44 protein-coding genes, 3 tRNA genes, 1 rRNA gene and 1 other RNA gene (1 of these 49 running past the window's edge) are annotated in these 57,671 nt (G+C 46.4%); 22 read left to right on the top strand and 27 right to left on the bottom strand.

Annotation, left to right across the window (positions count from 1 at the left end; genetic code table 11):
- The 3 genes from CFT61_RS09340 to CFT61_RS09330 all read left to right on the top strand — a co-directional run.
- Window positions 1–534: the 3' portion of a glycosyltransferase family 2 protein gene (locus CFT61_RS09340; RefSeq protein ID WP_089544170.1), read on the top strand. Its footprint begins 492 nt before the window's first position; the window shows 534 of its 1,026 coding nt (coding positions 493–1,026); the start codon falls outside the window, past its left edge; it ends in the stop codon at window positions 532–534.
- A 226-nt stretch (window positions 535–760) separates the two neighbouring features.
- Window positions 761–1,537 carry a gliding motility protein GldB gene (locus CFT61_RS09335; RefSeq protein ID WP_089544169.1) on the top strand — a complete coding sequence of 259 codons (777 nt, stop codon included), beginning with the start codon at window positions 761–763 and terminating at the stop codon, window positions 1,535–1,537.
- Between the two features lie 81 nt (window positions 1,538–1,618).
- The gene (locus CFT61_RS09330; RefSeq protein WP_089544201.1) at window positions 1,619–3,808 is read left to right on the top strand and encodes a S9 family peptidase; all 2,190 of its coding nucleotides are present in this window, start codon (window positions 1,619–1,621) and stop codon (window positions 3,806–3,808) included.
- 202 nt (window positions 3,809–4,010) lie between these two features.
- On the opposite strand, the gene CFT61_RS09325 is transcribed toward CFT61_RS09330, so the two are convergent.
- The 3 genes from CFT61_RS09325 to CFT61_RS09315 form a co-directional block, all read right to left on the bottom strand.
- On the bottom strand, window positions 4,011–4,640 hold the full coding sequence (locus tag CFT61_RS09325) for a hypothetical protein (RefSeq protein ID WP_142990602.1): 630 nt from the start codon (window positions 4,638–4,640) through the stop codon (window positions 4,011–4,013).
- A 29-nt stretch (window positions 4,641–4,669) separates the two neighbouring features.
- Window positions 4,670–5,533: a sigma-70 family RNA polymerase sigma factor gene (locus CFT61_RS09320; RefSeq protein ID WP_089544167.1), complete on the bottom strand. Its 864-nt coding sequence runs from the start codon at window positions 5,531–5,533 to the stop codon at window positions 4,670–4,672.
- 180 nt (window positions 5,534–5,713) lie between these two features.
- Window positions 5,714–7,180: a trypsin-like peptidase domain-containing protein gene (locus tag CFT61_RS09315; protein ID WP_089544166.1), complete on the bottom strand. Its 1,467-nt coding sequence runs from the start codon at window positions 7,178–7,180 to the stop codon at window positions 5,714–5,716.
- 455 nt (window positions 7,181–7,635) lie between these two features.
- On the opposite strand from CFT61_RS09315, the gene rnpB reads away from it, so the two are divergent.
- The 3 genes from rnpB to CFT61_RS09300 all read left to right on the top strand — a co-directional run bounded on the left by rnpB (window position 7,636) and on the right by CFT61_RS09300 (window position 9,043).
- Window positions 7,636–8,068, top strand: an RNA gene (rnpB, locus tag CFT61_RS09310) — RNase P RNA component class A.
- 111 nt (window positions 8,069–8,179) lie between these two features.
- Complete coding sequence (locus tag CFT61_RS09305; RefSeq protein ID WP_089544165.1) at window positions 8,180–8,614, top strand: hypothetical protein; 435 nt, start codon at window positions 8,180–8,182, stop codon at window positions 8,612–8,614.
- Between the two features lie 21 nt (window positions 8,615–8,635).
- Window positions 8,636–9,043 (top strand): YkvA family protein, encoded by a 408-nt coding sequence (locus CFT61_RS09300; RefSeq protein WP_089544164.1) that lies wholly within the window; start codon window positions 8,636–8,638, stop codon window positions 9,041–9,043.
- A gap of 123 nt (window positions 9,044–9,166) precedes the next feature.
- On the opposite strand, the gene CFT61_RS09295 is transcribed toward CFT61_RS09300, so the two are convergent.
- Window positions 9,167–10,501, bottom strand: coding sequence for an NADP-specific glutamate dehydrogenase (locus CFT61_RS09295; protein WP_089544163.1), 1,335 nt, complete (start codon window positions 10,499–10,501; stop codon window positions 9,167–9,169).
- Between the two features lie 298 nt (window positions 10,502–10,799).
- Here CFT61_RS09295 and CFT61_RS09290 point away from each other — a divergent pair, with 298 nt between their 5' ends.
- Window positions 10,800–11,462: a hypothetical protein gene (locus tag CFT61_RS09290; protein WP_089544162.1), complete on the top strand. Its 663-nt coding sequence runs from the start codon at window positions 10,800–10,802 to the stop codon at window positions 11,460–11,462.
- A gap of 116 nt (window positions 11,463–11,578) precedes the next feature.
- Here the strand turns inward: CFT61_RS09290 and CFT61_RS09285 are convergent, their stop codons facing one another.
- Window positions 11,579–12,907 (bottom strand): VapE domain-containing protein, encoded by a 1,329-nt coding sequence (locus CFT61_RS09285; protein ID WP_089544161.1) that lies wholly within the window; start codon window positions 12,905–12,907, stop codon window positions 11,579–11,581.
- Window positions 12,908–13,544: 637 nt separating this feature from the next.
- On the opposite strand from CFT61_RS09285, the gene CFT61_RS09280 reads away from it, so the two are divergent.
- Window positions 13,545–15,107 carry an ATP-binding protein gene (locus CFT61_RS09280; protein ID WP_089544160.1) on the top strand — a complete coding sequence of 521 codons (1,563 nt, stop codon included), beginning with the start codon at window positions 13,545–13,547 and terminating at the stop codon, window positions 15,105–15,107.
- Between the two features lie 111 nt (window positions 15,108–15,218).
- On the opposite strand, the gene CFT61_RS09275 is transcribed toward CFT61_RS09280, so the two are convergent.
- The 5 genes from CFT61_RS09275 to CFT61_RS09255 all read right to left on the bottom strand — a co-directional run bounded on the left by CFT61_RS09275 (window position 15,219) and on the right by CFT61_RS09255 (window position 25,823).
- Complete coding sequence (locus CFT61_RS09275) at window positions 15,219–16,493, bottom strand: dicarboxylate/amino acid:cation symporter (RefSeq protein WP_254918918.1); 1,275 nt, start codon at window positions 16,491–16,493, stop codon at window positions 15,219–15,221.
- Window positions 16,494–16,801: 308 nt separating this feature from the next.
- Window positions 16,802–17,464 (bottom strand): DUF4391 domain-containing protein, encoded by a 663-nt coding sequence (locus CFT61_RS09270; RefSeq protein WP_089544158.1) that lies wholly within the window; start codon window positions 17,462–17,464, stop codon window positions 16,802–16,804.
- 55 nt (window positions 17,465–17,519) lie between these two features.
- Window positions 17,520–20,756 carry a helicase-related protein gene (locus CFT61_RS09265; RefSeq protein WP_089544157.1) on the bottom strand — a complete coding sequence of 1,079 codons (3,237 nt, stop codon included), beginning with the start codon at window positions 20,754–20,756 and terminating at the stop codon, window positions 17,520–17,522.
- Between the two features lie 10 nt (window positions 20,757–20,766).
- Window positions 20,767–23,901 carry a type III restriction-modification system endonuclease gene (locus CFT61_RS09260; protein WP_089544156.1) on the bottom strand — a complete coding sequence of 1,045 codons (3,135 nt, stop codon included), beginning with the start codon at window positions 23,899–23,901 and terminating at the stop codon, window positions 20,767–20,769.
- A complete protein-coding gene (locus tag CFT61_RS09255; protein WP_176425560.1) occupies window positions 23,898–25,823 on the bottom strand; it encodes a site-specific DNA-methyltransferase in 1,926 nt (641 codons plus the stop codon). The genes CFT61_RS09260 and CFT61_RS09255 overlap by 4 nt, the downstream gene beginning before the upstream one ends.
- Before the next feature lie 838 nt (window positions 25,824–26,661).
- Here CFT61_RS09255 and CFT61_RS09250 point away from each other — a divergent pair.
- Together CFT61_RS09250 and CFT61_RS09245 are read left to right on the top strand one after the other, a co-directional pair.
- The gene (locus tag CFT61_RS09250; protein WP_089544199.1) at window positions 26,662–27,042 is read left to right on the top strand and encodes a hypothetical protein; all 381 of its coding nucleotides are present in this window, start codon (window positions 26,662–26,664) and stop codon (window positions 27,040–27,042) included.
- Complete coding sequence (locus CFT61_RS09245) at window positions 27,039–27,470, top strand: DUF6575 domain-containing protein (RefSeq protein ID WP_089544155.1); 432 nt, start codon at window positions 27,039–27,041, stop codon at window positions 27,468–27,470. The genes CFT61_RS09250 and CFT61_RS09245 overlap by 4 nt, the downstream gene beginning before the upstream one ends.
- 74 nt (window positions 27,471–27,544) lie before the next feature.
- On the opposite strand, the gene CFT61_RS09240 is transcribed toward CFT61_RS09245, so the two are convergent.
- The 9 genes from CFT61_RS09240 to lon form a co-directional block, all read right to left on the bottom strand.
- Window positions 27,545–28,054, bottom strand: a complete 510-nt coding sequence (locus CFT61_RS09240) for an HD domain-containing protein (protein WP_089544154.1) — start codon at window positions 28,052–28,054, stop codon at window positions 27,545–27,547.
- 56 nt (window positions 28,055–28,110) lie between these two features.
- Window positions 28,111–28,839: a sulfite exporter TauE/SafE family protein gene (locus tag CFT61_RS09235; RefSeq protein ID WP_089544153.1), complete on the bottom strand. Its 729-nt coding sequence runs from the start codon at window positions 28,837–28,839 to the stop codon at window positions 28,111–28,113.
- A 12-nt stretch (window positions 28,840–28,851) separates the two neighbouring features.
- Window positions 28,852–29,313, bottom strand: coding sequence for a peroxiredoxin (locus CFT61_RS09230; protein WP_089544152.1), 462 nt, complete (start codon window positions 29,311–29,313; stop codon window positions 28,852–28,854).
- Window positions 29,314–29,353: 40 nt separating this feature from the next.
- Window positions 29,354–31,960, bottom strand: a complete 2,607-nt coding sequence (gene hrpB, locus CFT61_RS09225) for an ATP-dependent helicase HrpB (RefSeq protein WP_089544151.1) — start codon at window positions 31,958–31,960, stop codon at window positions 29,354–29,356.
- 39 nt (window positions 31,961–31,999) lie between these two features.
- Window positions 32,000–33,328, bottom strand: a complete 1,329-nt coding sequence (locus tag CFT61_RS09220; RefSeq protein WP_176425559.1) for a ComEC/Rec2 family competence protein — start codon at window positions 33,326–33,328, stop codon at window positions 32,000–32,002.
- Between the two features lie 156 nt (window positions 33,329–33,484).
- A complete protein-coding gene (locus tag CFT61_RS09215) occupies window positions 33,485–35,290 on the bottom strand; it encodes a DEAD/DEAH box helicase (protein ID WP_089544149.1) in 1,806 nt (601 codons plus the stop codon).
- A gap of 83 nt (window positions 35,291–35,373) precedes the next feature.
- Window positions 35,374–36,636 carry an LptF/LptG family permease gene (locus CFT61_RS09210; RefSeq protein WP_089544198.1) on the bottom strand — a complete coding sequence of 421 codons (1,263 nt, stop codon included), beginning with the start codon at window positions 36,634–36,636 and terminating at the stop codon, window positions 35,374–35,376.
- A gap of 58 nt (window positions 36,637–36,694) precedes the next feature.
- Window positions 36,695–37,822 (bottom strand): tRNA guanosine(34) transglycosylase Tgt, encoded by a 1,128-nt coding sequence (gene tgt, locus CFT61_RS09205; RefSeq protein WP_089544148.1) that lies wholly within the window; start codon window positions 37,820–37,822, stop codon window positions 36,695–36,697.
- A complete protein-coding gene (gene lon / locus CFT61_RS09200; protein WP_089544147.1) occupies window positions 37,819–40,296 on the bottom strand; it encodes an endopeptidase La in 2,478 nt (825 codons plus the stop codon). The genes tgt and lon overlap by 4 nt, the downstream gene beginning before the upstream one ends.
- Window positions 40,297–40,534: 238 nt before the next feature.
- Here lon and CFT61_RS09195 point away from each other — a divergent pair, with 238 nt between their 5' ends.
- Complete coding sequence (locus tag CFT61_RS09195) at window positions 40,535–41,230, top strand: tRNA1(Val) (adenine(37)-N6)-methyltransferase (protein WP_089544146.1); 696 nt, start codon at window positions 40,535–40,537, stop codon at window positions 41,228–41,230.
- A 3-nt stretch (window positions 41,231–41,233) separates the two neighbouring features.
- On the opposite strand, the gene CFT61_RS09190 is transcribed toward CFT61_RS09195, so the two are convergent.
- Window positions 41,234–42,274 carry a diacylglycerol/lipid kinase family protein gene (locus CFT61_RS09190; RefSeq protein ID WP_089544145.1) on the bottom strand — a complete coding sequence of 347 codons (1,041 nt, stop codon included), beginning with the start codon at window positions 42,272–42,274 and terminating at the stop codon, window positions 41,234–41,236.
- Window positions 42,275–42,465: 191 nt separating this feature from the next.
- Between CFT61_RS09190 and spt the strand changes: the two genes are divergently transcribed.
- From spt to CFT61_RS09150, 8 genes are all read left to right on the top strand, one after another.
- Window positions 42,466–43,659, top strand: coding sequence for a serine palmitoyltransferase (gene spt / locus CFT61_RS09185; protein ID WP_089544144.1), 1,194 nt, complete (start codon window positions 42,466–42,468; stop codon window positions 43,657–43,659).
- A gap of 231 nt (window positions 43,660–43,890) precedes the next feature.
- A tRNA-Pro gene (locus CFT61_RS09180) sits at window positions 43,891–43,964 on the top strand.
- A 35-nt stretch (window positions 43,965–43,999) separates the two neighbouring features.
- Window positions 44,000–44,073 (top strand) — tRNA-Pro (locus CFT61_RS09175).
- 39 nt (window positions 44,074–44,112) lie between these two features.
- A tRNA-Pro gene (locus tag CFT61_RS09170) sits at window positions 44,113–44,186 on the top strand.
- Window positions 44,187–44,262: 76 nt separating this feature from the next.
- The gene (locus CFT61_RS09165; RefSeq protein WP_089544143.1) at window positions 44,263–44,832 is read left to right on the top strand and encodes an AAA family ATPase; all 570 of its coding nucleotides are present in this window, start codon (window positions 44,263–44,265) and stop codon (window positions 44,830–44,832) included.
- Window positions 44,833–44,890: 58 nt separating this feature from the next.
- Window positions 44,891–45,250 carry a CidA/LrgA family protein gene (locus tag CFT61_RS09160; RefSeq protein WP_089544142.1) on the top strand — a complete coding sequence of 120 codons (360 nt, stop codon included), beginning with the start codon at window positions 44,891–44,893 and terminating at the stop codon, window positions 45,248–45,250.
- Window positions 45,247–45,939, top strand: coding sequence for an LrgB family protein (locus tag CFT61_RS09155; protein WP_089544141.1), 693 nt, complete (start codon window positions 45,247–45,249; stop codon window positions 45,937–45,939). Before CFT61_RS09160 ends, CFT61_RS09155 begins: the two co-directional genes overlap by 4 nt.
- 271 nt (window positions 45,940–46,210) lie before the next feature.
- Entirely contained in the window at window positions 46,211–47,464 is a 1,254-nt protein-coding gene (locus CFT61_RS09150) for a right-handed parallel beta-helix repeat-containing protein (RefSeq protein ID WP_367379337.1), read from the top strand.
- A 100-nt stretch (window positions 47,465–47,564) separates the two neighbouring features.
- Here the strand turns inward: CFT61_RS09150 and cdd are convergent, their stop codons facing one another.
- The 3 genes from cdd to CFT61_RS09135 all read right to left on the bottom strand — a co-directional run bounded on the left by cdd (window position 47,565) and on the right by CFT61_RS09135 (window position 50,428).
- Window positions 47,565–48,047 (bottom strand): cytidine deaminase, encoded by a 483-nt coding sequence (cdd, locus tag CFT61_RS09145; protein WP_089544139.1) that lies wholly within the window; start codon window positions 48,045–48,047, stop codon window positions 47,565–47,567.
- 76 nt (window positions 48,048–48,123) lie between these two features.
- A complete protein-coding gene (locus CFT61_RS09140; protein WP_089544138.1) occupies window positions 48,124–49,413 on the bottom strand; it encodes a M64 family metallopeptidase in 1,290 nt (429 codons plus the stop codon).
- 91 nt (window positions 49,414–49,504) lie between these two features.
- Window positions 49,505–50,428: a glucosaminidase domain-containing protein gene (locus tag CFT61_RS09135; RefSeq protein WP_089544137.1), complete on the bottom strand. Its 924-nt coding sequence runs from the start codon at window positions 50,426–50,428 to the stop codon at window positions 49,505–49,507.
- Between the two features lie 81 nt (window positions 50,429–50,509).
- Between CFT61_RS09135 and CFT61_RS09130 the strand changes: the two genes are divergently transcribed.
- Window positions 50,510–50,899 carry a 2-amino-4-hydroxy-6-hydroxymethyldihydropteridine diphosphokinase gene (locus CFT61_RS09130; protein ID WP_089544136.1) on the top strand — a complete coding sequence of 130 codons (390 nt, stop codon included), beginning with the start codon at window positions 50,510–50,512 and terminating at the stop codon, window positions 50,897–50,899.
- A gap of 44 nt (window positions 50,900–50,943) precedes the next feature.
- On the opposite strand, the gene nrdG is transcribed toward CFT61_RS09130, so the two are convergent.
- The 4 genes from nrdG to CFT61_RS09110 all read right to left on the bottom strand — a co-directional run bounded on the left by nrdG (window position 50,944) and on the right by CFT61_RS09110 (window position 56,436).
- On the bottom strand, window positions 50,944–51,459 hold the full coding sequence (gene nrdG / locus CFT61_RS09125; RefSeq protein ID WP_089544135.1) for an anaerobic ribonucleoside-triphosphate reductase activating protein: 516 nt from the start codon (window positions 51,457–51,459) through the stop codon (window positions 50,944–50,946).
- A gap of 5 nt (window positions 51,460–51,464) precedes the next feature.
- Entirely contained in the window at window positions 51,465–53,687 is a 2,223-nt protein-coding gene (locus CFT61_RS09120) for an anaerobic ribonucleoside triphosphate reductase (RefSeq protein ID WP_089544134.1), read from the bottom strand.
- Between the two features lie 350 nt (window positions 53,688–54,037).
- Window positions 54,038–54,877 carry a type II pantothenate kinase gene (gene coaW, locus CFT61_RS09115; protein ID WP_089544133.1) on the bottom strand — a complete coding sequence of 280 codons (840 nt, stop codon included), beginning with the start codon at window positions 54,875–54,877 and terminating at the stop codon, window positions 54,038–54,040.
- A 92-nt stretch (window positions 54,878–54,969) separates the two neighbouring features.
- Window positions 54,970–56,436, bottom strand: coding sequence for an SLC13 family permease (locus CFT61_RS09110; RefSeq protein ID WP_089544132.1), 1,467 nt, complete (start codon window positions 56,434–56,436; stop codon window positions 54,970–54,972).
- Window positions 56,437–56,682: 246 nt separating this feature from the next.
- On the opposite strand from CFT61_RS09110, the gene CFT61_RS09105 reads away from it, so the two are divergent.
- Both CFT61_RS09105 and CFT61_RS09100 read left to right on the top strand, forming a co-directional pair.
- The gene (locus CFT61_RS09105) at window positions 56,683–56,967 is read left to right on the top strand and encodes a hypothetical protein (RefSeq protein ID WP_089544131.1); all 285 of its coding nucleotides are present in this window, start codon (window positions 56,683–56,685) and stop codon (window positions 56,965–56,967) included.
- 419 nt (window positions 56,968–57,386) lie between these two features.
- A 16S ribosomal RNA gene (locus CFT61_RS09100) occupies window positions 57,387–57,671 on the top strand; the annotation flags it as partial.

The following is a 57,671-nucleotide window of genomic DNA, read 5'->3' as shown; positions in this document are numbered from 1 at the left end:
GTGCTCTGGGCTACGGGTGCCTGCATGATGATCCGTGCCAGGGATTACTGGGAGGCAGGCGGACTGGATGGCCGCTTCTTTGCCCATAACGAGGAAATAGACCTTTGCTGGAGATTGCGCCTGATGGGCAGGAAAATCTACTGCATTCCGGAGAGTGAAGTCTATCACGTGGGTGGTGGAACCTTACCGAAGAGCAATCCGATGAAGACTTTCCTGAATTTCAGGAACAATCTAACGATGCTCTATAAAAATCTGAGCGATAAAGAATTATCTCATGTTATGAGAGTGAGATGGTTCCTGGATTATTTGGCTGCTTTCGAGATGTTGATCCTGAAACGCAACCTGGGCGACTTCAAGGCAATCTTCAAGGCACACAGGGCTTTCCAGGCATGGAAGCACGATTTCGATGAAGATCGCAAGAAGATTCAGGAGAATAGAGTGGAGGAAAAGATACCGCAGGTTTTCGATTGCTCCATCCTTTGGCAGTATTACGCCAGGGGCAAGAAACTCTTTTCGGACTGCACGATTCGATAGTAGGGAGCTAACTCCTTGACTCCTCAATAAACGACAGAATATTGCACAGATAGCCAATAGTGAGTAAAAGTGTTAGCATTTTGCTCGCTATTGGCTGTTTTTTATTATTTTTTTGAGATTTTGCTTGGTAATTTAAATATTTTTTAGTATTTTTGCAGTCGTAACCAGAAGACTTTAAAATTACGTGAAAAGAATATTTGATTATATCGTCATATTAGCATTTATTATGCTCTGTTCGGCCTGCGAGTTCAAGTTCAAGCCGAACGAGGAGGCTGACGCTGTCCCTTTAACGGTGCAGCGCTACGACCGTCTGCAAAGCAGATACCTTACCACCGGTGATTTCTCTGCCCTTCAGCAGATGAATACCGACTATCCGATAGAAACCCGAACACTGATAGAGAAGATGCTGCAGCTTGGCACCATTACCGACGCCAATATCAGCAACCGTTTCCTGATGTTCTATCAGGATTCCACCCTCCAGTCGCTTATCGCAGATGCTGAGGCCATGTATGCGAACATGGACGACATCAACGAGCAGCTGAAGAAGTCGTTCGGTCGTCTGCACGACTGGCTGCCTGAGCTTCAGCAGCCATACTTCTATGCCCAGATCGGCGCGCTCGACCAGAGCATCGTGGTAGGTGAACAATCGGTAGGTATTTCACTGGATAAGTATCTGGGTCCGGAATATCCGCTCTACAAGAAATTCTATACAGCCCAGCAGCGTGCTACCATGCAGCGCGAGTATATCGTGCCCGACTGCCTCACCTTCTATCTGCTGAGCATCTATCCGATGAAGGATTTCGATACCCGTCCGCAGCTGGACCGCGACCTGCACATGGGCAAGATCATGTGGACCGTGAACAAGGCGCTGGGCAAGGATATCCTGGACACCAAGTATGTGAAGACCATCCAGGCTTATGTGAAGCGTAATCCGAAAATCACAGTCAAGGAACTGCTGGAAGACGAGGATTATTCGCCTATCGAAGCGCTGCATAAGGACTAATCAGCAGGATAAGGACTAATTGGATAAGGATTAGTCAGCTGCTGGATGAAGCAGGAAAAACAAAAGCATTCAATACAATACATGAAAAGATTTTCAATTTTTGTTGCAACGATGATGATGGCATCAGTAATGCAGGCAGCTGAGAAGCTCGATTTGAAGTCGATTACTTCAGGTGCATTCTCTGCCTCATACGTTACAGGAATCAACCCTATTGAGGGTACCGATCTCTATGCTTCCATCAGTTCTGATGGCAAGCAGGTAGTAAGTTATTCTTTCAAGACTGGCAAGCAGGTGGCTGTGCTCTTCGACGTTGAGGCTGCCAAGGCTCCGATGAAGTCGGTAGAGGGCTACGTGATGAGCCCGGATGGCAAGAAGATGCTCGTCTTTACCAAGAGCAAGGCGGTGTATCGCCGTTCGTTCAAGGCTGAGTACTTCATCTATGATATTGCCCGCAAGACCATCAAGAAGCTTTCTGAGGGCGAGAACCAGCAGGTGGCTACCTGGTCGCCGGATTCACGCCACATCGCCTTCGTCAAGGACAACAACATCTTCGTAACCGATGGCGAGAAGGAAGTGCAGGTTACCAAGGACGGAAAGTTCAATGAAGTGATCAATGGTATTCCCGACTGGGTATATGAGGAGGAGTTTGCCTTCAACCGTGCCTTCGCCTGGAATGCTGACGGAACCTCACTCGGCTGGATCCGTTTCGACGAAAGCCACGTGAAGACCTATTCGCTCCAGCTCTTCGAAGGCGCCAAGCCTACCCGCAGCGAGTTTCACGATTATCCGGGAGAGTATTCCTACAAGTATCCTAAGGCAGGACAGGACAACTCCAAGGTGAGCCTCTGGAGCTACGATATGAAGACGGGCAAGACCCTCGCACTGGATGTTCCGGTAGATGCAGACGGCTACTATCCTCGTATCAAGACCACTCCAGACGCCAACAGTCTCATCGTCTATACGATGAACCGCCACCAGGACGATATGCGCCTCTACTCCGTGAATCCATTCACCGGCAAGAGCAAGCAGATCATCCAGGAAAGCGTGCCTAAGTTCATCAAGGAAGAGGTGATGGAGAACAGTATCGTGGGCAAGAAGAACATCCTGCTCCCTAGCGACCGCGACGGCTACATGCACCTTTATCTCTATGATATGAAAGGTAAGCTGATCCGCCAGGTAGAGAAGGGTAACTACGATGTTACCGCCATCTACGGCATGGATGAGAAGACCGGCGACATCTATTTCCAGGCAGCCATGCTCAATGCACACGACCGACAGGTTTATGTGGCTCACAAGAACGGCAAGGTGGAGCGACTCACTTCTGAGGAGGGTTCCAACTCGGCTTACTTCTCAGGCGATTACCGCTATTTCGTGAACAACTGGAGCAGCTACAGCCATCCATACGTTTACACCGTACGCAACAACAAGGGTAAGGTGATCAAGACCCTGGAGGACAACAAGAAGCTGTTGGAGAAAACCAAGCAGTATAACTGGGGCAAGCGCGAGACCTTCACCTTCACTACATCAGAGGGCGTGAAGCTCGACGGATGGATGGTGAAGCCGGTAGATTTCGACGCCAGCAAGAAGTATCCGGTCATCCTCTTCCAGTATTCCGGTCCGGGCAGCCAGCAGGTGCTCAATTCCTGGAGCACGGGAAGCATGGGTTCCGGTGGAGCCTTCGATTACTATCTGGCTCAGGAGGGATTCATCGTGGCTTGTGTAGATGGCCGTGGAACCGGTGCCCGTGGTGCTGAGTTCGAGAAGTGTACCTATCTGCGTCTCGGCGACCTGGAGTCAAAGGATCAGGTGGAGACAGCTCTCTATATGGGCAGTCTGCCATACGTGGATAAGGACAACATCGGTATCTGGGGATGGAGCTATGGTGGTTTCAATACCCTGATGAGTATGAGCGAAGGCCGCCCTGTGTTCAAGGCTGGTGTGGCTGTTGCGCCTCCTACCTGCTACCGCTTCTATGATACGGTCTATACCGAGCGTTACATGCGTACTCCTCAGGAGAACGAGGATGGCTACAAGGTAAACCCAATCGAGCGTGCCGACAAGCAGCACGGAGCCTTGCTTATCTGCCATGGACTGGCAGATGACAATGTTCATCCACAGAACACCTTCGAGTATTCAGAGGCATTGGTTCAGGCAGACAAGGATTTCAAGGAGCTTTGGTACACCAACCGCAATCACGGCATTTCGGGAGGTAACACCCGCAATCATCTCCTGCGCCAGATTACCAACTGGTTTAAGGATAAAATGAAATAAAGACATCAGGTTTATTCCTATAAAAAAAGCCCCCGGAGGTTTCACAACTTCCGGGGGCTTTTGCCCTTGGAGATTTCACAACTTCCTAGGGGCTGAACTAAACTACTAACATTCAGCGGTAATCTAGAACCGCTGACGCCCTAAAAAATAATTTTTAATATAGGTATTAACTACTAAATATTTTTTTTAAAACTTCTTTTCTTTATGCTTCAGCTTTTTTCTTGGCTTCCGCCTTTTTCTGCTTCCGTTCCGCCTTCTTCTGCTTCACTTCGGCTTTTCTCTGCTTCAGCTGGCTCTTCACTTCAGCTTTCTTCTGCTTCAGTTGAGCCTTTGCCTCCTTCTTTTCAGCCTTTCTTTCAGCCTTGGTCTTTGGCTCCTCCATGTCGCTTGGCTCTACCGCCTTGAACATGAACTTGCTCTCGTCGATGTTCTTCATCTGCCATGGAGTAGGGAGGTCCTTCGGCTTCTCGCCGTTCTTCAGGCGCTTTGCCTTCGCCTGCTTGGTGTAACGGTCGTGCAGCTTGGACCATTTCTTCTCCGCCTTCTTGAAGTTGCGGTCGAAGATCACGATGCAGGTTCGCTTGGGTGCACCGATCGACTCCAGGTATTCCTTCAGCTGCAGGGAGTAGTTCTCTCTGTTGTCCAGGAAGAGCTTCTTGTGAGTCAGATATACTGAATCAACTCTCTGCACGCTGGTCATATACACCGTAGAGTCGCTGAACGACGATGCGAAACCGAACATATATGCAGTTGTCGGATCATTCTTGGCGTGGGCCGTGAATGAAGAGATGGCTGCGATAGCCAATGCTAATGCGATTTTTAAAACTTTCATTTATTCTTTTCTATACTTATGTTTTGCGCTTACTGTCCCAGATAGGATTTCAGCAGTTTATTCTTCGTATTGTGTCTGAGTCGGCGCAGGGCTTTCTCCTTGATCTGCCTTACACGCTCCCTCGTCAGGTTGTACTTTTCACCTATCTCATCCAGGGTCATTTCCGGCGAGCCGTCTATTCCGAAGAATGCTCTCAGCACCTTCTGTTCCTTGTCGGTGAGCAGCTTCAGTATGCGGCTAACCTCCGCCTTGAGCGATTCTATGGCGAGTTCCCTGTCGGTATTGGATGAGTCGCCAGACAGGAAGTCGATCATGCTGCTGTCCTCGCCGTCGGCGATAGGTGCATCCATGCTCACGTGGCGTGAGTTCGCCTTCATGGCGTCTGCAATCTTGTCTTCGGGCAAATCCACACGCTCGGCAATCTCATCCACGCTCGGCTTGCGCTCGTGTTCCTGCTCGAACTTGTTGAGTTCCCTTGTTATCTTGTTGACGCTACCCACCTGGTTGAGGGGGAGGCGTACCAGTCTGCTCTGCTCAGCTATAGCCTGCAGAATACTCTGTCTGATCCACCAAACGGCATACGAGATGAACTTGAAGCCGCGTGTCTCATCAAATTTTTCTGCAGCTTTGATAAGCCCAACGTTTCCTTCGTTGATAAGATCAGGTAAGCTGAGTCCCTGATTCTGATATTGCTTGGCAACAGATACCACGAATCTCAGGTTGGCTTTGGTCAATCTCTCCAGGGCTCTCTTGTCCCCTTTTCTTATGCGCTGAGCGAGTTCCACTTCCTGGTCGGTTGTCAGGAGCTCCTCGTGTCCAATTTCTTGGAGATATTTGTCCAACGATGCGCTTTCGCGATTCGTTATAGACTTTAAAATTTTCAGTTGTCTCATGGTAGCAATTTAATTTTGTAGATGCAAAAGTACACTTTTTGTTTGGAAAAACAAAAAAAATAGCAGATATTTTTCAAAATACCTGCTATTTTGTCATTTTTTATCTTTTCAGAGGGGATTAAGTTCTCTTTTTTTAGGAACTTCAGCCGGCTCTTCCGGTGAAAGGCGCCCCTCAGCCGATTAGTCCTTCTGCAGTGGAACAGCGAAGTAAGCCTTCTTGCCTGTAGGCCATACACCCTGGATGTAGAGCACAGGATCCTTGCTGGTAGAAGCACTCTTCACAGCCTTCTGCAGGTCGTCGAGCGATGTGATGTTGCTGTCGTTGATGCGCTGGATGATGAATCCGCGTGAAACGCCGGCATCCTTCAGGGCTCCGCTGTTCACCTTCATCACCTCTACACCATACTTGATGCTGAGCTGGTTCTTCTGGCTCTCTGTAACAGGACGGAAGGTTCCGCCGAGCACGTCGAGGTCTGCGCTCTTGATTACTGAGGTGTTGCCCTGGGCATTCTTCAGGGTGATGGTCTTGGTGGTCTCCTTCTTGTTGCGCAGGTAGGTGATGCTCATCTTGTCGCCAGGGCGCTTGCCGTTGAGTGACTCCTGCAGTTCTGCCATCTTGGTCACCCTCTTGCCATCTACCTTGGTAATCACGTCGCCTTCCTTCAGTCCGGCAGCAGCACCGTTGCCGTCTTCATCTACCTTGGCGATATAGACACCCTCGTTGGTTCCCAGGTTCACGTCCTTGCCGTTCTCCTTCTGGGCGTTGATGTAGTTGAGCACGTCGCTACCCTGGATGCTCAGCATCACGCGCTGTACGCTTCCGTACTTCTTCAGGTCATCCACCACCTTGTTCATGATAGAGGTAGGAATGGCGAAGCCGTAGCCTGAGTAGGAACCGGTCTGAGAGTAGAGCATGGCATTGATGCCCACCAGCTCACCCTGGGTGTTGACGAGTGCACCGCCAGAGTTACCTGCGTTGATGGCAGCATCGGTCTGGATGAAGCTCTCCACGCCGTTGGCACCGAGCGAACGTGCCTTGGCAGAGATGATACCTGCGGTAACGGTATTGTTGAGTCCGAATGGATTGCCCACTGCGATGACCCATTCACCCACCTTCACATTGTCGCTGTTGGCGATAGGCAGGGTAGGCAGGTTCTTGCCATCCACCTTGATGAGGGCGAGGTCGGTGGTCTTGTCGGTACCGATGATGCGTGCAGAGTATTCGCGGTTGTCGTTCAGGGTCACGGTCAGCTCGTCTGCGCCTTCCACCACGTGGTTGTTGGTTACGATGTATCCGTCTGAGCTGATGATCACGCCCGAACCCGTAGCCTCTCTCTTAGGAGTCTGCACCTGCTGCTTGCGTGTGCCGCCCTGACCTTCAGGATTGCCGAAGAATCCGAATGGGTCGAAGAAGCCTCCGAATGGGTCGCTCTGAACATCTACGGTCTTCACTTTCGAGTTCTGTACGTATTTGATATGTACCACGGCTGGCAGAGCCTTCTCTGCTGCGTAAGTGAGATCAACTGGTTGACCTGGTGCCTCTGCTGTTACAGCTGGTGAAGCGTTCACCTTCATGAAAGCACCTGTTGAGAATGCTAGCGAACCTACGCATAGCACTGCCATTACATAATTAGTTACCTTTTTCATGTTTAATATCCTTTTTATTATTATTTCCTTTTTATTGTTACGCCTAGCCTTCTGCCAATTCTATGCCAAAACCCTCGGGTCTGCCAAATCTGTCAGCTTCTTGCCTCAGCTTTTCGGTTGCAAATATAGAGTCATTTTTTGATATACGTATAACTTTGAGCCATTTTTTATTCCGTTTTAACATTTAAAATTAACACTTTAACGGCTCTTAAACAAGAATAGCCCTATTTTTACAATTATTTGCTACTTTTCTGAAAAATGATAGTTTTATATATGAAATTAAAACTTCTTGATATGCAAACAGATGTGAACGGAATAAGAGAAAAAGATGACTGGAATGTCAGTCTTTCGGGATGAGAAAGCAGTAAAATCATCCCCAAAAAGCGAAAAGAGTTTAAAAACTCAGAGAAATTGGCGGTTAAGTCGAACTTTTTTGCTATCTTTGCATTTCGAAAGCAGTGCTCCGGCTTGTCGCTGGCATTCTCTACTGGGGGGTGCGAGAGGAAAGTCCGGGCAGCGTAGGGCATCCCACTTCCGAAAATAGAAGCTATTGGTGACAGTAGGTGTCGGTAGAAGAAAATTACCGCCCGAAACTTATTCCGTAGCGAAGTCAGGCTCCGGCAGGGCATCGTGGTTTAGTGTCGGGTAAGGGTGAGAAGGTGGTGTAAGAGACCACCAGCTGGCGGGTGATCGCCAGGCTGTGCCATCTGGGAGCTGTAAGCTCATGTAAACCGCAGATTGAGGGCGGCTCGTCCGATTGCCTTCGGGCTGCTGCGGAGGGTAGAGTGCTTGAGTCCAGGGGTGACTCTGGGACTAGATAAATGACAGGCACCCGTATCGTTTCTGACGGTATGGGTACAGAACTCGGCTTATAGGAGCACTGCTTTCTTTCTTTTAGTTCTTTCTGCATCATATATATAATAAGGTATGGAGACATATATACCTGTCTATGCAATGTATGGTGCGGTGTTTCAAACCATTTAAAAATAACCAGCAATTATGAATCTTAGAGAACCGGAAAAGCAGATATTAGACGATTTTGAGCACAAGGTAACCAACAAGATGCAGAAGTATGGCGATGAGCCCGACTTCCCTAAGTTGGAGAACTATGGACTTACCCGTATGGAGCTGGATGACTATCTCTTCGATAAGCAGGCCATCCTCGACATGGGCGGTTCCAAGCGCACGCAGCTCACGGTGGGCGGTTTCATCACCGTCATCCCCGTATTGATCCTTTCCTGCTTCCCAGATAAGTCGCCTATCTATGAGAACGGCAAGGCAATGACCACTATCATCGCCATCATCATCGGTCTGCTGCTCGCCTGCTTCTGCAAGGCATTGCTCCAGATGGTGATCCTCTACCGTGTGAACAAGCACAAGGAAACGAAGATGGAGACCTTTATCAAGGCAGTACTCTTCTATGAAAAAAGATAATAACTTTAAAGCATTGAAGATATGAATTTACCTGATTTTATGGCTTATAAGGACAAATTCACTCAGAGTGCATTTGTCGAGAAGATTTCGCACGTGGCAAAGCGTGCAGGTGCCAAGATGGTTTATGCAGCTCTCATTCTCTATTATACGCTGGAGAGTGACAAGGTGGCGCTCAAGGACAAGGCGATGATTATCGGAGCCCTGGGCTACCTCATCAGTCCGCTCGATGTGATTCCCGATGCCATTCCGATAGCGGGACTGAGCGACGACCTGGCAGTGCTCATCTTCGTGCTTCATAAGGTATGGGGGGATGTTTCTGAGGATGCGAAGCAGAAGGCTCACGACAAGCTCGCACAGTGGTTTGATGAAGATGAGCTTCCTCAGGCAGAAGATCTCTTCAAGGAGAATCCGGAAGATACTCCGGTCTGATTCGTTTAGAATACATTCATTTTTCGGCACCCGTTTCTGAATTTCGATTCAGAACAATAGCAAAAACGGCGGACTCTCACGAGCCCGCCGCTTCTTATATGCTGTAAATGATAATAATGCTTTTTATACGATACCCTGAGCCATCATAGCCTTAGCTACCTTCAGGAATCCGGCTACGTTAGCACCCTTTACGTAGTTAACGTAACCATCGTTCTCAGTACCGTACTTCACGCAGTTAGCGTGGATATCGTTCATGATGTCGTGGAGCTTGGCGTCAACCTCCTCGCGTGACCACTTCAGGCGCTCAGAGTTCTGGCTCATCTCAAGACCAGAAACAGCCACACCACCAGCGTTGGCAGCCTTACCTGGAGCGTAGAGGATCTTGGCATCCTGGAACACCTTGATAGCCTCTGGAGTAGAAGGCATGTTAGCACCCTCGCTTACAGCGAATACACCGTTTGCGATGAGAGCCTTGGCAGCCTCCTCGTTGATCTCGTTCTGAGTAGCTGATGGGAGAGCGATGTCTGCCTTCTCAAACCAAGGCTTAGCACCCGCAACATATTTTACACCATACTTCTCTGCATACTCCTTGATACGGCCACGCTCTACGTTCTTGAGCTCCATGATGTAGTCGAGCTTCTCGCGGTCGATACCGTCTGGATCGTAGATGTAACCATCAGAGTCTGAACATGTAACAGGCTTAGCACCCAACTGGAGCAACTTCTCCATAGTGTACTGGGCAACGTTACCTGAACCAGAAACCAATACAGTCTTGCCCTTGATGTCGATGCCCTTGGTAGCGAGCATGTTGCAGAGGAAGTAAACGTTACCGTAACCAGTAGCCTCAGGACGGATGAGAGAACCACCGAACTCCTGACCCTTACCGGTCAAGACACCCTGGAACTGGTGAGTCAACTTCTTGTACATACCGAAGAGGTAACCTACCTCACGGCCGCCTACACCGATGTCACCAGCAGGAACATCCTCGTCTGGACCCATGTGACGGTAAAGCTCAGTCATGAAAGCCTGGCAGAAACGCATCACCTCGTTGTTGCTCTTGCCACGTGGAGAGAAGTCAGAACCACCCTTTGCACCACCCATAGGGAGAGTAGTAAGAGAGTTCTTGAAAGTCTGCTCGAAAGCAAGGAACTTCAGGATACCCAAGTTTACAGACTTGTGGAAGCGAAGACCTCCCTTGTAAGGGCCGATTACGTTGTTGTGCTGAATGCGGTAACCCATGTTAGTCTGTACGTTACCCTTATCATCTACCCAAGATACACGGAACTGGATGATGCGGTCTGGGATGCAGAGGCGCTCGATGAGGTTTGCCTTCTCGAACTCAGGGTGCTTGTTGTACTCTTCCTCGATAGTACCGAGAACCTGACTAACTGCCTGGATGTACTCCGGCTCATTTGGGAATCTTCTTTGGAGATTCGCGATTACTTCAGATGCTTTCATAATCTTTATCTTTTATTGTGTTTGAAATTTCTTTTTTATTGTTTGCGATTGCAAAGATATAGTTTTTTCTTGAAATAACCAACAAAAAGAAAGAAAAAATGCACAAAAAGTAGAAAAAAGACAATCTTTTAACTTTTCGTAAAGGTTCATGTAGCCTAATTGTGTGCGTACACCTTATTATATATAAGTTTTTCTCTATCTTTTTGTTTGGGTTCTGATATTTTTTCGTATCTTTGCATTGTGTAAGGAACTTCACGCAGGAGTCTTCTTCACAAGATTTTATAAAATATGAAAGATTATGCCAAGAGCTACAGGACCGATAGGTTATATAGAGCACCGATCTCCGATGAAAGATGAGACTGGCAAGTATTTGATTCATCCTCAGTTTGTATATAGGGATGTATATGATTTCAAGAATATGCGTGATGGTATGCGCCAGCACCATCAGATGGTTACCTCACAGTTTCTGGCAGCCATCCAGTCTATCAAGGATGAGACGATGATGGCACTTTCCAGTGGTATGGAGGTGAAGATAGGAGATATGTTCATCATCAAACCCAAGTTGAAATTGAGAGACCATAAGGATGATGATGGCAATATATATCATAAGGTGTATCATGAGGGTGAGCTGATTCCTGCCAATGAAGTGGTGATTGAGGGTTTTGAGGTGAAAACCACCCGTGAGTTTGATAAGGAGTTCTTTGTCAATTATGGTGGAAATTGCAGCCGTATTCCCTGGAAGGTAAGTTTCCCGCCTAAGGAGTCGGCTCAGGAACTACTGGACATCACCAACTTCTGCAAGAAGTATGGCTATATCACGGTAAAGGATTTGATGCGTCTTCATGGTGTTACCAAGTATCATGCCCAGAAGGTTCTGTCTGGCTATTGCGAGGGCGAGTTCCCTAAGATGACCCGAGAGCGCGAAGGCAGGGTCTTCATCTACCGTAGAATAGGAGTGTAAAAACGATAATTATCTACCGAAGAATAGGGGATAAAAAAGATAATGCAGAAAAAGTCCTTTCACAAAACTCTTCTTGTTGTTGATAAACAGAGAGTTAAGTGTGAAAGGACTTTTTCTTATCCTACTTCCTTTACAAGATAGAGATTGCCGTCACGGGTATGTTCCGGTTTGCCGAAAAGGTGGGGCAGAATCTTGCTGAAAGGATTCAAGGCGATATCCTGAACACCCTTGACGTGCATCGTTCTCAGCTTTTTCAGGATGATGTCGGCGGTCATTTTCTCTCCCTTTTCCCCTACTTCGGGAGTTCTGAAGTACGAGGCAACGGTTCTTTCCAGGTCTGTCTTGATATAGTAGGGCAGATTGTGTTCCTGCATCTCCTTTTCATCTTCCTTGGAGAAGAAGTAAGGCTCGCCATGCTCTACCTCATCTAATAGTTGGGCATAAATCTGGTCGTGCTCGATATCATCTACGTTGATCATCCCGTCGGGTTCCAGAATCAGGAATCTTCGGGAGCCTGAGCAGTCGGTGAGAAGTTCGCGCTGGTTGCTGGTGCCGGTGAATGAGGCGGAGCGGGGCAGACGGTTGAAGTTCTTCTTGTAGGCACCGATGAAGCTAGGCTTCATGGTTTGCATCAGGGTCTTCATCAGCGGCATCTTCTTCGGATTCTCCTTGTCCAGCTCATCGTCGTTGATGATGGCAAACTCTACAATCTTTCTCTGTGCATTTCCCTTTTGGTTGAGCGAGAAATCATCCGTGTAGTAATCTCTTAACCCGTTGGGTAATAGGCTTCTGAGAAAAGTACTCTTATGCAGTCCCTGTGTAGTTGAAACCAGAGTGAGCATCACACTGTTGGCATGTTTCTCGTCGTATCCTGCCATCTGCGCCACCATGGCACGTAGCCAGATTCTTCCCATCTTCTGACAATAGTCAGAATGGTTGATGCGGCGCAGAAAGTCGCCGATTCTATCCTTTCCATCCCAGGTACCTCTCACCTGATTGATGTAGGAGCGGATAGGATGATAAGGTTGGGCGTACTTCGACTTGATGAGTCGCTCTACGAAGTGATCGCGCACAAAGATGCCAGCCTCCTGCACTTCGATGGCGATGGTGTTGATGGCATACTTGTCGATGATTTCGAAGTCATGCTCCGTCTTCTTGCGGTATTCGAAAACATCGGTGATGACATTGTATCGGAACTCGTAGTTCTCCAGCAGCCACTTCTGCATATCCGCGATAGGGCGGAGGTAGTTGCGGCTACGTTTCTTGTACTGTGCCTCTTCGTCGGCAATTTTCTGTTCCTTCTCCTTTCTGAAGTTCTCCTTCTGCTTTTGGAGGTTGTCTTTTTCCTGTTGAAGGTTTTCTTTCAGCAGATCATTCTGCTTTTCGAGTGCTGCGACATACTGGGTATCGTCGATCAGTCTCTTCAGTGTTCTTTTGATATTCATATATATAATCGGTTAAATTCGTTTATTGAGTAATATCACTGCAAAGATACAACAATAAAGAGGCGTTTGCAATACTATCGGCGATAAATGTTGCAATAAATTTAGAGGGGAGAAGGAACGCTTACTTGAGGGAGAAAGGACCTATGGAAGAAGGATAAATGATACTCTCTTCGAATCGATTGACTAGGGTCATCCATATAGATGACCCGGGTCGTCTATATGGATGACGGGAGTGGTCTATATGGATGACGGGAGTCATCCGATTGTAAGAAGGTATGTTTCCTCCTTCTCTTCCACGTTCTTTCTCCCTCCGGCAAGCGTTCTTTCTCCCCTTCGTATTGGTTCCGTCGTTCTCTGTTTTTAGTTCCATCGTTTACTCTTGTTGCAAGTGATGTGAAACGGCATCTATAAAAATGCTTTCACACTTAAGTGTGTGAATGTCAATATATTGCGGGTGCTGTGAAAGGAGAAATGATTTTGTAATTCAAATAAGAGTTTTCCATAGATATTCGATTACTTATTTAATACCCAAGAGTAGATTCTGGCAGAAATGTTTGGTGATTACGGAAAAAATGATTAGTTTTGCAGTTGAATAGGCTGATAGGTTGTTATCACCGGAAACTTAAAAGACAGAACAATGGCAGAATTGAAATTATATCCAGTAGGAATCCAGACATTCGAGGAAATAATCACTCGGAATCTTCTGTATGTAGATAAGACGGAATATGTCTATCGCATGACTCATAGCGGTGGCAAGCATTTCTTCTTAAGTCGTCCGCGCCGTTTCGGAAAGTCATTGCTTGTTTCAACATTCAAAAGCTATTTTCAAGGCAAAAAGGAACTCTTCAAAGGATTAGCCATCGAAAAGCTGGAAAATGAGTGGACGGAATATCCTGTACTGCATTTCAGTATGGCAGGAGGTAAGCACATGGAGAAAGACCAGCTGGAAAGATATTTGGGAAGGCGACTTGCCGAGCATGAAAAGGTATGGGGTATTACATCTCCTGCAGTTGATGCGAACGACCGTCTCATTTCGCTTATCCAGACTGCTTATGAAAAGACAGGTAAGCAGGTTGTCGTACTGATTGATGAGTATGATGCACCTCTTCTTGACGTTGTTCATAGCGATGTTAACTTGCCGGTGCTTCGCAATGTGATGCGCAATTTTTATAGTCCGTTGAAGGATTGTGAACCAATGCTCCGTTTTGTCTTCCTGACCGGTATTACGAAGTTCTCGCAATTGAGTATCTTTAGTGAACTGAATAACATTACGAATATAAGTATGGATGATGAATATGCAGGAATCTGTGGCATTACCAGAGAAGAATTGGAAACACAGATGTCTGCGAATGTTGATGTGTTGGCGGAGAAAATGGGCAAGAGCAGAGAGCAAATGCTTGAATCCTTGCGAGAGTTTTATGATGGTTATCATTTTGCTGCCCAGTCACCTGATATATTTAATCCATATAGCTTGCTGAATGCCATGGCAAAAAGTAAGTTGGATTATTATTGGTTCTCTTCAGGCACACCTACTTATCTGATAGAAATGCTCAAGAAATTCCAGGTTATGCCATCGGAGATTGGTAGTTGTGAAGCCGACCAGTCGGAGTTTGATGCACCAACAGAAGGTATGTCATCTGTTATGCCTTTATTGTATCAGAGTGGTTACATCACCATTAAGGGGTACGATCCGGAGACGGAACTCTATACCCTGGATATTCCTAACAAGGAGATTCGGGTAGGGCTATACCGTAGTCTCTTACCTAATTATATAGGTATGAATACGGTGAAGGGAACTACGACCATTGCCAAGATGTCAGCTCTTATCCGTCGCAACGATATGGATGGAGCCATGCAGATGCTTCAGGCTTATCTGGCCACGGTTCCGTATTGCAACAATGTTGACTCTGAGGGACATTATCAGCAGATGATGTATGTGATATTCTCTATTCTTGATAATTATGTAGATGTAGAAGTTCGCACTCCATCGGGAAGGGTAGATATGGTATTGAGAACTGCTACCCATCTTTATCTTTTTGAGTTGAAGCTCAATAAGGATGCTGATGCAGCGATGAAGCAGATCGATCTTAAGGAATATCCTAAGCGCTTCGCTTTAAGCGGCTTGCCAATCGTAAAGGTTGGGGTTAACTTTGATGTGGCAACGCATAATATTACAGATTGGAAGATAGAAGCGGAGTAAATAGGGTGGTATCCTGGCTTATGGGAGATTGTCCGTGGATAGACAACCTCCCCTGAGCCTCATCACTACAGGTTGATGTTCTATTTTATATGCTAGGTGTTTATTCTATATTTACTGGTCTTTCAAGTCCTTATCCACCATGGCGCAGACACAGGAGTCTGACCATACATTCTCTGCCGTTTCTACCATGTCGATAATGGTATAGATTGGCAGGATAATACCCATGATGCCGATAGGAGCATTGATACCGGACATCAGAGATAGGGTAAGGAAATAACATCCCATCGGCACTCCTGCATTACCCACTGCTGAGATAACTGAAATGAAGAGCCAGAGAATCATCGTAGTCCAAGGTAAGGGCATTCCTCCATTCTGCATCAGAAATAAGGAAGTTACGAGGATAAACGCAGCGCAACCATTCATGTTGATGGTAGTACAGATAGGCAATACGAAGCGGGAAACCTGATTGGAAACTCCCAGTCTATCTTCTGCTGTCTGCATCGTTACCGGCAACGTCGCAGCCGAACTCTTTGTAAACAGAGCCATCAATACTGCCGGCATCATCTTGCCCAGTGTACGCACAGGATTCAAGCCTCTTGCCAAGAGGAAGAGCGGGAGGATGATGAAGAATTGAATGACATTACCTCCCAGGATAACAGCTACGTACTTTCCTAGAGAAGCCATCACGATTCCTGCGGAGAACTGGGCTGAGAGTTGTGCTGCAAAGGCAACGATACCCAGAGGCAGAGCCCAGATTAATCCATGAATCAGCATGAAAAGCAGATCCTGTAATCCAAACAATCCCTTCATCACGACTTCTTTCTTGTCGCTTGATGGCATTTTGGTTAAAGCAATACCTGCTGCTGCCGCCAAAATCAGGATGGAGAGTACATTTCCTTCGGCAAACGGCTTGATGATGTTGTTGGGTATTACCCCAAGAATATGGTCATAATAGCTGGTTTCTCCCAGCTTTTGGGGAACATCTGCCATTCCGCTCTGCACCAAGGCTGTAGGTAAATTGCCTGGAGAAACGATGTTGTAAAGCACCAGTCCCACTGCCGCAGCTGCTATCGTCGTGAGCAGGGTGTAGGTGATGGCGTGGCGGAATATCTTACCGGTATCTGCCTGGTTGCCCAAGGATGCCAGGGTGGTGATGACTGCCAAGGCTATGGTTGGTACTGCCAGAAGCTGGAATAAGCGGGTATAGACCGTGGCGATGAAATTCATCAGGCCATCCAGCCAGCTGATGCCGAACATACCCAAAACTGCGCCTACTATCAAAGCGCCAATCCATAGTACCAGCTGCCGGGTTTGCTTATTCTTCACTCCTTTTTGCTTACTGCTGCCAGCATTGCTATCCGGTTGTCTATTTCCAATATCATTCATTGTTTTTACCATGATTTTAAATTATTATTTTTTAGACAAAAGTATTCTCCTTATTCCAACCCCCACATATCATTCAGCATTCTGATGGCTGACTCCGAGCGGAATACATGGTCGCGGAGGTGATATCGTACTTAATCATCGCCCTCATCAGTTGGGCGAGTGTCAATTCCTTGTTTGTCATAATCTTATGTTTTTAAAACTAATTACTTATACAAAGGTAAATATAAAAATTGATTTTTGCAAGGATTTCATGTTAAACTTTATTTTTATGTATATCTTTTTATGATGGCAGTCATTATTCCCATTCGTTAAATATGTTCCTCCAGCATCTTTTTTAGCTGCATGTATTTTTGATGTAAGGCAAATTTCTTTTGCGGTTGCTGCTCTTTCAGTTCTTTCTTTCTGATAGCAGCCATTTCCTTTTTTATTGCTTCTATTTGAATGGTCTGGGAAACGGCTTGATGCAGATCCTGCTGAGAAGAAGTAATCTGGGTTGATGCAATCTGGCGAACCAAGGATTCATAGAGTGTATCCATATTAGAAGCACTATCCAGACGGAGAGATAGCATTTCTTCTGATAACCAGTCTGTAGAAAATGACTTGATAATCTCGAATGTGCCAGCAGAAGCATCCTTCCATTGCTTGTAGTTTACCAATAGCTGATATCGGTTATCCTGTTGAATGATGAAAATCGTATGTCGGGGTAACTTGCTATCAATATAACGGAAGATGTCAGAGCTGTCTGAAATCCCCTTTTTAAGCTTAATAAGAAAGATGGTGAGTTCGTGAACATCCTTTCCATCTGCCACGTGCAGATTGCTGGGTGCCAACTTATAGAGCCAAACTACCTGCTCTACATTCTCAACAAATGCAGATTTCATGCGAGCCGTTACCTCAAGATGGCTATAAAAAGCCACCTTGGGTACTACTCGGTTTACCAACGTAAAGTCGGGAAAATTTAATATATTCATAAGTTCTTTTTTACTTTGAACATTGAACTTGGAATTTTATGATTAGACAGATTGCTTATCTGATAACCAGGAAGGTGATGAGTTCAAAGTCATCCAACCCCTTGATCTCATTGGTTAAAGCCGTGGTTTCACCCAACGAGAAAAGACTGTCTATGTCGCTCTCTTCCTTGATGCGTACCATACTGTCGATGGCCTTCTGCAACAGGTCGCTATAATGTTCCATGTGTCTACCGTCGCAGGTTTCCTTACTCAGCAGGGCACAAAGATTTCTGTCGTATTCCTTCTTGTCCTTGCAGAGCAATCGCAGGGTATCCAGCAGCTTCTTGGGATGAAGATGGTCGCAGATAACCTCGCCATCATCCGACAGATACACCATATAGAAAGGATGAAGTAGGTTTTTCTTGTCGATGTTCACTGCATTGTTGCGATTCTTCAACACATAGATGACGCCGGGCTTGACATCGCCCTTTGCACCTGCCACAGCATTCATTCCGAAAGGAGCATGCTCTATGTCGGGATGTTCCTTGATATATGATAGGAGGTCGAGACGAAACTCGTTCAATCCCAGGTCCATGATGTTGATGCCGGTGTCCATATCCTCAATGTCAACCACTTCTTCCTGCAGATGCTTCAACTGCTTCCTGCGATATTCCAGGTCGCCCTTTTCGTTGTCGCTCAGTAGGTTGTCGTCTCCTGTAGAAGTCAGAACGGTGGCTTTCATACGGCTCTCCACTCTGCCTTTCAACTGGATATATTCGTCCAGCTCCATATCAGGCCAGTAGTTTACCAGCTGTATTTCTTTGTTTCGGCTGCCAATACGGTCAATACGTCCAAAACGCTGGATGATGCGTACGGGGTTCCAATGGATATCGTAGTTAATCAGATAGTCGCAGTCTTGCAGGTTCTGACCTTCCGAGATACAGTCTGTAGCGATGAGTACATCGATGTTTTCATGAATCCATGGCTTCTTGGCACAATCCTTTTCGTCAAAGATGTCACCTTTGTCTTTGGAGATGGGCGAGAAGAAGGTGAGTACATTATTAAATGTACACTCAAACTTCGGAATGGTGCATTTGCCCTCTGTACTACCCGTGATAAGGGCAACGTTCAGTCCGCAGTCTGCCTTGATTCTTTCGGCAAGTTCCTGATAGAGATAGTCTGCCGTATCGGCAAAGGCTGTGAAGATGAGCACCTTCCGGTTGTCCTTGTTGATAGGATGGGCAAACTTCTCCTTCAAGTCTGCTATCAGCATTTGCAGCTTGCTGTCATGGGCTGGCGTAATATCTTCCAGCATCAGGAGCAGCATTCTGAGTACTTCCTGATCTGCCGCCAGATCTCTTCGCCAACTGATGTAATCCATATCCCTGAGTCTGAAACCTCTTATCTCTTCAGCTTCCTGGTCGATGAGCGAGATGGTTTCGTCGATGTAAGCCGTGATGCGCTCCAAGGTGAGGCGGAAGGAGTTGACCGAACTTTCCAGTCGTTTCAGCAGGTTGGTAGCCATCAGATTCCGCAATCCCTTCTCTCGTCCATCGATAGACAAGCCGCTTCCCTCATAGTCGATGGTATAGCTGTTTCTGGCACTATCGTGCAGATAGAGCGACGGGGTGTAGATAGACAGATTCAGATTGTCCAGTTCTGTTGCGATGTCCTTGAAGTTGATGGCATTGCTGATGTCGGTGAGTTTCGGACGACGGGAGATAGGAGGCAGACGATGTGGAAATTCACCGATGGCACTTGTATCATAATACTTCATGATGTGGCTGCGCGAACGGGCGATGGTCACGGCATCCAGCAACTGGAAGAAATCGTAGCTCAGGTCGTTGAGCAGCCTTTCCGTTGTGCGTTCTTCTGCTTTTAGTTTTGCCCAGTGGTTATATACCTTCTGGGCATTCGTAAAGATATCATCTACGTTCTTGCCTAGTCCCAATGCTTCGTCAAACGAGCTGCTTCTGCCTTCGTAAGCCAGCTGCAACTGGTTCTTCAAATCACCAAACCTATTGTTCACAGGGGTAGCACTCAGCATCAGTACCTTCGTTTTCACACCGGTACGAATCACCCGGTTCATCAGTTTCTGATATCTGTTTTCCTTTCTTTCCTCCTGCTGCTCATCATCATCTTCCTCTTCATCTACGTTTCCTCCATTGCGGAAGTTATGACTTTCGTCGATGACCACGAGGTCGTAGTTGCCCCAGTTGATGTGGTCCAGATCCAAGCCGTTGGAACTTCCATGTTCTCGTGAAAGGTCGGTATGGAAGAGGATGTCGTAGCGCAGACGGTCGCCAGCTATCGGATTGTTCTTGTAATTGGAACGAAAGGTAATCCAGTTCTCATTCAGCTTTTTCGGGCAAAGCACCAGTACACTCTTGTTGCGGTTTTCGTAATACTTGATGACGGCAAGTGCAGTAAAGGTCTTTCCCAATCCCACACTGTCGGCAAGAATACAGCCGTTGTATTTCTCCAGCTTGTTGATGATGGCGAGTGCCGCATCCTTCTGAAAGTTGTATAGCTTGTTCCAGATGAGACTGTTCTTGAATCCGGTACGCTCATTCGGAAGAACATCTTCTGAAATATCTTCCAGAAATTCATGGAAGATGTTGTAGAGAGCGATGAAGTAGATGTATTCGGGCGCATTCTCCTGATAAACCGTCTCGATGTATTCCAAAACCCTGGCAGTTACGTCCTTGAACTTCTCGTCGTTCTTCCATTGCTGGTTGAATATCTGCAGATAAGCCTCAGCAGAAGGAGAAGGCAGCACATTGACCATCGTATAGACATTGTTGCCCTTTTCACAACCCAGTTGGGTGGTGCTGAAATCATCAAAAGGAAGATAAACATGCTGCTTGCTGGGCGCATTCATGTCAAAGACTGGTAGGGCAGAAGGTTCACCATCACAGAGATGCAGGAATCCGCCCATTCCTTCCTGAGAAGAATTGGACTTGAATTTTACTTTCTTCCGAATCCATGCCGCACACTCCTTGGCGATGGCTTTCTGCGACAGCTGGTTGCGGAGTTTGATTTCAAACTCCGTACCATAGAGGTTGCGCTCACGGTTCAACTTCGGAATGTAAAACTCCCGCTTCTCTTTCTTCGTCTTGTCTGCCACAAAGGTTGGCGAGATGAAGATAAAGCGCACTTCCTCCACCTTCTCCAGTTCCGCCTTCATGGCTTCGAAGGCGTAGATGGAGAAAGAGGCGGCGGCGATGGATATGCGACTTTGGGTGGACAACCTCGACTTCAGGTCGTCCACCAATCGTTCGCTGGTATTGTTTATCTGTTTCGGCTGTTCCATAATTCTTCACTTATTTCACCCATTCCATCAAGTCGTCGTAGTTGGTTACCTTATGATAGTAGATGCCCGAACCTGAGAGTTGTTCGAAGAGCCTGTCGGCACAGGCTATCTTGCCATCTTCTATGCCTCGCAAGTCGAGGGTTGACATGCTGCCCTTGGTTTCGGCTACGAAATAGACATGCTTCACGGCACCATCCTTGAAGGCTATCGCCCAGTCGGGAGAATAATTGCCCACAGGGGTAGGAATATGGAAACCTTTTGGCAATTTGGCATATACGGCAACGTCGGTGCTCGTATCGAGGTCTTCCACGAACTTGCGCTCCACACTCTGCTTTGCCGTACCATCGGTAAACACATAATCCACGATGCTCTTCCTTCCCTGGTAAGCCTTGTCGAGCGAGGTATGCTTCTCCTCCGTAAAAATGGCGGAATCGTAGCTCCCCTCTATCTCGTTGTAACTGATATGATCTACGATGATGGTGGCTTTCTGCTCCAGTATCAGACGGCTTACCCTGCGGATAAACTCTTCCGGATTCACCTTGTACATATCAAACTTGCTTGGCATGATTTGGGATAGAATCCCGGCGATGGTCTTGCGGGTCAATCGGGTGTTGGCGGCTATCTTGCCTAGCAGGTCGTACTTTACGGTGCTTACCACATCCGTTCTCAGGTCATCATGCTGCATTTCTTCCTGCACCATCATGCTGCCTGCCTTCATATCGTCGTGCTTCAGTTCCGTTTTCTGTACTCCTCGGGTTACCACGTAGCTCAGTCTCGAAACCACCAGTTCCTTATTGATGGCGGCAATGGCTTTCTCTATCAGTTCCTTGCTTTCGAAGTTTACCGTATAGGCGTATTTGTGGTTGATGCGATTCCAGAGTTCCTGGAATTCCTTCTTCGTGAAGTTCTCATTCAGTCTGTTCTCCGGAGTCTGCGGCGTACTTCCGTTTTCTATCATTCCATCAAGGGCTGAAGGATTCCAAACGCCTTCTATCAGTTTGTGAATCCATTTGCCGTATGGCTTTACTTCGTCTGGCAATGAGGCGAGTGTTCCTGATGTTGCAGCAGAGCGGTAAGCATCGGTTACATGACTTTCGTCATCCACATAACCATTCTTCACCAGGTAGAAATAAATCTTCTTGGCTTCTGTCGTCGTGATACTGTGCTTGCTGCCATCCTCAATCGTGAAGGTCTTTCCATCGAAGTAGTCGATGTCGGCAACCTTCGGACGGTCGTAGAGATCTTCCGAAATATTCTTCTGCAGGTCGTTTACGAAATCTGCATAGCCCTCTGAGGCAATCACGGTAAGACGGTTAATCTGCTGCACCTGTCCCTGTAGGGTATCGGCATCCTGTCGCACTCCCTTGTTGTCAACACAGAGTCGCAATCCTCGTCCCACTTCCTGGCGCTTCTGCGAGATGCTGTTAGCCTGTCTGAGCGAACAGATCTGGAAGATGTTCGGATTGTCCCATCCTTCTCGCAAGGCAGAGTGGGAGAAGATGAAGCGAACTGGCGAGTAAGCAGGGTCGAGACTCAGCAGTCTTTCCTTGTCCTTCATAATCAGGTCGTAAGCCGATACGTCGTCGCTTCCTGCTCCCTTCTTCTCATCGCTGTCCTTGATGCGCTTGGTCTTGGGGTCGATGGAGAAATAACCTTCATGGGTCTTGTTGACAGGGATGCAGCTGAGATACTGCATATACTCCGGGTCGTACATATTCTGATTTTCGTTCAGCTCTGCCCGGTATTCCTGTTCGAATATCTCTCCATAGCGTCCCAGCAGCGCATTGCCGTCTTTATCATACTGGCGATACTTGGCAACCTCGTCGATGAAGAAAAGGGAGAGGCACTTGATGCCACGATGGAAGAGGGCACTTTCTTTTCGGAAGTGCGCCTTGATGGTTTCCCTTATCTGGATGCGAGCCTTGTGGTCGGCAGTTACATTGCCGATTACTTCCTTCAGCATCAGACTTTCGCCGTTGCTGAACTTTATCTGGCTGCGAGTCGGCTGACGGGCATCCACCACGATATCGGTAATCATGAATCCCTTGTATTGCAGCATGTTTCCAGAGGCACTATAGAGGTCATCGCCTTCTCCCAACTTCTTGTAGATTCGTTTGATGGCTCCCGTAGTGCTCTGCTGTTCTATCTCCAGTCTTACCTGTGGTGCCTTGTCTTTCGAGAGCAGCAGCTCTGCAAAATAGATATAGCTGTCGGTACCTTTCAGGTTCTTCAGTTCGAAGCCTACTACCTCTATCTTCTTCACCAGTTTGTGATTGTAGGCATCAAGAGCATCGAGCACATACACCGTGTTGTGGTGCTCCTTGTGGGTAGCGGAGTAGTTCAGGGTGAAGAGCGGATTGAAGGCTTTGAGTGCCGTCTGTGTAGCGGCACCTCCCATCTTCTGCGGTTCATCCAGGATGATGATAGGGTTGTTGGCAGCAAGAACGGCGATAGGTTTTCGGGAACCGAACTCATCTCGTTCTGAGTTGATGATGCGTGCCGCCTTATTCTTGGCTCCTTCCTTCATGGTGTTGAAGGCTTGGGTGTTGATGATCATCACGCTGATGTCGTTGCTCTGCGAGAAGGTGTCGATGTCGTTGAGGCTGCTGCTGTCGTAGATGAAGTAGCGAGCCTTCTTGCCGTATTGCTCCATGAAGTGATCTACCGTGATGTCGAAGCTCTTCTTCACTCCTTCTCGGATGGCGATGCTTGGAACCACCACGATAAACTTGGTCCAGCCATACTGCTTGTTCAGTTCGAACATCGTCTTGATATAGACGTAAGTCTTTCCCGTACCTGTTTCCATCTCCACATCGAGCTGGCAGGCACCGAGTTTCTGGCAGAGTTCTTCATCCTGATGGATATTGTTATCGGTCTGAATCTGTCGGATGTTTTCAAAGAGAGCCACTTTATCCATGGCAAGTCGGTTGTTCTTATAACCCAGGTTATTGCCGGTATCATTGCTATCGGCAAAAACATCGGTTTGAACGATTTTGATGTCATGCTTCTTGCTGTCAACCACATACAGTTTTCCCTTATCCATCCTGTATTCCAGATTGGCTTGGTTGGGCTGTCCCTTGAAGACGTTGATGACGCTCTCCACGGCATCGGTCTGATATTGTTGTATCTTAAACTTCAGTTTCATAGAATCCTTGTTACTGTGTCAGGAGAATATGTTTTAAAGATCTGCTCGAAGTTGGTGGCGGTGGAATCGTCCTTCATGCTGGTGTCACGGAGCACGGCGTAGGCTGGCTGCATCTGGGCGATGGCCTTTACCACATCGTCGGTTACATCCGGATCGAAGCAAGCCACGAGGTATCCTTCGGCAACGTTATAGATGGTCTTGCCAGCTACCGTTGTCGTTTCTATCTTCGAATCCAGGGTTGCGCCGAGTTCGAGCATTACCTGGAAGAGCAGGTCTTCGCCCGTTCTATCCGGCTTCACATTATCAACCTGCGAGAAAAGGTCGGCTTGCGAAATATCCTTTGGAGAATAGTAAATGTCCTGCATGTTGGTGGAATCGAGTTTCAACACACGGAAGCCTGTATCGAGGTCCTGGGTGGTTAAAGGAGATTCCTCCTTGATTTTCTTGCCGGCACGGCGGATTCGCTCCTTTGCTAATTCTGTAATATAATGTGGCTTTTTCAATTCGTCTAGAACAGATATTGCATTCAAAACTACTTTCTTCGAGTTTTCCGATGTTGCTTTTTTTGTTGAATCTATTAGCTCCGGTAATTGAATTAATATAAATCGATTGTGATTACCACCAATGTTATTTCTCATTACAGCTTCTGCTGTAGTTGCAGAACCACTAAAGAAATCCATTACGATTTCATTATCAGTTAAGCCAAAACCTAAAAAATATGTAATCAGTTCTATAGGCTTGGGATTTGAGAATACTTCTTTTTTAAAATAGCAATAAACATCTTCCGAACCCGTACTTGTTGTTCCTTTGTCATCTAAGACAGTAAAATTTGTGGTAAAAATACTTCTTGGTTTTTTCCCTTTTGGCATTCTTTGTTTAAATTGTACAGACCATCCATTTGTTGTTTGAGCAAAACGAATCTCACCTTCCTTTTTGTCTGTTTCAAATCTTTTTTGTGATCTCAGCCAACTAATTTCATTACCATCCTCATCATATTGTAAAACTGTACCATCAGGACATGTTATAGGATAATATTGTTTTCCTGACTTTCTTTTAAAAGTATCCCAGAAGAATTTACCTTTTTCATCTTGTTCTTTGTATCGTTTTATATATTCATCACTATATGTTTCAAAGAAAGCTTCAAGACTATTAATATTTTTGGCAAAAGCTAAGATGTATTCATGCTCTATAGCTACATAAGTAGAATCATTGCCACCTCCTTTTTTGTTTTGCCAAACAAATTGTGAGATATAATTATTAGCACCAAATATTTCTTTGCAAAGTTTCAGTAAATTTTCTATCTCATTTTCATCAATAGAAATGAATATCACACCATCATCGGTCAGCAAGTCTCTTGCAACTTTCAATCTCGGATAAATCATATTGAGCCAATCGGTATGGAATCTACCATTGCTTTCGGCATTGGTAAACATACGGTTGCCCTGCTCGTCAAACTGTCCTGAGTTGGCGAGGTATTCTTCTGAAGACTGAGCGAAATCATCTTCATACACAAAATCGTTTCCGGTGTTGTAAGGTGGGTCTATATAAATCATTTTCACCTTATGGAGGTTAGTCTCCTTTAAACACTTGAGAACATCGAGGTTGTCGCCCTCGATATAAAGGTTCTGGGTGTTGTCGAAATCAATACTATCTTCACGGCAAGGGCGAAGTGTGGCATTGATAGGAGAGTTGGCAAGGAGAATCGCCTTGCTCTTGTCGGGCCAGGTAAACTGGTAGCGTTCTGCTCTTTCTGACATCACGCTATCAGAAAGATTCTGTTTGAGTTTCTCGAAATCTATGAGGTGCTTTGGCTGACCGCTTCTTTCATCCACGGTCTCCGTAACGCAGTCGGGAAACAGCTGCGCAATTTTCATAATGTTGTCCTCGACACCATTACTACTCTGCATTCTTAATTTGTCCATTCGTAGCTCTTTTCATTGTTAGTCACTATATATAATAAGGTATAGCAACAAACATTGAAGCGAACTCCAACGTCTTTTGCTATAGCTGATGGGTGCGTTTGGAACTAAATCATTATCGGAGTAAAACGGGCAGCGGACAGAAGGATTGGCTGGAAAGCTATCCAAAGAAAGCCTTGATGTAGTGAAGACAAAGAAGAAGCGTGAGCTTCCCTTATCAACACTTGAGGCTTTTGCCGGGCCCGTCATTCACGATAAGTTCCGCCCACGCTATAGCGCAGGCGTTTACAGAACTTATTCATTCGTGAATGACATACTTTTAATTCGGCAAAATTTCAAGTGTGTTCCGAACAAATTAGTAAACGCAAGTTTATAATCTTATTATGTTATATCTTTCTTTTCTGTTTCTTATATTTCTTTCTTTTAAATTGTTATACATTCAAATTTCCTTGTTGGTCATTATAATGACCAATAGGTTTTAATGGATACCGGAATTTCATCCATAAGGAGTCAATTCGCAACACGATAACGTTTCCATCCATGCGATTGCATCTTGTGCAGTGCTAAAGCACAGGTTTTCTCCGTTTTTATGTTCTTCTCTCGCTTTGTCAAGTTTCGCTTGCAAATCGGGAGTAATCACATGAGTTGATGTGCTCATATCCTTTGTTTTAAATTGTTATTTGGGGCAAAGATAATAAAAAATAATGAGAAATGAGGGGATTCTTATGATTTTTAACACTGATAATCAAAAATATAGTGGCTCCGCAAAAGATTCCTTCACAAAATTTGTGAATATCGAATTAAAATATTATCTTTGCCATGTGTTTTAAAAAATATGATTATGGAATATCATTGGTTTGAAGAATTGCCACCGAGTTGTCCGCCATTTGACTCTGTTGAATGCGATGGTACTTATTTCCGTGTATCACATGGGAATCCTGCGGAATCTGAGGACTTTTTCTCTCAAAAACGCTTGGCTCCAAACAAAGTTTTTAAGGGAGAAGGTATTGATGATTGTATAGTGAGAGCAGTATCTGTCTTTGCCTTATTAGAAGATGCAAAAAGACTATTGAAACTCCCAAAGTTCAAGCATGCTAATATAGCAGTGGTAAGTCTTCGACCTATGGATGGCAAAATCAAGAAAACTTTCAAAAACTCTCATTATTCTTGGTGGAGAAGCAAAGCGTTTGATATTAAAAATGCAAAAACAATAAAATTATGAATAAGAAACAATCCATACTGAAAGTAGATAGCATACTGGAGTACTACGACAATCCTCAATTGCTAACCGCAAGGGATTGTTTTGATACGTTGTATTTGTGTTTGCTGTATCAAGATACTCCCGAATGCAAATATACGGCGATTCGTATTTCCAGTAAAAGACTGCAGGATTTCTGCATGGGAAAGAAGGACCTGCGCTCCTTGTTCTTGTCTCCAGAAGGAGATAAGGCGTACTTCAATGTGAGGGGGACAGATAACAGCCTTGTGCTGGATTCGAAAATCAGTACTGCTATATCTGAAGATCGTTTGCCAGATGAAGGCTATTATCTGGAAACATCTGGTAAGGAAAGTATCGTGGTTAATATCCCTGTAAAGGATAAAGGTCTGTTTACTGAGCTAGTTAGAAAGTTTGGTTGGGCTTGTATGTAGTTCTACCTTTATGGCTAGATTGGTAAAAGTAAGATGGGTGGCTGCAGCCTTGTAGAAACAAGGCTGCGGATTTTTTATTCCAACCCCCACATATCATTCAGCATTTTGATGGCTGACTCCGAGCGGAATACATGGTTGCGGAAGGTGATGATGCCTTCGGGAGCAAGGTGGGCTTCGAAGGAATTCACCAGGAAATCTGCTTCGAGCAGAATGCGGTGGTCGAGGCTGGTAACATCTTGATAAGTATGATGATGGGCAATGAGCCAGCAGATTCTTTCTATCTGTGCGGCTGTGAATCCATCAACTTCTGACAGTACTTTTCTAGCCTCGTCAGGACCCAGTTCTTCCTGGTGCTTGCCATCGCAGTTGCCGTATCTGGCTTCTGAAACGTGAATGCCTACATCGTGAAGGATAGCTGCTGCTTCGAGTACGAAGAGTTCTTCTTCGTTCATTCCCTCTAATATTGCAATCATGCGGGCAAAGTCATGTACCTTTACGAAATGCTGGATGCGTGGCGCATCGCCACCATCGTACTTAATCATCGCCCTCATCAGAGTGGCGAGTGTCAATTCCTTGTTTGTCATAATCTTATGTTTTTTTATTTTTTTTTCTTATTTCAATTACCTATAGCCACCATACGCTACGCCCCTAGAAGGAAGGTTAATCCGCTGATTCCGATATAGGCATAGATGATGTATTTGAGCAGGGAGCCGCTGAGGTGCCTGAACACCCAGGAGCCTATCAGGTTGCCAATGAAGACTCCGGCTATTCCATATACATAACCTATGGAGACCGTGGTGGTGAAGAAACCATTGTAGGCTCTTGCCAAAGTCATCATCAGATTGCCTGCCAGGAAATAGGTCTGCGTCATCGCCAGATAGCGATCCTTGTCGGGCTCTGAACTGACGAAGTAGAGTACGGCTGGTGGTCCCTGCATTCCGAAGAATCCTCCCATCAATCCGCTCAATGTTCCTGCCGTAACCTGCACTGGAAGCGTTGTCTTTACCTTGATGCGCTTGCTGAAGAAGGCGAAGTAGATGCTCACGATGATCAGCGTAATACCGAGCAATATGTTCAGTATGTGATATTCCATCCGCTTGAGCACGAAGATGGCTCCGATGGAGATGATGATGAAGGTGAACAGAATGGGCAGCAGCCGCCTCCAGGTGATGTACTTGTATTTCTGAATGACGATGATCAGGGAGGTGGTCATCGCCAGGATGCCTGAGAGGGTTGTTGCCTCACCGTAAGAGGGCATAATGGAGGGGAGCATCGTCATGATGAAGATGCCAAAACCGAAGCCAGTAGTGCGTTGCACAAAACTGGCTCCGATGCTCAACAGAAAAAGTTCGATGACAATATTGTCCATTCTGCAGTAGGCTTATTGATGGATGTAATCCAGAATCTGCTCTGCATGAATCTTGGTCTTGATCTCCTTTGGAGTGAAGATTTTCTCAATGATGCCTTCTTCGTTGACAAGATAGGTGGTGCGGAGGATTCCGATGGTCTTTCTGCCGCAGGTTACCTTCTCGCCCCAGCAGCCGAGTTCCTGCAAAAGGGTGGTCTCGGTATCGGCAATAAGAGGGAACTGCAGACCCTTGGTTTCTGCAAACTTCTTCTGCAGCGCCTGCTTGTCCTTGCTCACGCCGATAATCTCGTAACCGGCTGCTGCCAGTTCCTCCTTATGAGCCTGCAGAGAGCAGGCCTCGGCAGTGCATCCGCTGGTGTTAGCCTTTGGATAACTGTAGAGCACTATCTTGCGACCACGATAGTCGCTTGCCTTGATCTCACGTCCGTCCTGGTCAATGCCAAGAATCTCTGGTATTTTATCTCCTACATTCATAATTATATATTATTTAAAAGTTATACTATTCTTCTATCTATTATTTCTTTCTTTTCACTCCTCTTACTGCCTCGCTTTCCAATGGATTCTCGGGCCAGAAGTGCTTGGGGTAGCGGCGCTTCAGCTCCTTGCGCACCTCGAAGTAGGTGGATTGCCAGAAACTGGCGAGGTCCTGCGTAAGCTGTACGGGCTTGAAACCTGGAGAGAGCAGCTCCAGCAGCAGTGGCTCCCTGCCATCATCAACAGCTGGCGTCTGAGTCATTCCGAAGCATTCCTGCAGACGGACACTGAGGATGGGAGCCTCGGCTCCCTGGCGATAGTCGATGCGGATATGACTGCCCGATGGAACCACGATGTGGGTGGGTGCGAGGCGGTCTATTTCCTGCTGCTGCTCGTATGGAATCTGTGCCCAGAGGATTTCCGGGAGATTGAGCTTCCTGAGTTCGGCGGTGCTCGTCTTGAGCTTTCCGCCCTGTTCCAGATAGAAGGGCAACCATTCGGCGGCTGTCTCCATCAGGTGCGTGGTGGACAGATCGGGCAACTCCATTTCCGGGTGCCACGCTCTTACCTTCGCCACCCTCCGCTGCAACCGCTGAACGTCTTCGTTCCAATCCAGCATGCTGAGTCCTTCCTTCCGGATGGCGGTGCAGAGAATATGGATAATCTGCTGTTTGTCGGCATCCTGGAGCGGTTTGCTATCCACCACCAGGGTTCCGATGCGTCGCTCTCTCTGCATCCTGATTATTCCCGCCTTACTGTCCCACGAGATGTTGTCGAACTCGTGGGTAGGGAGGTCGTTGATGTTTACGGGAGCCGAGAGAAACACCCTGCCTGCCTTTCCTGAAGATGGAAGCGGGGTGGAAGCATTCGTACCCGACGGCTGAGCAGATACATTGAGCGAGGCGATGGCGAGCCATTGCTGCGCCGACATTGCATCGCTTGAATCGATGAAGATTGTCTTGCCGTTCGACATTCTGAAATGTCCGATATTATCGATTGCCATGGTGATGCGCTCAGGATAGGCTAGGGCTATCAGCCTGCCCACCTCCTCTGCATCCACCGGCTCATTGTCTTCCTTCACCTTGAGCATCCTGCGGTATTCCTGGGCTATCTGGGTGATGCGAGCCCATCTGCCCAGACTGTTTTTCTGTCGCTGCGAACGGAGGATGGAGAGGCGCAGCGCCATATCCGAATCCTCTGCGTCGCTCATCGGGTCTTTCTCTTCCAGCAGGGCGGCAACGTCGCAGGCTAGAGCTTTGAGTGCAGAAGATTCTGAACTCATCATCATCTTGGCGATGCGCGGATGACAAGGCAATGTTGCCATCTTCCTGCCCAATGGGGTGATGCTGCCATCCGGTTCTATCGCTTCAAGAGAAAGAAGCAATTCCTTGGCATTGAGTAGGTTACTGCTTGACGGTGGTGTAAGCCAGAGCAGCGACTGGGGATTGTTCTCGCCAAAGGCTGCAATGTCGAGCACCATCGACGTAAGGTCGGCTTCCTCTATTTCCGGTCGGCGCTGGTCTTCCATCAGATGTTCCGAGGTCTGAGTCCACAACCGGTAGCAGATTCCTTCAGCCACTCGTCCGGCTCGTCCTCTTCGCTGGGTTGCCATGTCCTTGCTGATGGTTACGGTTTCCAGGTGGCTCAATCCCGTTCGGGCGTCGTAAACCAGTTTTCTGCAGAGTCCGGAATCCACCACGATTCTCACGCCTTCGATGGTAAGTGAGGTTTCTGCGATAGGTGTGGCGAGCACAATTTTCCTTTCTCCCTCTTTCGAAGGGGCTATGGCGAGGCGCTGCTTCTCGGGTGGAAGATTGCCGTAGAGCGGATAAACCTGCGGAACGGAAAGCTCAGCAGCAGATGATGAAGCAGCAGATAATGAAGCTGATGCAGATGATGAAGCTGCTGCTCTGCTGAGGCTTGCATCCAATATCTCCTTGCATTTCAGAATCTCCGACTGTCCAGGAAGAAAAGCCAGAATATCTCCCTCGTTCCTATCTGCAGCCTTGAGGATGGTAGCCGCCACCTCTTTATATATGTCGTATCGCGCAATGTCGGTCTCAGAATAAATGGTCTCTACGGGGAACATCCGTCCTTCGCTCTCTATCAATGGTGCCTGAAGAGCCTCGCAGATGGCAGTAGCATCGATGGTTGCCGACATGATGATGATTTTCAAATCTGGTCGGATGATTTCCTGTGCCTGTCGGGTGAGGGCAAGTGCCAGATCGGAGTTGATGCTTCGCTCGTGAAACTCATCGAAGATGACGGCGCTTACTCCTTCGAGCGTGGCGTCGTGGATGAGCATTCGGGTAAGGATTCCCTCGGTGAGCACCTCGATGCGGGTTTCTGAAGAAACCTTGTTCTCGAAGCGTACCCGATAACCCACGGTCTTGCCCACGGGTTCGCCCAAGATGCTTGCCATTCGTTCAGCTATCTGACGGGCAGCAAGGCGGCGTGGTTCCAGCATCAGAATCTTTCCCTGTGGGGTGGCTCCGAGGAGGGTGAGTGGGAGTATGGTGGATTTTCCTGCTCCCGGTGGAGCGGTAACAACAAGGTTTGCCGACTCCTTCAGGGTGCTGTTGATGGCGTCGGCTATCTGGAAGGCAGGAAGATGACCTGCCTGCTGTTTGATTCTATCGTAATTCATACTGCAAAGATACACATTATTTTTGTGATGGGCAAATGATTAGAAAGGTAATGCATGAGAATGGCGAATCTTGTAGATTTTTTCCCTTATCTGGTTCCATTTGGCTAGGACCAGGTAGCCAGATACAACTGCCAGATAGAGAAGCATCAACTGAAGGAGTGACAGATGAAGATGGTCTATGCTGGCACCCGGCAACAGACTGGTAAGCCGGAAGACGGTATGGGTGGCTTGGGTAATGCTGGCAAGTACTGCTGCTACATGTTGCATCAGCCAGGTGCCGACGGAGGCAAGGCTGGAAATGTAGGTAAGGGGAGAAAGCAGCAGGAGCAGGGCACAAAGATAGAGGATGAGGGTGGCTGCCGGGATGGCGATGAAGCTGGTGAACAGGGAGTAGCAGGATATTCTGCCGAAATAATAGACGATGAGCGGAAGCGTGCCTATCTGTGCCGCCAGGGATACGCTGAATAATCCCCAGAGGCAACGGATGATCTTGCCGTGGGATTTGAGCAGGCCGAAGAGTGGAGGATAGAACATGAGGATGGAAGCCACGGCGAGAAAGGACATCTGGAAACTGATGTCGAAAAGATGGAAGGGATTCAGAAACAGCATGATGACATAGGCTAGGGCCAGGGTGTTGAGCGAAAGGTCGGGGCGCAGGGCTAGCAGGCAGAAGCTGTAGATGCTGAGCATGGAGGCTGATCTGACGGCGCTAGGGGGAAAGCCGATAAAGACGACATACGCCCATACGGCAACGAGGGACAGGGCAATGGTGGGTCTGGAACGGCGCTTTCCGCCCAGAAGAATCACGAAGAGCTGGAAGATAATGCCTATGTGCAAGCCGCTAACTGCCAGTATATGACTTGTGCCGGAGATGGAAAAGCTCTCCTTGGTTTCCCGGTCGAGTGAACCCTTATCGCCCATCGCCATCGCAGAAATCACGGCGAAATCCTGTCCGTCAATATGATAAGTATGCAGCTGCTGTTCCAGCTGCTGGCGGAAGGAACGGCTTGCCAGGATGGTGCGGTCGATGGGGGAGAGTGACTGGTAGGTCATGATGCTGCCAGGTGCTTTCGTCTTATCGATATGATGGGAGGTGATGAAACCGCCCAGACAGAACAGGCAGAGCGACAGAAGGAAGCTCTGAAGAAGGACCAACTGCTTGATTTTTCTGAAGAAGAGCCGGAAAAGCTGACGGGTTTCATAGAGTACATAGCAGCAGCCGGCTAAGGTTATGGCAATGATGGCTGCGATGAGCCAATAGCGCGTGGAGAAGTAATCATAGCTGTATCTGGCTGTGATGATGCTAAGTGATAGTATGAGGCTGAAGAACATCAGCGGAGTGACTGGGAGTCTTTTGTTTCTGTCCATTTTAGCCGTGTTTTCAGGTTCGTTTAAAAAAGAGAAGCCCGACAAAAGGTTGGGATAGTCCAACTCTCTTATCGGGCTTCTCATATATATATAATAATGTATAAGCCTGCCTGGAAGCAGGAATACATCATTTCGGGAGATTATTCTCTCTTGAGATTATTTGCCGAATCCGAAGATACGCTTGATGAATTTCTTCACAGGATTATCGTTCTTCTGTGGATTGACAACAGGAGCGTACTTGCGAGGACCGGAATTCTCAGTTCCCTTCTTCTGCTGGTTCTGAGGAGCAGCGCCTTGTCGCTTCTGCTGGTTCTGCTGAGCGCCACCCTGCTTCTTCTGGGCTACGCCTCTGCCTCGGCCATTGCTTCCAGGACGAACATTGTTCTCATTGCCTGGGCGCTGGTTGCCGTTAGACTGCTGATTGCCCTGCTGGTTGCCGTTCTCGTTGTTGCGCTGCTTATTGTTGTTGCGGCGCTTGTTGTTATTGCGATTCTTCTGCTCGCCGTTGCGCTGCTCAGCGCTTCTCTGTTCATTGTTCTTGAACTCGCGATTCTTCTGCTCGCCGTTCTCGTGATTCTTCTGTGCGCCATTCTCGCCATTGTTCTGAGGAGTCTTTTCCTGACGCTCGTTTGGCTTGTTTGGCTTGCGTTTGTGTGAAGTCTGGTCGCGGTCTTTCTGTCTGCGGCTCTTGGCGCTGGTCTTGCTCTTGCCCTCGCCGTTGCTGTTATTGATGCCGCCGCGGTTGCCGTTGCGGTTGTTTCCGCCCTTGCCCTTTCGACCATTGTTGCGTTTTGAAGGCTTGTTGAGCTTGATGTATTCAGGGCCTTCGCCGCAATCTTCCGGCAGAGGCATCTTCTCTACCACCTTCTCCAGGAATTTCTCAATCTGCTGGAACCAGTACTGGTCTTCCTCGTTGACGAAGGTGATGGCTCTACCATCGCGGTTGGCACGGGCTGTACGGCCGATGCGGTGAACATAATCCTCAGTATCGTGAGGTACGTCATAATTGATGACCATCTCGATATCATCAATATCGATTCCACGAGCCACGATATCCGTAGCAACCAGTACGTCGAACTGACCGCTCTTGAACTTGAACATTACATCATCGCGCTCTGCCTGCTCCAGGTCGGAGTGCATTGCACCGCAGTTGATGCCAATCTGCTGAAGGGCAGCAGCCAGCTGCTTCACCTTCATCTTGCTGCCGCTGAACACGATGACGCGCTTCATATCGCCAGCCTTGAAGATATCCTTGATGATGGTCATCTTCTGGGTCTCGTAACAAACGTAAGCCTCCTGCTTGATCTTCTCGGCAGGCTTGCTTACGGCAAGCTTGATCTCTACAGGATCCTTGAGTAGGGCCTTGGCAAGTTCCTCAATTTTCTCAGGCATGGTGGCTGAGAACATGATGGTCTGGCAGGTCTTTGGCAACTTGGAAGCGATGGTATTGATGTCTTCAGAGAAGCCCATGTCGAGCATGCGGTCGGCCTCATCGAGAATGAAGAAGCTTACCTTGCTCAAATCTACATTACCCAGGGAAATGTGGGTGATGAGGCGACCTGGAGTAGCAATCACGACATCAGCACCCATGCGGAGACTCTTCAGCTCCTGATCGTAGCGGTTGCCGTCGTTGCCGCCATAAACAGCCACGCTGCTCACATCCTGCAGGTAGTAGCCGAAGCCCTGCATGGCCTGGTCTATCTGCTGGGCTAACTCGCGGGTTGGCGACATGATGACGCAGTTGATGGCGTCTTTCGGATAGCCGCCATCGTCAAGCTTGCTCAATACTGGGAGCAGATAGGCTGCTGTCTTACCCGTTCCGGTCTGTGCCACGCCCAATACGTCGTGACCTTCCAATATCTCAGGGATACATTTTTCCTGTACAGGGGTGCAAGTGTCGAAGCGCATGTCGTATAATGCGTCGAGCACGTTGTCATTCAAATCTAATTCGTCGAAATACATTCTTTTCCTTTCTTTTGTTGACCATTGAGCCGGATGGATCTTCATTCGTTCCAATGGTCAAGGTTCTTTGTTTCAATGTTTAATTACCTCGGAGCCTTGCGGTAGCAGAAGTAGGCAACGAAGGCGAAGATGATGTTTGGCAACCAGGCGGCAAGTGCCGGAGGGAAGTTTGCCTGGATGGCAAAGGTTGCCGATACGGTTTGCAGCATGATGTAGCCGAAGCTCAGTGCAAGACCGATTCCCAAGGATAGGCCCATACCTCCCTTTCGCTTGCGCGATGAAAGCGAAACACCGATGATGGTGAGGATGAAGGAGGCAAACGAGGCGGCGATGCGCTTGTGGTATTCTACCTGATACTGCACCACATTGCCCGAACCGCGGTTGATTTGCTTGGAAATATACTCCTTCAATTCCGGACTGGTGAAGGTTTCCTGCTGACCCTTGGAATAAACCAGGTCGGTAGGCTCCATCGTAATCAGCGTATCCTTCTGTGCTCCGCTGGTGATGTGCTCCTTCATACCTTTCAGCTGGCGCACCTTCCAGTTGCTCAGCTTCCAGTGGTATTTGCTGTCGGAGATCGTATCATACTGAATCTCCATCGCCGTAAGGTGGCTTACGAGTTTCTTCTCCTGGAACTTGTCGAGGCAGAATCCGTAACCCCGCTTCGAGTTGTTGTCGTAGTGCTGCATATAGGCAATTACGCCCTTATCTACCTGCAGCTGTACGTTTTCGGCAGAAGTATTCTTCTTCTTGTTCTTGTACATCGTCTCGAAGTTCTGGCGTACTACCGTGCCGTGTGGAATCACGTAGGCAGAGAGTACATAGCTCAAGGCTGAGAGCATGATGCAGGTGATGAGGTAAGGACGAAGGAGTCGCTTGAAGGAAACACCTGATGCCAGAATGGCGATGATTTCAGAGTTGCCTGCCAGCTTCGACGTGAAGAGGATGACCGCCACAAACACGAACAACGCACTGAAGAGGTTGGCGAAGTAGGGGATGAAGTTGGCATAATAATCGAAGATGATGGCCTTGGCTGGTGCATGATACTCCGTGAACTTCGCCAGGTTCTCATTGAAGTCGAACACGATGGAGATGGAGATGATCAGTGCAATCGAGAAGAAGTAGTAGCCTAAGAACTTCTTGATAATGTACCAGTCTAACCGCTTGATGTATCTCAGTGGGTTGAGATACCTGAGCACCCTGAGGAATCGCAGCTTGTGCCCGATCCAGCCTAGAATGCGGGCTATGCGCTGCAGGATGGCAATGAGCCAGCCGAAGCGAGATTCGAAGGCTCTGCCCATCTTGAGCAGTCTGCGATGTTTTCTGATGTATTTATAATCTTTCATCATTTAATGTAAAATATGTATAGGAGCATCCTATAAAGTTCAATGCTCAACGCTCAAGCTAGATTCGTCGGCCGAGTTGATCGATGATAGAGCGTTTCCACTCTACGAAGTCGCCCTGCTCGATATGGTGGCGTGCATCTGTAACGAGACGGAGATAGAACGAGAGGTTGTGGATGCTGGCAATCTGCATGGCAAGGAGCTCCTGGGCCTTGAAGAGATGGTGCAGGTAGGCCTTGGTGGTAATCTGGTCGATGTCGCAGCCGTCTGGATCCACTGGACTGAAATCCATCTCCCACTTCTTGTTGCGCATGTTCATCGTACCATTATAGGTAAAGAGCATCGCATTGCGGCCGTTGCGGGTTGGCATTACGCAGTCGAACATATCAACACCGCGCTCGATGGCCTCGAGCAGGTTCTGGGGAGTTCCTACGCCCATCAGGTAGCGAGGCTTGTCCTTTGGAAGAATCTCATTCACCACCTCGATCATTTCGTACATCACCTCGGTAGGCTCGCCTACGGCAAGACCGCCGATGGCATTTCCGTCGGCTCCCTTGTCGGCAATGTACTTGGCTGCTTCGCGGCGCAGCTCTGGGAAAGTACAGCCCTGGACGATAGGGAAGAGGCTCTGCTGATAACCGTAGAGAGGTTCTGTCTCGTCGAAGCGCTTGATGCAGCGGTCGAGCCAGCGCTGAGTCATCTCCAGACTCTTCTTCGCATACATGAAGTCGCTTTGTCCGGGAGGACACTCATCGAAAGCCATCATGATGTCGGCACCGATGATGCGTTCTGTATCCATCACGTTCTCTGGAGTGAAGAAATGCTTGCTGCCATCGATGTGGGAACGGAACTCGCAGCCCTCTTCTCTGAGCTTGCGGATTCCGGTAAGCGAGAATACCTGGAAGCCGCCGCTGTCGGTGAGGATAGGACGGTCCCAGCCGTTGAACTTATGCAGTCCGCCTGCCGCCTTGATGACTTCGAGTCCCGGGCGCAGGTAGAGATGGTAGGTGTTTCCCAGGATGATCTGGGCCTTTACCTGCTGGCGCAATTCTTCGAAATGTACACCCTTTACGCTGCCCACAGTTCCCACAGGCATGAAGATCGGAGTCTTGATCTGTCCGTGGTCGGTGGTGATGATGCCGGTGCGAGCATCGCTTGCCTTATCTGTTACTTGTAGTTCAAATTTCATTTCTTTTCTTTTTTGTCATTTTCAGGAATGGTGAAGTTGATAGGGTGCTTTACCTTCTCATCGGTGAGGGCAAACTCCCAGACATCTGCTACATCTTCTACATAATGGAACTCTACGCCCTTGAGATACTTTTCTGGAATGTCGAGGATGTTCTTCTTGTTTTCCTTGCAGATCACGATGTCGGTAATGCCGGCACGCTTGGCTGCCAGGATCTTCTCCTTGATGCCTCCCACTGGGAGTACCTTGCCGCGAAGGGTAATCTCGCCGGTCATGGCTATGTTCTTGCGAACCTTGCGCTGGGTGATGGCCGAAGCGATACTGGTGGCAATGGTAATACCTGCCGAAGGACCGTCTTTTGGCGTTGCACCTTCGGGTACGTGGATATGGATGTTCCAGTTTTCAAAGATGCGGTAATCCACGCCCAGCAGGTCGATATGCGCCTTGATGTATTCCAGGGCGATGACTGCCGATTCCTTCATCACATCTCCCAGGTTACCGGTCAGGGTAAGCTTGCCTTGTCTTCCCTTGCTCAGCGAGGTTTCGATAAAGAGAATCTCGCCGCCCACAGAGGTCCATGCAAGTCCTGTTACTACTCCTGCATAATCGTTGCCCTGATAGATGTCGCGGGTGAATGGGGCGGTGCCGAGAATCTCCTTCAGGTCTGCTGCGGTGATGGATGGCTTCTCCAATTCCTTGGAATAGGCGAGCTTGTAGGCCATCTTGCGCAGTCCCTTGTTGATCTGTTTCTTGAGCTGGCGCACGCCGCTTTCTCGGGTGTAGTGCTCGATGATGCCCTCGATGGCTGCCTTGTTGAAGCTTACCTTCGGGGTGAACTTGTCGAGACCTGTATTCTCCAATTCCTTCGGAATCAGGTGGCGCTTGGCAATCTCTATCTTCTCCTCCGTAATGTAGCCACCTACTTCGATGAGCTCCATTCGGTCGAGCAAAGGACGTGGGATTGAGCTGATGTCATTGGCGGTTGCGATGAAGAGAACCTTAGAGAGATCGTAATCCACGTCCAGGTAATTGTCGTGGAAGGTGTTGTTCTGCTCTGGGTCGAGTACTTCAAGCAAGGCTGATGCCGGATCACCCTGGTGGTTGTTGGCTGAAACCTTGTCTATCTCGTCGAGGATGAAGACAGGGTTGCTGCTGCCTGCCTTGAGGATGTTCTTGACAATGCGGCCAGGCATGGCTCCGATATAAGTGCGGCGGTGACCGCGAATCTCGGCTTCATCGTGCAGACCGCCCAGAGACATTCTCACGTATTTGCGCTTCATGGCCTTGGCAATGCTCTTGCCCAGACTGGTCTTGCCGACTCCCGGAGGACCATAGAGGCAGAGAATCGGACTCTGCATTCCACCCTTCAGGGATCTTACGGCAAGATATTCCAGAATGCGTTCCTTTACTTTCTCCATGCCGTAGTGGTCCTGGTTGAGAATCTTCTGGGCATGAGACAGGCTGAGGTCATCCTCGGTGTATTCGCCCCAAGGCAAATCTACCAGCGTCTGCAGATAGTTGAGCTGGATAGGGTAGTCTGGGCTCTGAGGATGGATGTTGTCGAGTTTGGCCAACTCTTTCTGAAAAACCTTCTGGGTTGCCTCGTTCCATTTCTTGGTCTTGGCTTTTTCGAGCAGCTCCTTCTTTTCCGGACTGCTTTCGCCTTCGCCCAGCTCTTCCTTGATGTTCTTGATCTGCTGCTTCAGGTAATATTCCTTCTGCTGCTCGTCGAGATCAAACTGAGTCTTGTTCCTGATTTCATTTTGCAGGTAGAGCAGTTTCTGCTCCTTGTGCAAGGCCTTGAGTGCCTCTATCAGTCGCTCTGACAGCTTCTCCTGTTCCAGCATCTTGATCTTGTCTTCTGCCGTAAAAGGGAGGGAGGTGCAGATGAAGTTGCATTTCACGAAGCGATTGGTAATCTCATTGATCGCATAGACAGCCTCGTTGGGAATGTTCTCATTGTACTGAATGAATTTGATAGATTCCTCGAAGAATGTTTGGGTCAATGCCTTGAACATAGGATCTTCGGCTTCCTTTTCGGTAGGCCAAGTCTCTGGCAGACTTTCTACATCGGCAAGGTAGAATGGTTCCTTATCTACAATCTGCTTCATCTTGCATCTGCCTAAACCCTGTACGATGATGGTTTTCTGATGCTCATCGTTTGGCATGTTGATGACTCTCATCAACTTGGCAAATGTTCCGGTTTCGTACAAGTCTTCCTGATTAGGTGAGTCTATGTCCGCATGCTTCTGGCAAAAGATGCAGAATACTGTTTCTGGATTTTGCTCCAGCATGTTTGCCAACTCCTTGCTTTCCGCCCTGCCTATCAAGATAGGAGTAAGCACGGATGGAAAAACCACCAGGTCGCGGGTGCAGAGGGTAGGATAGACTCCTGCCTCCCTTTCTTGTATCAATACGGATGCATCGCCCTCAAAGTCGGCTATCATCTGGATTTGTGTATTCGAATTTCTGTTCATATTCTATTTGGTAAACACTTTTTGGGGTGTATATGAATTTCTGTTCTATTTTGATAAACACTTTTTGGAGTGCATATTCTCTTGAATATATATTTATAGGGTGCAAAGTTAGTGATTTTTGCCGAGAATCCCATCGTTTTTTCCGAAAATCACCTCTTTATTAGATATTATTATTAATATAAGCAAGAAGACTGTAATAAAATGCTGATTTTTGCGTTACTATTTTAAAAGTAAAACTATGACAGGATTTAAATTCAAACAATTTGAGATTCATCAGGATCGTTGCGCCATGAAAGTGGGAACGGATGGTGTGTTGCTGGGGGCATGGGCACCTGGCGGTAAACGCATTTTGGATGTCGGGTCGGGTACCGGACTCATTTCGCTGATGATGGCGCAGCGCTTCCCTGAGGCGCAGGTGCTGGGTATTGATATGGACGGAGAGGCTTGTGAGGAGGCTGCTGAGAATGTGGCTGCAAGTCCTTTTGCCGATCGTGTCGAAATAGAGTGCTGCCGATTGCAGGACTATCATTCTGCGGAGTCTTTTGATGCAATCGTAAGCAATCCTCCTTTTTTCTTGAATAGCCTAAAAAATCCAGACAGTAAACGTACGATGGCCCGCCATACGGATAGCTTACCTTTCAGAGATCTTTTCAGGGGAGCAAAAATGCTGCTGAGTGATGATGGAGTTTTTTCAGTGATAGTTCCTTCTGAGGTTCTTGAGGTGGTTGTGTCGGAAGCTTGTATGCTAGGATTTTATCTTGTCAGGCAGTGTGGCGTTAAGACAGTGGAGCGCAAACAGCCTAAACGCTATCTTCTGTCGTTTGCAAAGCATCGGTATAATGGTATGGAAAATACTATAAAAACAATGACCGATTCCGAGGGGAACCGGTCAGAATGGTATGCGAAAATTACAGAAGAATTTTATATCAGGTAGGGGCTAGAGATTCAGCTTTCTCTGTACGAGCTTGCTGATGGCTCCTACTCGCTTGCTTTGGCGCTGGATGTCTTTGTGAATGTCATCGCGCACTATATTTATGTCATTGAAGAAATCGGCAAAGGCTGATTGAATGATGTTCGGCTTGCGTACACTCTTGTCTGCAAACGGATTTACAATCATCTTGATGCCTTTTTCTTCCATGTGCACATCTATGTCGGCGCCAGTCATCACTGGGTCGCCGTCATAATGGATGACACCCGGCTTGCTGCGGGTGATGTGGAGCTTCTTGCACCGGAAAGACTTGATCTTCGAGTTCTTGTCGAGGGTCTTGTTGAACATGTCGAAACTAACCTGTGAAGCTTCGATGACATCAAACGGTTCCATGATGACCACATCCATCAATCCATCGCTCATAGATGCCTGTGGGGCAATATAGGCGTTGTTGCCGTATTGGGAAGCGTTGGCACATGAGATGAGAAACGCTTTATATTGTTTTGTTCCAGTCTCATCTTCCAGAGTATATGTTTCTGGCTCATATTTCAAGCCTTCTCTCAGAATGTTTTCTGCATAGCTGATCGGCCCACGCTTTCCGCTTTCTGCAAACTTCATGCTGACAAAGGCGTCGAAGCCCATTCCGCAAGTGCAGAAGAATGGGTATTCGTTGATGACTCCGTAGTCAAGGTCGTGTATTTTGCATGCGTTGATGAGCTCAATGCTTTTCTTTAGGTTCATTGGCAACAGCAGGTGGCGCGCCAGGCCGTTTCCTGAGCCGCAAGGCAGAATACCTAATGCTGAGTCGGAATGGACGAGGGAACGGGCCACCTCGTTCACGGTACCATCGCCACCTACAGCAACCACAATGTCTGCATGGTTGTCTCTGGCTTCGGCTGCCAGTTCTGAGGCGTGTCCTGGTCTTTCAGTCATTTTTATCTCGTACTCGAACTGCTCCTTGTCCAAAGTAGAATCTATCAAACTGGGAACCGCTGCTTTGCTGCTGGTTCCAGAAATCGGGTTCATGATGAAAACTATCTTTTTTTTCATATCTTAGTCAAGAAATTGTTTTTTAAATTGCAAAAGTAATAAAAATCCCTAAAATGGCAAGAAATATCTACTAAAAAAAGCATAAAAGTAAACTTTCTTAGGAAAAAAGCGGTTTTATTAATCTTTTTTTGTATCTTTGCAGCCTGAAACTAGAAAATAAATTAAAATAGAAATAAAGTACACCTATTATAATGGGACAATTACAAGAAAGATACAAGAATTATCGTGTACCTCAGAAGTATATGGAAGCCGGTGTGTATCCATACTTCCGTGAGATTACAAGTAAGCAGATGACAGAGGTAACTGACATCGACGGTCACAAGATCCTGATGTTCGGTTCTAATGCTTACCAGGGTTTGACAAATGATCAGCGTGTTATCGATGCAGCTAAGGCTGCTCTTGACAAGTACGGCTCAGGCTGTGCTGGTAGCCGCTTCCTCAATGGTACACTCGATTTGCATGTGCAGCTCGAAAAAGAGCTTGCTGAGTTTATGGGCAAGGATGAGACATTGTGCTTCTCTACTGGTTTCTCTGTAAATCAGGGTGTGTTGGCATGTGTTGTAGGTCGTAACGACTATATCATCTGTGACGATCGTGACCACGCCAGTATCGTAGATGGCCGTCGTCTTTCATTCGCTACCCAGCTTCACTACAAGCACAACGATATGGAAGATTTGGAGCGCGTGCTCTCTAAGCTTCCTGAGGATGCAGTCAAGCTCATCGTTGTGGATGGCGTGTTCTCTATGGAGGGCGATTTGGCTAATTTGCCAGAGATCGTGAAGCTGAAGCATAAGTACAACTGCTCTATCATGGTAGATGAGGCTCATGGTCTTGGCGTGTTTGGTAAGCAGGGACGTGGTGTCTGCGATCATTTCGGTCTGACCGATGAGGTAGATCTCATCATGGGTACCTTCTCTAAGAGTCTGGCATCTATCGGTGGTTTCATCGCATCAGATAAGGATACCATCAATTTCCTCCGTCACAACTGCCGTACTTACATCTTCAGTGCATCTAATACTCCAGCAGCTACAGCAGCAGCGCTTGAGGCACTCCACATCATTCAGAATGAGCCAGAGCGTTTTGAGAATCTTTGGGATGTTACCAACTATGCTTTGAAGCGTTTCCGTGAGGAGGGTTTCGAGATTGGTGAGACTGAGAGTCCTATCATTCCTCTCTACGTTCGTGATGCAGAGAAGACATTCGTTGTTACCAAGCTGGCTTATGATGCAGGTGTGTTCATCAATCCTGTTATCCCACCAGCATGTGCTCCTCAGGACACATTGGTGCGTTTTGCTCTTATGGCTACTCATACAAGAGAGCAGGTAGAGAAGGCTGTTGAGATTTTGAAGAAGATTTTCGTAGAGGAAGGCATCATCAAGGCGTAATAGCAAAACAATGCGGTTGCTGAAAATTCATCAATCGTCATATATAATAAGGTATAAAGGGGCAATTTCTTCGGAAGTTGCCCTTTTTTTAGGAAAAAACTGAATAAATGCATATTTTTACAAAAAAAGTTGCTGAAAAATTTGGTGGAATAAGAAAAATGTTGTACCTTTGCACCCGCAATTCAGAAATGATGCTTACAGCAAAGAAGTAATTTCATTGTGAGAAGAAAGCGGGGTGTAGCGCAGCCCGGTAGCGCTCCTGTTTTGGGAACAGGTGGTCGCAGGTTCGAATCCTGTCGCCCCGACTTCAAGTCTCTGATGGTAACTACTCTAGTATAAGCGGGGTGTAGCGCAGCCCGGTAGCGCTCCTGTTTTGGGAACAGGTGGTCGCAGGTTCGAATCCTGTCGCCCCGACTTATCAAGTCTTTCTGAAAGTAAATTGCTCTAGTAAAACGGGGTGTAGCGCAGCCCGGTAGCGCTCCTGTTTTGGGAACAGGTGGTCGCAGGTTCGAATCCTGTCGCCCCGACTTTAGAAAGCTAAGAAGAATCAAATCTTCTTAGCTTTCTTGCTTTATATACGTTAAATTTAAAATTTATACTATCATGATTATTACGATTGCGCGCCAATGTGGATGTGGTGCTGTTCGGGTAGGCAGATTGCTTGCAGAACATTATGGTATTCCGTTTTATACCCGTAAGAATTTGATGGAAATGGCGGAAGAGCGTGGAGTCTTGGATGAAATGGAAGCTTTCTTCGATGAAGATCCTGCTGACGAACTGCTCTTTTCAATGTCTTCCCTGGGTGAGAATCAAAGATTACTCACAGAAAAACCTCTTCGTGTCTTGGCTGATATGATAGGACAGGAGAATTGTGTCGTTATCGGGCGTTGTGGCAATTACATCTTCCGTGAACGCAAAGACTTGGTGTCGGTGTTCCTCAAGGGTGATGTAAAGGCTCGTATTGCGGAGATCAAGGAGGAGCAGAAGCTTTCTTATGCTGAGGCGACTGAGTTTGTGGAACATGTAGATGATTGCCGTGTGGCTTATCATAGTTACTATACGGGGTTGACTTGGGGAAATGCCAACGATTATGACGTTTGTCTGGATACGGTTCGCTTAGGTGTGGAGAAAACGGCACAAGCGATTGTTTCTTATGCGGAAGCAGTTTTGTAAGTTTGGCTTATTGGTAATAATGATGCTTACTTAATATTTAAAGTAATTTGTATTTAGGATGAAACTTTTAATTCAGTTTTTAATTATCATAGCGTTCTCTTTCGCAGGAGAATTGCTCCATTATCTGTTGCCGTTGCCGATACCTGCCAGTATTTATGGTATTGTCTTGTTGTTTGCGGCATTGGAACTTAAGGTTATCAAGGTGAAACATATAAGGGAAACCAGCAGTTTCCTCATTGCCGTAATGCCAGTGATGTTTATTCCGGCAGCTGTGGGACTCATCGACTCATGGCATTCTATTGCCAGTGCATGGTTGCAGTATATTGTTGTGACTGTTGTCAGTACTTTTGTGGTGATGGCTGTTTCTGGATGGTTCACTCAGTTTGTTATCAAAAGAGGAAAGGAGGCAAAAAAATGATTTCCTTGTTTCAGGATTCTGTCTTTTTTGGTGTTCTGATCAGTTTGGCTGCTTACGCCATCGGATTGCTTTTGAAGATTAAAACAGGATGGTCTTTGATGAATCCGTTGCTGATTTCCATCATTTTGGTTATTTGTACCTTGCTGATTACGGGAGTTGATTATAAGACTTACAATGCGGGTGCCAATATCATTAGTTATCTGCTTACCCCGGCTACCATCTGTCTGGCAGTTCCGCTTTATCAGCAGGTAGAATTGCTGAAGAAGAATTACCGTGCTGTGCTCATTGGTATCTTGTCGGGTGTCTTGGCAAGTCTCTGCTCTGTACTTCTTCTGGCTTTGGTGTTCCACTTCGACCATGCAGCCTATGTTACATTCTTGCCAAAATCCATCACCACAGCCATCGGTATTGGTGTTTCTGAGGAATTGGGTGGTCATGTTTCTGTAACGGTTGTCGTAATCATCATTACAGGTGTGATAGGCAATATCTTTGCAGAGAAGTTTCTCAAGCTGCTTTGTATCAAGGAACCTATTGCCAAGGGTATTGCCATCGGTTGTTCTGCTCACGCCTTGGGTACGGCTAAAGCTATGGAGATGGGTACTATTGAAGGTGCAATGAGTAGCTTGTCCATCGTGGTTTGTGGTGTGATGACCGTAATAGGTTCTTCTATCTTTGCTATGTTTATGTAGCAGGATATTGGTTTTCTTGGAAAACTGCTAACCTGAGAATGGTTAGAGTAATACAATATTTAATCCCTTTTTCCGTTCTATAAATATGAAACGGAAAAAGGGATTTTTTTATAATATCATTATCGCTTGTATGGCTTCTGTTGCGATGGCTGGTTGTGCTGATGAGGAGAGCTTTTCTTCGTCACGTTCTCACTTGCTTGCGTTTTCTGCAGATACAGTAAGCCTGGATACTACATTCTCGAATGTGCCTACACCTACTCGAAGTTTTTGGGTGTATAATCGTTCGGGAAAGTCGCTGCGTTGTTCTACTGTCAGACTGGAAAATGGTAACCAAACGGGATTTCGGGTAAATGTGGATGGCTCGTTCCTAGGATCGACTGCCGGCTATCAGACTCAGGATATAGAGGTGAGAAAGGGCGATAGTGTTCGTGTTTTCGTAGAACTTACTTCGCATCAGCAATATCAGAATTCACCTCAGTTGGTGGAGGATAATCTGCTCTTTACATTGGAAAGTGGGGTGCAGCAGAAAGTAAACTTAAAAGCTTACTCCTGGGATGCTGTTTTATGCAAAAACCTTCGAATCGGGAAAGATACTACGATTCAGTGCAACCGCCCTGTTGTTGTGTATGGCGGAATGGTTGTTGATAGTCTCGTAACGCTATCTGTTGGGCCTGGTACGCATTTCTATTTTCATGAGAATGCCGGACTTGATGTTTATGGTTCGTTGCGTATCTTGGGAGAGAAAGATAATGAGGTGGTGATGCGGGGAGATCGTATGGATCATATGTTCGACTATCTTCCTTATGATCGGACGCCTGGTCGGTGGCAGGGTGTTCATTTCATGCCTTCTTCATCGGATAATGTCATCAGCTATGCTGACATCCACAGTGCTTATCACGGTATTAGGGTAGAACCTTGTTCGGATGTCACTCGTCAGAAGCTTCTTTTACGGCATTCTACCATTCATAATTGCCAGGGGTATGGTCTTGCCGTTGATTCGGCTAAGGTGCAGTTGTATAATTGTCAGTTATCCAACACCTTGAATCATACGCTTTTTGTAAAGGGTGGTGATGTGGAAGTGAACGGATGTACCATAGCTCAGTTCTATCCTTTTGATGGGCGTCGTGCCACAGCTATAGGAATTATTCCTCCGATTCTCAATTTCAAGGTCATGAATTCTATAGTTACAGGATACCATGATGATGAGGTGGTATGGACTTCACCGAAGAACGATGAAGAATGTAATTTCTGCTTCGATCATTGTGTACTTCGTACTGAAAAGATGAATACTGAAGATAGTTTGAAATTTACGAATACCATATATGAGAACTTAAAGGATACGACTCAGTTTGGGGAGAAACATTTCCGATTATTTGATACGGATAATTTGAAGTATGATTTCAGGCTTCGCAAGGAATCGGCTGCCATAGGAGTGGCTGATGCTGCTACTTCATTTCCTACTGACCGACGGGGCGTTCTTCGTGATGATAAACCGGATGCGGGCTGTTATGAGTTTGATGAATAACATAAAACAGAAAAATAACATAAAAGGCACGAATTCCTGGGGGATTCGTGCCTTTTTATATGTTTGTATGAATACTAATCTGAAGAAATAATCCAAAATCTTATTCTTTCATATTGGCATCTACGAATGAGAATGGAAGCAAGTCCTTAATGCTGTGAAAGCAATAGGTGCAGTTTTCTCCGTAAAGCAAGATACGAACGGGTTGCTGATATCGGTCTTCCATCTCTAGTATTACCTGCCTGCATGCGCCACATGGGGAGATCGGGCTTTTGAGGAAGCCATTCTCGTTGCGGGCAGCTATGGCCAGAGTCGTGATAGCTTGCTCTGGATAGTTGCTTTGGGCTCCGAAGATGGCACTGCGTTCAGCGCAGAGACCGGATGGAAAGGCTGCATTTTCCTGATTGGCTCCAATTACGATTCTGCCATCAGCCAACAGGCAGGCTGCACCTACATGAAAGTGGCTGTAGTTGGCATAAGAATTATTGGTGGCCTCCATGGCTTTCTTTACCAATTGCTGCTCAATGTCGCTCAGTTCATCTAACTGAGCTACCTGATACTGGATGTTTAAGGATTGCTCTTTCATAAGCGATTGGTGTTTATTTCATTAATTATTATTGTTCTTGGATAATGGGAGCTTGGGGCTCCTGATTCCTCTCTATCTATTTGGTGTAAAAGTCGATGATGTCTTGTAGAGCTTTCTTGCATACTATGCAGAACTCTGGTGTCTCGTTGATGCGCATACGGCAATCTTGTACACCGCGATACACTCCCTTTGGACTATAGCCTGCACCTTCAAAAACACCAACTTTGCTTACTGCCTCTTTCGCCTTTTTAGAAAGTGGGGTAGGAATCTTTGTACCCTTCTTGATCATATCTTCCCATTTTCCGTGAAAGTTTGCCAATGTGGTGATATTTTTTTCCCATGGCTCAACATCATGAGGATACATCGGTACCTGCTCGCTCTCATAGGCATATTCGTCAGCAAGTCCGGCAAAAGAATGACCGAATTCATGCACTACAACAGGCTTAAACCATTTCTGGTGGCAGGTGGTGAGATTGTAGGAATTGAGAATTCCGCCTCCACCATATCTTGTAGAATTAACCAATACGATGATATGTTCGTATGGGGTGCCAGCCAGACAGTCGTGCAGGTCTTTGAGATGAAGTGTGGTGAGGTATCTCTCACTATAGAATGTGTCAAAATGTGAACTTAAAGCAGTTTTCTTCCATATACCCTTGCCAGGTTCGCTTGTGCCACTTTCAAGAGATGCTGATTTTACTGCAACTACATTGAACCTGTCTCTCATACTCTTGAAAGGTTCGTGATTAAAAATGGCTTCGTTTGCTTCTTTTGCATCCTGAAGGAATATTGGCATTTCCTCTTCCGTATAACCTTCAGCTACGTAGGCGATGTGGATGCAGCGGGTAGTATCAGCTGCTTGCTGCAAGGTCTCGTATGGCGTTGGCTTTTCGCCCTTGTGGTGAATCAGAATGTCGCTTGGTGCAACTTGGTGAGTGAGAGAGGTCATGATCTCACGACGGTTGTTGCGCAAGTCGAGTGTCACATCAATAGTGTCCTTAGGCATCGGTACGAGGAATACATTCTCGAAACTCTTGGTGTTGCCGGCAGACTCTGGCTCTGAGAGCCATTCCTGAAACAGGGTAGAGAATGAGTTACGATAAATAACCTTACCTGTGCGATGATCTTTAACTATAATCTGACCATTGCCTTCTACTGGTAGCTCACTGAGTCGCTGTTTCTTTCCATACCATCGAGGCATTACGTTTAGCTCATCTACAGCTATCATCTGCTGGGTTTTGTTGCCGGCAAAAGTATAGTCTATTCTCAAAGTCTTGTCAACGAAATAGTCGTCGAAATTCTGTGCTTGCATGTCACTTGGCAACATCATTATTGCCAGAGCTGCTAGAGATAAAATGTTCTTTTTCATTTCTTATCTTGTATTTTTTTGTTTTCTATTTATATAGTATGGTAATGATAGCCTTTTGGGGGCGATGAATGAGTTTTTATACTGCGAGTGATTATCTCACTCGCAGTCTGTCTCCAACCTTGACCTGGTAGCTAGGATCGAGCTTGTTCATCTTGTAGAGGTACTTGATGCGGATTCCGTATCTTTGTGAGATGGTGTACATACTTTCTCCCGGTTGCACGATATGAGGACGTTTCTTGTACTGCTTTGGAGCCTTCTTGCGCTTCTTCTTCAAGTAGATAATATCCCCCTTGTGCAATACCGTATGTTTGTCGCGCTCGTTATATCTTGCAAGTTTACGCCAGCTGATTTCTACTTCCTTGCCCAGTGTCTTGAAGGTGTCACCTTCTCTGGCTATCAGGTAATAGTTGTCATTGAACTTCTGGATAGGGTGTAATATGCCTTGCGCATTGACGGGTTGGTCTGTGCCGCTATGTGTTGCCATAAATCGATCATATCGCTTTGCTTTGTCATAATCGAAAAGTTTATAGAGTTCAATGATTTGTATCAGTTTATTGGCATATTGTGGATTTGTCGCATATCCGCATTGTTTCAAACCTCTAGCCCAGCCTTTGTAATCGCGCTGGTTAAGTTCAAACAGGCGGGCATAGCGTGGTTGCCTGGCCAGAAATTTGCTATGATCCTCATAGCTATCTCTGGCATCTTGATATACTCGGAAACATTCGCCTCTGGCATCGTCATCGTGGTATTGGGTTGGACCAGCCCAGTTGTGGCATTTGATGCCAAAATGGTTGTTACCTTGTAAGACAAGTACACTCTTGCCTGCTGCACTCTCAAAGAGTCCCTGTGCCAAGGTGATACTGGCTGGTATACGATAGCGAAGCATCTGCTCGATGGCGAGGTCCTTATACTGATTGATATATGTCTGATAGGTCTGATTCCATTTCATCTGTGCTTGAGATGGAGTACAGATGAGTAAAAGAATACCTATTATATACGTTTTTATTCTATTCATAGTGCAAAAATAACAAAAAAAACGGATAAGCGATACTTAATTTAAGAATTTTTACTAACTTTGCACTGAAATTATAAAAATATGAAAAGTAAACGAGTAAAAATAGTGATAGCGTTGGGTTCTAATGTTGATCAGGAGGCTCATATTCTGAAAGCAAAGAAATGGCTTGAGGCTACTTTCGAAGATATGACTTTTGGTACTTCGCTTTGGACGGAGCCTATCGGGTTGTCATCAGATAAATTCCTAAATACTCTAGGAGTTGGCTATACTAATGTCAATATGGAACGAACCTTATTGGCAATCAAAAACATAGAGCGTAAATGCGGAAGGAGGGTTGCTGAAAGTAGAAAGGGGATTATTGCTGTAGATATTGATTTGCTGCTTTTTGATTCAGAACGCCTGCATGAAACGGATTGGAACAGAGGTTATGTGAAAAATCTACTCCAACAATTGGGTGTATCTATAGATTGAATATATAGTTCAAAAAGTAATATCCTATCCCGGGCTTTAAAATTTTAAAGCTCAGGATTCGGATTGTCCTTAGTGAGGTGAAGTTCTACTACTTCGCCTAGAGCCAGGGATTTTTGTACGTTGATAAGACGCTGGTTGCTGCTGCCACGGAAGAAAAGATCTTCGTCTCGGAGGTCTTTTATGAATGGGCCATCTACCAATACATCTATTAACTTCAACAATTCCAGTTGTTTTGGATTCTTCAGTAGGTTCTCGTATCTATAACCAGTGAAACACCAGATGTCTTTATCACTTTCTGTCCGAATGGCGCGAGCCAGCTCGGCAAAACCATCTGCCTGATACATTGGATCACCTCCAGAGAAGGTAACGTTGGCGAAAGGGTCCTCTAGTATTTCTTTCATAATGTCCTCTGTTGAGGTCATTATGCCATGATTGATGTCCCAAGATTGAGGATTATGGCAGCCGGCACAATGGTTAGGACAGCCGGCACAATAGATAGAGGTCCGGAATCCCGGACCATCTACCATTGTGTCATGCACTATACTTAAAATACTAATCATTTATCTTATTTTTGTGGGGTGTCAATGTGGGTGACACGATCGTGAAGCTCTGCAAGTTTACCGCTGTTCCAACGGTCGGTTGTTCCCACCAAATAACCTGTGATGCGCTGTAGCTTATCTATGTGATGGCTACCGCATTTTGGACATACTTCAAGGTTGGCATCCGCATTCTCGTATCCGCAGTCGAGACAGCGGTTGCGATTGTGGTTTACTGAACCATAGCCCATATTGTATTTGTCCATCATATCTACTACGCTTGAGATGACTGCTGGATTGTGAGTAGCATCACCATCAATTTCTACATAGAAGATGTGACCACCACGGGTTAAATTGTGATATGGTGCCTCAATCTTTGCTTTTTTGAGGGCCGTACACTTATAGTAAACTGGTACGTGGTTACTATTGGTATAGTAGTCACGATCGGTAACTCCAGGAATAATGCCAAACTGCTTGCGGTCCTTTTTGGTAAACTTACCGCTCAAGCCTTCTGCTGGCGTAGCCAGGATGGAGTAGTTGTGGTGGTACTGATCGCTGAACTCGTTAGCTCGATCACGCATATAAGTAATAATCTTCAAGCCTAAATTCTGTGCTTCTTCACTTTCACCATGGTGGTGACCGATGAGTGCTACGAGGCATTCTGCAAGCCCGATGAAACCAATACCCAGTGTTCCATGATTGATAACGCTCTCGATTGTTTCTTCTGGCTTCAAGTCTTCTGCTCCTACCCAAAGATATTTCATCAACAATGGGAACTGTTTTGCCATCGCAGTTTTCTGGAACTGGAAGCGCTCATCGAGTTGCTTGGCGGTAATGTCGAGGATGTTGTCCAGTTTTGCAAAGAACATATCAATACGCTGTTGCTTGTTCTCAATGCCCATACATTCGATGGCAAGCTTCACGATATTGATAGTTGAAAAGCTCAAATTTCCACGTGCAATACTGGTCTTCTCGCCCCAACGGTCTTCGAATACACGGGTACGGCAACCCATAGTAGCGATTTCCCACTTGTAACGCTCTGGATCATCAGCGCGCCATTTCTCATTCTGGTTGAATGTGGCATCGAGATTCAGGAAGTTAGGGAAGAAACGACGGGCGGTTACCTTGCAAGCCAACTGATAGAGGTCATAGTTTCGATCCTCCTTCAGGTAGTTAACGCCACGCTTCTTCTTCCAAATCTGGATAGGGAAGATAGCTGTTTCTCCATTTCCTACACCTTCGTATGTACTGAGCAGAATCTCTCGCATAATACAACGACCTTCAGCACTTGTATCTGTACCATAATTGATAGAAGAAAATACAACCTGATTACCGCCACGAGAGTGGATTGTGTTCATATTGTGAATGAATGCCTCCATTGCCTGATGTACTCTGTTTACGGTCTTGTTGATGGCATGCTGCTCCAGGCGCTCTTTACCTTCCAAGCCTGTCAGGTCTTTCACTAAATAGTCGTCAATATCAATATTGTAGAGGTCGCTGAGATCTTCTCCTGTTAGTTTTTCCAGATTTTTCACCTCTTCCTGGTAAGACATACGTACGTATGGGGCCAGGTAGAAGTCGAAGGCAGGAATTGCCTGACCTCCATGCATCTCGTTCTGGCAAGTCTCTAGAGAGATACATGCTAATACGGCTGCAGTTTCGATTCGCTTAGCAGGACGGCTAGAGCCATGGCCTGCAGTGAATCCATGCTTGAGAATTACGTCCAATGGGTGCTGAACACAAGTCAAACTCTTGGTTGGATAATAGTCTTTATCGTGGATGTGGATGTAGTTATGTGTAACGGCGTCGCGTACCTCCTGGGAAAGGAGATAATCGTCAACGAATGGTTTTGTGGTTTCTGAAGCAAATTTCATCATCATGCCAGCTGGAGTGTCAGCATTCATATTGGCGTTTTCACGGGTGATGTCATTGTTCTTTGCATTGACAATACTCATGAATACGTCACGGGTCTTAGCTTTTCTGGCAATGTTTCTCTGGTTACGATAGGCAATATATTTCTGAGCAACATCTTTGCGGGCACTCTTCATAAGTTCCAGCTCGATGGCATCCTGGATGGCTTCTACGCTCATCTGGCTCTTGCCGCGATATGCGATGTGGTCAGTGATTTGCTCTATTAAAGAGGAGTCTTCCCCCTTATCGGTATGTAACATGGCTTTGCGTATGGCAGCCATGATTTTTTGCTCGTTGAAACCAACGATGCGTCCGTCACGTTTAACTACAGTTTGAATCATTTCTTGTGTTACTTTTATAATTGATATTTAAATTGCTTGATACTAAGTCTTTATACTTGAAGGTGGCTATAAATACCATCTTTTCGACAATGCAAAGATAAGAATTTAAAATGAAAGTTGTACGTTTTGGATAACTTTTCTTGTGTTAAAAAATATTAAGTCGCTGAGTATCAGATGTTTGAAAAATCGTTTTGGGAAACTTGTTCTAAGAGCGGTTTCCCAAAATGATTAATCTGTTCAGTTTCAGCGCATTGTGGTGTTGTGCCTTTTATGTAGCTTGGTGTTGTGGTGTTGTGCGCCGTTTTGTAACTTGCTCCTTCTTGATATGAAGGTATGGTTTGACCCTGCTTTTAAGATAATTCGGTCTTGTTTTTATAGTCTAGTGCAGCACCTATGGCAGTGCAGAATTCTGAATATTTAGGGATTCTGAATCTTACACCATAGAGTTTTTCCATAGCAGGGAATACTTCTCTGCATTGTGGTAAAAGTGTCAGGTTGCCTATCATTACAAAATCTTTGATGCCTGATTCTAGGGAGGAGAGTATGGTTGCTGAGCCGATGCTCTGTAATACCATCCATATAAGCCCCATTGCTATGTCTTCACGGGAGGCGTTGGCTTTGGCATTACTGAAGAGCGATGCTGTTGCATTCATAGGAAGTCCAGGTAGAGGTTTTGCACTGATGTCTCCTATTAGCAGATTGATTTTTGATACATCACCGTTTTTTGCCAGGTTTACAATCTGCTTGATATCATCGGTCTTGAGCATAATTCGGCTCAGGCCTGCTAGTGTTCCTCCACCAATACCAATGCCGCCGATGTGTTTGATCTCTTTGCCGTCGCACTTTACGAGGGAGGTTCCTGTGCCCATACTTACCACAATCATACGCTCAAGCTTGCTTTCGTATCGTGCACCGAGTCCATCGGCAACAAACTCTTCGCTCTTCGATGTAGGCAGACCATAGATTCGTTCATCAATGTAAGCAGAACCTACACCGGTGAGCATAACTTGTTCTACCTCGTCGAGGCTAATTTTGTTGTCGTGTAAATATTTTCCAAAAGCTCCATATAAGGAGGTGATAGGGTCGGTGGCCTTGATGCGAATAGGGCTGATAACCATCCCGCTCTCGTCTATTCCTACTATCTTTGTAGTAGAAATGCCGACATCTATTCCAATAACTATCTTTTTCATGGGTGCAAAGTTACGGTAAAAAGAAGACACTGCAAAATAAAAACGAGTTTATTTTGCAGTGCCAATATTTAATACTTCTTAAAATTTCTTTTTTACATAAAGCCAAGACGGCAGAATGTGATGAGTACAGCATAGCCGATTACCATACTTAGTACGCCCACGGTAAGACCTGCTTTCACCATGTCAGTCTGTTGGATAAGACCGGTGGAGTAGGCAATGGCATTTGGTGGAGTAGAGATTGGAAGCGACATAGCGCAAGAGGCTGCTACTGCTACGCCTATGAGGATAGTTTGGGTCCCTCCTATAGAAGTCAACTTGTCGCCCATTCCTGAACATACTACGGTAAGGATTGGAATGAGCAGGGCGGCAGTTGCTGTATTTGAGATAAAATTACTTAGTATGAAGCAAACTAATCCAGAGATCACCATAATTACTAATGGGTTAAACTCTGCGAATGGGATGCTGTTTACTGCATTTTCTGCTAAGCCGGTTCCATTCATGGCGAGACCGAGAGCAAAACCACCGGCAACCATCCAGATGACGGCCCAATCTATATCTTTCAGGTCGCTGGCTGTTACCACGCCGGTAAAGGCAAAAACGGCAATTGGAAGCATAGCCACAGTGTTGGCATTGACACCAAGTTGCTTGCCACATACCCAAAGAAGGATGGTAAGGAAGAATGTGGCACCTACAACTATTGTACGCCAATTGTGACTTATATTGCCGTCGATTTTTAATTCTATAGTCTTTTGTGAGAATGGGAACATCTTGCGGATGATAAACCATGCGCAGAAAAGCATGATGATAACCATCGGAGCCATAATTGCCATCCATTCTCCAAAACCTATTCCGAGGTTCAAGCCTGCGGGGTCATTGAGAACCTTGTAGGCAAAAGCATTAGGAGGAGTTCCGATAGGGGTTCCCATACCACCGAGGTTAGCTCCGATAGGAATGGCCATAGTCAGCGCTACTCTTCCTTTTCCGTTAGCAGGGAGCGACTTGAATACTGGGGTTAGGAAGGTAAGCATCATTGCAGCTGTGGCCGTGTTGGAGATAAACATGGAGAAAATACCGGTGATGAGCATAAACCCCAATAGTACGTTTTCCGAGCGCTTGCCGAATGGGGCAATCAATGTTTTTGCCATCAGTACGTCAAGACCGCTTTTGGTAGCTGCGATGGCTAGTACGAAACCTCCCAGGAAGAGTATGATTGTTGGATCGGCGAAACATGCCATTACACCTTGGTAGTCCAATAGCTTGCCGTACTCGCCCTCTGAGCCTTGCATAACGGCAAAAGCCGAATCGGAGACGAAGAATAGCAGTACAAAAATGATAACTACTGAGGTGGCCCAAGCTGGAATTGCTTCTGTGAGCCATAGCATCACTGCCATTACGAATATGGCGATTACACGTTGTTGTACAACTGTGAGACCCTCGATTCCAAAGCTGTCGATGGGTAAGTTCCATACCAGAATTGTGGCTAAGGCTGTGATGAGAAACATCAGAGCCTTCTTTCGATTGAAGTCACCTGTCAATACTTTCTTTACAGTTTCTTGCATTTTCTCTATGTTTTTATGGTTATACTTTTATTGTTAGTGGGGAAGTGTCATATGTAAATGGCGTTCCTTTGCTGCAAAAATACACAATATTTTTGGATTATCAACAAATAATTGAGAAAAACGATAAAAAAATAACCTTTTTCTGCAAAAAAACGGGAGAAAGTGAACTGCTTTACGTTTTTTTTCTTATATTTGCAGAAAAATAGCGATAGCAGTTATCGTTTTAACCGATTAAAGTTTATTATCATGAGTCAGTCAGTATTATTTTTTATCATCGTTTTGGTGATTGTGTTTGCGGTCATGGTGTCGTCTTACTTTCATAAGCGTCATCATGAGTTTAATATGGGAGATATTGAGAAGGCTGTGCGCGGAGCATATCCCGCAGGAGTGCGTTCTATTACGAAGGACGAACTTGTAAAGGGGGTGAAAAAGCACTTTCATTGTTCTTCTAAGGATGCACATTATATTATAGGTGTGGCAAGACGAAAAAAGTTGGTAGATATTGCAGCTAATCATGTCACCTTGCTTTGATTTGTTTATACGCTTACGAATATATATAATAAGGTGAAGAGTGATTTTTATGAGTTGTAGATGTTTATAACTGTTAAAAATCAAAAGAAAAGGCGATTTTCTTCTCGAAAAATTTGGTGGAATGGAAAATAGTTAGTACTTTTGCACTCGCTTTTGAGAAATCAAGTATTACTCTAAGCAAATAAAGAAAGAGTTCTTTGAAAGATTTTACATAAACAGACAAGTAGTACAAGAAGCGGTTTTAGATTACACCTTATTATATAGGGTGTATGAAGAAACTGGGTAAAAGAAACGAACCGTCAAGTAATTGACAAGTCAGGTTTACTAAGCTTCAATAAACGAAAAGGATATTCGTCCTAAGTACAGACAACAAACATCGAGTTACTTCTTCGGAAGTGACGAAGTAAAAATGATATTTTACAATGGAGAGTTTGATCCTGGCTCAGGATGAACGCTAGCTACAGGCTTAACACATGCAAGTCGAGGGGAAACGATAGAGAAAGCTTGCTTTTTCTAGGCGTCGACCGGCGCACGGGTGAGTAACGCGTATCCAACCTGCCCACCACTTGGGGATAACCTTGCGAAAGTAAGACTAATACCCAATGATATCTCAAGAAGACATCTGAAGGAGATTAAAGATTTATCGGTGATGGATGGGGATGCGTCTGATTAGCTTGTTGGCGGGGTAACGGCCCACCAAGGCT

Origin of the sequence: Segatella copri (assembly GCF_002224675.1) — a bacterium.
Taxonomy (GTDB): Bacteria; Bacteroidota; Bacteroidia; order Bacteroidales; family Bacteroidaceae; genus Prevotella; species Prevotella copri_U.
Note: the sequence above shows the minus strand (reverse complement) of the source record. Positions and strands in the feature narration are given on the sequence as shown.

Bases quoted from the DNA above. Each gene is read 5' to 3' on its own strand.
- CFT61_RS09320 (WP_089544167.1), bottom strand. From the start codon at position 5,533: ATGAGACAACTGAAAATTTTAAAGTCTATAACGAATCGCGAAAGCGCA.
- CFT61_RS09135 (WP_089544137.1), bottom strand. From the start codon at position 50,428: ATGAATAGAATAAAAACGTATATAATAGGTATTCTTTTACTCATCTGT.
- CFT61_RS09130 (WP_089544136.1), top strand. From the start codon at position 50,510: ATGAAAAGTAAACGAGTAAAAATAGTGATAGCGTTGGGTTCTAATGTT.
- CFT61_RS09325 (WP_142990602.1), bottom strand. From the start codon at position 4,640: ATGAAAGTTTTAAAAATCGCATTAGCATTGGCTATCGCAGCCATCTCT.
- CFT61_RS09120 (WP_089544134.1), bottom strand. From the start codon at position 53,687: ATGATTCAAACTGTAGTTAAACGTGACGGACGCATCGTTGGTTTCAAC.
- CFT61_RS09195 (WP_089544146.1), top strand. From the start codon at position 40,535: ATGACAGGATTTAAATTCAAACAATTTGAGATTCATCAGGATCGTTGC.
- CFT61_RS09290 (WP_089544162.1), top strand. From the start codon at position 10,800: ATGCCAAGAGCTACAGGACCGATAGGTTATATAGAGCACCGATCTCCG.
- tgt (WP_089544148.1), bottom strand. From the start codon at position 37,822: ATGAAATTTGAACTACAAGTAACAGATAAGGCAAGCGATGCTCGCACC.
- CFT61_RS09235 (WP_089544153.1), bottom strand. From the start codon at position 28,839: ATGGACAATATTGTCATCGAACTTTTTCTGTTGAGCATCGGAGCCAGT.
- CFT61_RS09265 (WP_089544157.1), bottom strand. From the start codon at position 20,756: ATGGAACAGCCGAAACAGATAAACAATACCAGCGAACGATTGGTGGAC.
- nrdG (WP_089544135.1), bottom strand. From the start codon at position 51,459: ATGATTAGTATTTTAAGTATAGTGCATGACACAATGGTAGATGGTCCG.
- CFT61_RS09315 (WP_089544166.1), bottom strand. From the start codon at position 7,180: ATGAAAAAGGTAACTAATTATGTAATGGCAGTGCTATGCGTAGGTTCG.
- CFT61_RS09165 (WP_089544143.1), top strand. From the start codon at position 44,263: ATGATTATTACGATTGCGCGCCAATGTGGATGTGGTGCTGTTCGGGTA.
- CFT61_RS09105 (WP_089544131.1), top strand. From the start codon at position 56,683: ATGAGTCAGTCAGTATTATTTTTTATCATCGTTTTGGTGATTGTGTTT.
- spt (WP_089544144.1), top strand. From the start codon at position 42,466: ATGGGACAATTACAAGAAAGATACAAGAATTATCGTGTACCTCAGAAG.
- CFT61_RS09305 (WP_089544165.1), top strand. From the start codon at position 8,180: ATGAATCTTAGAGAACCGGAAAAGCAGATATTAGACGATTTTGAGCAC.
- hrpB (WP_089544151.1), bottom strand. From the start codon at position 31,960: ATGAATTACGATAGAATCAAACAGCAGGCAGGTCATCTTCCTGCCTTC.
- CFT61_RS09330 (WP_089544201.1), top strand. From the start codon at position 1,619: ATGAAAAGATTTTCAATTTTTGTTGCAACGATGATGATGGCATCAGTA.
- CFT61_RS09155 (WP_089544141.1), top strand. From the start codon at position 45,247: ATGATTTCCTTGTTTCAGGATTCTGTCTTTTTTGGTGTTCTGATCAGT.
- CFT61_RS09160 (WP_089544142.1), top strand. From the start codon at position 44,891: ATGAAACTTTTAATTCAGTTTTTAATTATCATAGCGTTCTCTTTCGCA.
- CFT61_RS09220 (WP_176425559.1), bottom strand. From the start codon at position 33,328: ATGGACAGAAACAAAAGACTCCCAGTCACTCCGCTGATGTTCTTCAGC.
- CFT61_RS09250 (WP_089544199.1), top strand. From the start codon at position 26,662: ATGGAATATCATTGGTTTGAAGAATTGCCACCGAGTTGTCCGCCATTT.
- CFT61_RS09230 (WP_089544152.1), bottom strand. From the start codon at position 29,313: ATGAATGTAGGAGATAAAATACCAGAGATTCTTGGCATTGACCAGGAC.
- CFT61_RS09215 (WP_089544149.1), bottom strand. From the start codon at position 35,290: ATGTATTTCGACGAATTAGATTTGAATGACAACGTGCTCGACGCATTA.
- lon (WP_089544147.1), bottom strand. From the start codon at position 40,296: ATGAACAGAAATTCGAATACACAAATCCAGATGATAGCCGACTTTGAG.
- CFT61_RS09260 (WP_089544156.1), bottom strand. From the start codon at position 23,901: ATGAAACTGAAGTTTAAGATACAACAATATCAGACCGATGCCGTGGAG.
- CFT61_RS09190 (WP_089544145.1), bottom strand. From the start codon at position 42,274: ATGAAAAAAAAGATAGTTTTCATCATGAACCCGATTTCTGGAACCAGC.
- cdd (WP_089544139.1), bottom strand. From the start codon at position 48,047: ATGAAAGAGCAATCCTTAAACATCCAGTATCAGGTAGCTCAGTTAGAT.
- CFT61_RS09300 (WP_089544164.1), top strand. From the start codon at position 8,636: ATGAATTTACCTGATTTTATGGCTTATAAGGACAAATTCACTCAGAGT.
- CFT61_RS09140 (WP_089544138.1), bottom strand. From the start codon at position 49,413: ATGAAAAAGAACATTTTATCTCTAGCAGCTCTGGCAATAATGATGTTG.
- coaW (WP_089544133.1), bottom strand. From the start codon at position 54,877: ATGAAAAAGATAGTTATTGGAATAGATGTCGGCATTTCTACTACAAAG.
- CFT61_RS09210 (WP_089544198.1), bottom strand. From the start codon at position 36,636: ATGAAAGATTATAAATACATCAGAAAACATCGCAGACTGCTCAAGATG.
- CFT61_RS09335 (WP_089544169.1), top strand. From the start codon at position 761: ATGCTCTGTTCGGCCTGCGAGTTCAAGTTCAAGCCGAACGAGGAGGCT.
- CFT61_RS09110 (WP_089544132.1), bottom strand. From the start codon at position 56,436: ATGCAAGAAACTGTAAAGAAAGTATTGACAGGTGACTTCAATCGAAAG.
- CFT61_RS09295 (WP_089544163.1), bottom strand. From the start codon at position 10,501: ATGAAAGCATCTGAAGTAATCGCGAATCTCCAAAGAAGATTCCCAAAT.
- CFT61_RS09255 (WP_176425560.1), bottom strand. From the start codon at position 25,823: ATGGACAAATTAAGAATGCAGAGTAGTAATGGTGTCGAGGACAACATT.
- CFT61_RS09245 (WP_089544155.1), top strand. From the start codon at position 27,039: ATGAATAAGAAACAATCCATACTGAAAGTAGATAGCATACTGGAGTAC.
- CFT61_RS09240 (WP_089544154.1), bottom strand. From the start codon at position 28,054: ATGACAAACAAGGAATTGACACTCGCCACTCTGATGAGGGCGATGATT.
- CFT61_RS09275 (WP_254918918.1), bottom strand. From the start codon at position 16,493: ATGAATGATATTGGAAATAGACAACCGGATAGCAATGCTGGCAGCAGT.
- CFT61_RS09270 (WP_089544158.1), bottom strand. From the start codon at position 17,464: ATGAATATATTAAATTTTCCCGACTTTACGTTGGTAAACCGAGTAGTA.
- CFT61_RS09285 (WP_089544161.1), bottom strand. From the start codon at position 12,907: ATGAATATCAAAAGAACACTGAAGAGACTGATCGACGATACCCAGTAT.
- CFT61_RS09280 (WP_089544160.1), top strand. From the start codon at position 13,545: ATGGCAGAATTGAAATTATATCCAGTAGGAATCCAGACATTCGAGGAA.